Annotated in this window: 42 protein-coding genes and 4 pseudogenes (2 of these 46 only partly in view); 19 read left to right on the plus strand and 27 right to left on the minus strand. The window is 72.2% G+C overall.

From position 1 onward, the window contains the following. The 8 genes from LNW71_RS08150 to LNW71_RS36455 form a co-directional block, all read right to left on the minus strand. On the minus strand, positions 1 to 72 hold the beginning of the coding sequence (locus LNW71_RS08150) for a methylmalonyl-CoA mutase (RefSeq protein ID WP_250967623.1). It extends 408 nt beyond the left edge of the window; the window shows 72 of its 480 coding nt (coding positions 1-72); the start codon lies at positions 70 to 72; its stop codon lies off the left edge, out of view. A 110-nt stretch (positions 73 to 182) separates the two neighbouring features. Then, on the minus strand, positions 183 to 806 hold the full coding sequence (locus LNW71_RS08155; protein ID WP_250967624.1) for a hypothetical protein: 624 nt from the start codon (positions 804 to 806) through the stop codon (positions 183 to 185). 389 nt (positions 807 to 1,195) lie between these two features. Then, positions 1,196 to 2,560 carry an acetyl-CoA carboxylase biotin carboxylase subunit gene (gene accC / locus LNW71_RS08160; RefSeq protein ID WP_250967625.1) on the minus strand — a complete coding sequence of 455 codons (1,365 nt, stop codon included), beginning with the start codon at positions 2,558 to 2,560 and terminating at the stop codon, positions 1,196 to 1,198. A gap of 37 nt (positions 2,561 to 2,597) precedes the next feature. Continuing rightward, positions 2,598 to 3,110 (minus strand): biotin/lipoyl-containing protein, encoded by a 513-nt coding sequence (locus LNW71_RS08165; RefSeq protein WP_250967626.1) that lies wholly within the window; start codon positions 3,108 to 3,110, stop codon positions 2,598 to 2,600. Continuing rightward, positions 3,100 to 4,806, minus strand: a complete 1,707-nt coding sequence (locus LNW71_RS08170) for an acetyl-CoA carboxylase carboxyltransferase subunit alpha (RefSeq protein WP_250967627.1) — start codon at positions 4,804 to 4,806, stop codon at positions 3,100 to 3,102. The genes LNW71_RS08165 and LNW71_RS08170 overlap by 11 nt, the downstream gene beginning before the upstream one ends. An 11-nt stretch (positions 4,807 to 4,817) precedes the next feature. Continuing rightward, positions 4,818 to 5,282 (minus strand): DUF4188 domain-containing protein, encoded by a 465-nt coding sequence (locus LNW71_RS08175; RefSeq protein ID WP_250967628.1) that lies wholly within the window; start codon positions 5,280 to 5,282, stop codon positions 4,818 to 4,820. 13 nt (positions 5,283 to 5,295) lie between these two features. Continuing rightward, complete coding sequence (locus LNW71_RS08180; RefSeq protein ID WP_250967629.1) at positions 5,296 to 6,708, minus strand: aldehyde dehydrogenase family protein; 1,413 nt, start codon at positions 6,706 to 6,708, stop codon at positions 5,296 to 5,298. Further along, positions 6,705 to 6,872 (minus strand): hypothetical protein, encoded by a 168-nt coding sequence (locus LNW71_RS36455; protein ID WP_250967630.1) that lies wholly within the window; start codon positions 6,870 to 6,872, stop codon positions 6,705 to 6,707. Before LNW71_RS36455 ends, LNW71_RS08180 begins: the two co-directional genes overlap by 4 nt. Positions 6,873 to 6,923: 51 nt before the next feature. Here LNW71_RS36455 and LNW71_RS08190 point away from each other — a divergent pair, with 51 nt between their 5' ends. Then, on the plus strand, positions 6,924 to 7,088 hold the full coding sequence (locus LNW71_RS08190) for a hypothetical protein (protein WP_250967631.1): 165 nt from the start codon (positions 6,924 to 6,926) through the stop codon (positions 7,086 to 7,088). Between the two features lie 30 nt (positions 7,089 to 7,118). On the opposite strand, the gene LNW71_RS08195 is transcribed toward LNW71_RS08190, so the two are convergent. The 14 genes and pseudogenes from LNW71_RS08195 to LNW71_RS08250 all read right to left on the minus strand — a co-directional run bounded on the left by LNW71_RS08195 (position 7,119) and on the right by LNW71_RS08250 (position 32,213). Beyond that, on the minus strand, positions 7,119 to 7,529 hold the full coding sequence (locus LNW71_RS08195; protein ID WP_250967632.1) for a phosphopantetheine-binding protein: 411 nt from the start codon (positions 7,527 to 7,529) through the stop codon (positions 7,119 to 7,121). Between the two features lie 4 nt (positions 7,530 to 7,533). After that, positions 7,534 to 8,148 (minus strand): sigma-70 family RNA polymerase sigma factor, encoded by a 615-nt coding sequence (locus tag LNW71_RS08200; protein ID WP_250967633.1) that lies wholly within the window; start codon positions 8,146 to 8,148, stop codon positions 7,534 to 7,536. After that, a complete protein-coding gene (locus LNW71_RS08205; RefSeq protein WP_250967634.1) occupies positions 8,094 to 9,143 on the minus strand; it encodes a 4'-phosphopantetheinyl transferase superfamily protein in 1,050 nt (349 codons plus the stop codon). Before LNW71_RS08205 ends, LNW71_RS08200 begins: the two co-directional genes overlap by 55 nt. 22 nt (positions 9,144 to 9,165) lie before the next feature. Further along, positions 9,166 to 10,290, minus strand: coding sequence for an acyl-CoA dehydrogenase family protein (locus tag LNW71_RS36875; RefSeq protein ID WP_374119515.1), 1,125 nt, complete (start codon positions 10,288 to 10,290; stop codon positions 9,166 to 9,168). Then, on the minus strand, positions 10,287 to 10,922 hold the full coding sequence (locus LNW71_RS36880) for an acyl-CoA dehydrogenase family protein (RefSeq protein ID WP_374119516.1): 636 nt from the start codon (positions 10,920 to 10,922) through the stop codon (positions 10,287 to 10,289). The genes LNW71_RS36875 and LNW71_RS36880 overlap by 4 nt, the downstream gene beginning before the upstream one ends. A 757-nt stretch (positions 10,923 to 11,679) precedes the next feature. Continuing rightward, positions 11,680 to 12,801 (minus strand): annotated as a pseudogene (locus LNW71_RS36885) (acyl-CoA dehydrogenase family protein); the annotation flags it as partial. Beyond that, positions 12,798 to 14,420: a PfaD family polyunsaturated fatty acid/polyketide biosynthesis protein gene (locus LNW71_RS08215; RefSeq protein WP_250967636.1), complete on the minus strand. Its 1,623-nt coding sequence runs from the start codon at positions 14,418 to 14,420 to the stop codon at positions 12,798 to 12,800. The gene LNW71_RS08215 and the pseudogene LNW71_RS36885, both read right to left, overlap by 4 nt. 159 nt (positions 14,421 to 14,579) lie before the next feature. After that, a complete protein-coding gene (locus LNW71_RS36460) occupies positions 14,580 to 17,807 on the minus strand; it encodes a 3-hydroxyacyl-[acyl-carrier-protein] dehydratase FabA (protein ID WP_250967637.1) in 3,228 nt (1,075 codons plus the stop codon). 1,610 nt (positions 17,808 to 19,417) lie between these two features. Further along, positions 19,418 to 21,475, minus strand: a pseudogene (locus LNW71_RS36465) (beta-ketoacyl synthase N-terminal-like domain-containing protein); the annotation flags it as partial. After that, on the minus strand, positions 21,358 to 22,146 hold the full coding sequence (locus LNW71_RS08230; RefSeq protein WP_250967638.1) for a beta-ketoacyl synthase N-terminal-like domain-containing protein: 789 nt from the start codon (positions 22,144 to 22,146) through the stop codon (positions 21,358 to 21,360). The gene LNW71_RS08230 and the pseudogene LNW71_RS36465, both read right to left, overlap by 118 nt. A gap of 82 nt (positions 22,147 to 22,228) precedes the next feature. After that, positions 22,229 to 29,710, minus strand: coding sequence for a type I polyketide synthase (locus LNW71_RS08235; protein ID WP_250967639.1), 7,482 nt, complete (start codon positions 29,708 to 29,710; stop codon positions 22,229 to 22,231). Between the two features lie 57 nt (positions 29,711 to 29,767). After that, entirely contained in the window at positions 29,768 to 30,655 is an 888-nt protein-coding gene (locus tag LNW71_RS08240) for a thioesterase domain-containing protein (protein ID WP_250967640.1), read from the minus strand. Further along, positions 30,639 to 30,905: an acyl carrier protein gene (locus tag LNW71_RS08245; RefSeq protein ID WP_250967641.1), complete on the minus strand. Its 267-nt coding sequence runs from the start codon at positions 30,903 to 30,905 to the stop codon at positions 30,639 to 30,641. Before LNW71_RS08245 ends, LNW71_RS08240 begins: the two co-directional genes overlap by 17 nt. A 15-nt stretch (positions 30,906 to 30,920) precedes the next feature. Beyond that, positions 30,921 to 32,213, minus strand: coding sequence for an FAD-dependent oxidoreductase (locus LNW71_RS08250; protein WP_250967642.1), 1,293 nt, complete (start codon positions 32,211 to 32,213; stop codon positions 30,921 to 30,923). Positions 32,214 to 32,623: 410 nt separating this feature from the next. Between LNW71_RS08250 and LNW71_RS08255 the strand changes: the two genes are divergently transcribed. The 8 genes from LNW71_RS08255 to LNW71_RS08290 all read left to right on the plus strand — a co-directional run bounded on the left by LNW71_RS08255 (position 32,624) and on the right by LNW71_RS08290 (position 41,904). Continuing rightward, positions 32,624 to 33,031 (plus strand): DUF3291 domain-containing protein, encoded by a 408-nt coding sequence (locus LNW71_RS08255; RefSeq protein ID WP_250967643.1) that lies wholly within the window; start codon positions 32,624 to 32,626, stop codon positions 33,029 to 33,031. Further along, positions 33,028 to 34,569 (plus strand): MFS transporter, encoded by a 1,542-nt coding sequence (locus tag LNW71_RS08260; RefSeq protein WP_250967644.1) that lies wholly within the window; start codon positions 33,028 to 33,030, stop codon positions 34,567 to 34,569. Before LNW71_RS08255 ends, LNW71_RS08260 begins: the two co-directional genes overlap by 4 nt. 357 nt (positions 34,570 to 34,926) lie before the next feature. After that, positions 34,927 to 36,024 carry a SagB/ThcOx family dehydrogenase gene (locus LNW71_RS08265; RefSeq protein WP_250967645.1) on the plus strand — a complete coding sequence of 366 codons (1,098 nt, stop codon included), beginning with the start codon at positions 34,927 to 34,929 and terminating at the stop codon, positions 36,022 to 36,024. Further along, entirely contained in the window at positions 36,024 to 37,154 is a 1,131-nt protein-coding gene (locus LNW71_RS08270; RefSeq protein ID WP_250967646.1) for a cupin domain-containing protein, read from the plus strand. Before LNW71_RS08265 ends, LNW71_RS08270 begins: the two co-directional genes overlap by 1 nt. Before the next feature lie 77 nt (positions 37,155 to 37,231). Further along, on the plus strand, positions 37,232 to 38,425 hold the full coding sequence (locus tag LNW71_RS08275) for a cupin domain-containing protein (protein ID WP_250967647.1): 1,194 nt from the start codon (positions 37,232 to 37,234) through the stop codon (positions 38,423 to 38,425). Then, entirely contained in the window at positions 38,422 to 39,423 is a 1,002-nt protein-coding gene (locus tag LNW71_RS08280) for an MFS transporter (RefSeq protein ID WP_250967648.1), read from the plus strand. The genes LNW71_RS08275 and LNW71_RS08280 overlap by 4 nt, the downstream gene beginning before the upstream one ends. Positions 39,424 to 39,434: 11 nt before the next feature. Further along, on the plus strand, positions 39,435 to 39,731 hold the full coding sequence (locus tag LNW71_RS08285; protein ID WP_250967649.1) for a hypothetical protein: 297 nt from the start codon (positions 39,435 to 39,437) through the stop codon (positions 39,729 to 39,731). A 268-nt stretch (positions 39,732 to 39,999) separates the two neighbouring features. Continuing rightward, positions 40,000 to 41,904, plus strand: coding sequence for a S53 family peptidase (locus LNW71_RS08290; protein WP_250967650.1), 1,905 nt, complete (start codon positions 40,000 to 40,002; stop codon positions 41,902 to 41,904). A gap of 121 nt (positions 41,905 to 42,025) precedes the next feature. Here LNW71_RS08290 and LNW71_RS08295 read toward each other — a convergent pair whose 3' ends face one another. Further along, the gene (locus LNW71_RS08295) at positions 42,026 to 43,150 is read right to left on the minus strand and encodes a Ku protein (protein ID WP_250967651.1); all 1,125 of its coding nucleotides are present in this window, start codon (positions 43,148 to 43,150) and stop codon (positions 42,026 to 42,028) included. A gap of 60 nt (positions 43,151 to 43,210) precedes the next feature. Between LNW71_RS08295 and ligD the strand changes: the two genes are divergently transcribed. The 8 genes and pseudogenes from ligD (at position 43,211) to LNW71_RS08335 (ending at position 53,012) form a co-directional block, all read left to right on the plus strand. After that, positions 43,211 to 44,107, plus strand: coding sequence for a non-homologous end-joining DNA ligase (ligD, locus tag LNW71_RS08300; RefSeq protein ID WP_250967652.1), 897 nt, complete (start codon positions 43,211 to 43,213; stop codon positions 44,105 to 44,107). A 168-nt stretch (positions 44,108 to 44,275) separates the two neighbouring features. Continuing rightward, positions 44,276 to 46,408 (plus strand): PBS lyase, encoded by a 2,133-nt coding sequence (locus LNW71_RS08305; RefSeq protein ID WP_250967653.1) that lies wholly within the window; start codon positions 44,276 to 44,278, stop codon positions 46,406 to 46,408. Beyond that, entirely contained in the window at positions 46,405 to 46,734 is a 330-nt protein-coding gene (locus LNW71_RS08310; protein ID WP_250967654.1) for a zinc-ribbon domain-containing protein, read from the plus strand. Before LNW71_RS08305 ends, LNW71_RS08310 begins: the two co-directional genes overlap by 4 nt. A 101-nt stretch (positions 46,735 to 46,835) precedes the next feature. Continuing rightward, complete coding sequence (locus LNW71_RS08315; protein ID WP_250967655.1) at positions 46,836 to 47,654, plus strand: hypothetical protein; 819 nt, start codon at positions 46,836 to 46,838, stop codon at positions 47,652 to 47,654. Then, positions 47,651 to 48,985: a HAMP domain-containing sensor histidine kinase gene (locus tag LNW71_RS08320; protein ID WP_250967656.1), complete on the plus strand. Its 1,335-nt coding sequence runs from the start codon at positions 47,651 to 47,653 to the stop codon at positions 48,983 to 48,985. Before LNW71_RS08315 ends, LNW71_RS08320 begins: the two co-directional genes overlap by 4 nt. A 93-nt stretch (positions 48,986 to 49,078) precedes the next feature. Beyond that, complete coding sequence (locus LNW71_RS08325) at positions 49,079 to 50,458, plus strand: FtsW/RodA/SpoVE family cell cycle protein (protein ID WP_250967657.1); 1,380 nt, start codon at positions 49,079 to 49,081, stop codon at positions 50,456 to 50,458. A 34-nt stretch (positions 50,459 to 50,492) separates the two neighbouring features. Next, a pseudogene (locus LNW71_RS08330) lies at positions 50,493 to 51,949 on the plus strand (penicillin-binding transpeptidase domain-containing protein). A 4-nt stretch (positions 51,950 to 51,953) separates the two neighbouring features. Beyond that, on the plus strand, positions 51,954 to 53,012 hold the full coding sequence (locus LNW71_RS08335; RefSeq protein WP_250967658.1) for an amidase family protein: 1,059 nt from the start codon (positions 51,954 to 51,956) through the stop codon (positions 53,010 to 53,012). Between the two features lie 48 nt (positions 53,013 to 53,060). Here the strand turns inward: LNW71_RS08335 and LNW71_RS08340 are convergent, their stop codons facing one another. Together LNW71_RS08340 and LNW71_RS08345 are read right to left on the minus strand one after the other, a co-directional pair. After that, a complete protein-coding gene (locus tag LNW71_RS08340) occupies positions 53,061 to 53,333 on the minus strand; it encodes a hypothetical protein (RefSeq protein ID WP_250967659.1) in 273 nt (90 codons plus the stop codon). Between the two features lie 632 nt (positions 53,334 to 53,965). Beyond that, positions 53,966 to 54,856, minus strand: coding sequence for an ADP-ribosylglycohydrolase family protein (locus LNW71_RS08345; RefSeq protein WP_250967660.1), 891 nt, complete (start codon positions 54,854 to 54,856; stop codon positions 53,966 to 53,968). A gap of 71 nt (positions 54,857 to 54,927) precedes the next feature. On the opposite strand from LNW71_RS08345, the gene LNW71_RS08350 reads away from it, so the two are divergent. Together LNW71_RS08350 and LNW71_RS08355 are read left to right on the plus strand one after the other, a co-directional pair. Beyond that, the gene (locus tag LNW71_RS08350) at positions 54,928 to 55,461 is read left to right on the plus strand and encodes a GNAT family N-acetyltransferase (RefSeq protein ID WP_250967661.1); all 534 of its coding nucleotides are present in this window, start codon (positions 54,928 to 54,930) and stop codon (positions 55,459 to 55,461) included. 46 nt (positions 55,462 to 55,507) lie between these two features. Next, positions 55,508 to 56,026, plus strand: a complete 519-nt coding sequence (locus LNW71_RS08355) for a DinB family protein (RefSeq protein ID WP_250967662.1) — start codon at positions 55,508 to 55,510, stop codon at positions 56,024 to 56,026. Here the strand turns inward: LNW71_RS08355 and LNW71_RS08360 are convergent. Both LNW71_RS08360 and LNW71_RS08365 read right to left on the minus strand, forming a co-directional pair. After that, on the minus strand, positions 55,992 to 57,128 hold the full coding sequence (locus tag LNW71_RS08360; protein ID WP_250967663.1) for a protein kinase family protein: 1,137 nt from the start codon (positions 57,126 to 57,128) through the stop codon (positions 55,992 to 55,994). The genes LNW71_RS08355 and LNW71_RS08360 overlap by 35 nt on opposite strands. A 29-nt stretch (positions 57,129 to 57,157) precedes the next feature. Beyond that, positions 57,158 to 57,671, minus strand: a pseudogene (locus LNW71_RS08365) (ferritin-like domain-containing protein) (it continues 604 nt past the right edge of the window).

The following is a 57,671-nucleotide window of genomic DNA, read 5'->3' on the forward strand; positions in this document are numbered from 1 at the left end:
CCACGTGTGCGCGTCGGAGGATACGCCAGAAACGATGATGCGTTTCCCGCGGACAGCGGCGATTCCATTCATGGATTTCCTCGGCAGAAATGTGGTGTGGGCTGTGGAAATCATCCGTGTCGCATCACCGAGTGGTCCAGTCCGAAGGGTTGGAGATAGCCGAACGCGGCAATCGGGATTGTCTATCCCGTACTGTCCGGATCGTCGCCGGACCCGAACAGGTCCAGCCGGGCGGCGGCCATGCCCAACTGGAAGCGGGTCTCGACGTCGAGCTTCTCGCACATCCCGGCGAGATAGCGGCGGAGCGTCCGCGTGGAGATGCCCAGGCGCCGCGACATGAATTCATCGGACCGGGCACGCTCCAGATGGCGCAGGATGGCCAGCTCGATGTCCTCGAACACGTCGGCGCCGTAGCCCGCCCCGCCGACCGGCTTCGCATGGTCCCAGATGTGCTCGAATATCAATTCCAGGAAGGCCACCATGGCCGGATCCCGGAACAGTGCGCCGCCGCCCTTTCCCGTCGGCACGAGGGCGTAGGTGCTGTCGAGCAGGATCATCCGTCCCGGGATGACCACAGCCGTACGCACCTGGGCGCCCAGATCGCCCAGGTGTGTCACGTGTGCCAGCGCCTCCCGCTGGCGGCGCGCGGTGTGCGGCACCACGGTCCGGTAGCGGACACCGCGGTCGAGCAGGTCGCGGTCGAGGTCGAGCGCGGCCCGCAGGGTCTGCGCGTTGCCCAGGGTCGGGTGTGCGGTGAGCACACTGTGCTGGACGCGCAGCGACAGGTCGGCCAGCCGCTCACGCACGGCCTCCCCGTCGCTGAGCAGCTCCGTGGTGGTGCCGGCCAGCCGCCGCCGCTGGTGCTCCTCGTACAGGGGCCGAGCGGGCGCAGGTCACGCTGGGTGGTGTCGATGCGCCGCATCAGCCGGTGCACCTCGACCTGCAGGGTCGCGGTGAGTTCGGCCGCCGCCAGGCTCGGCGAGACGGCCTCGTACCGCCACGGCCCGTCCTCCTGGAGCAGACGGTGTGCCATCAGCCGCCGGACGGACTCGTCGAACAGCTCCGTTCCCGGGCCGAGTCGGCCCGTCTGCTCCAGGGCGTCGGCCGGCGCCTCCAGCAGACGGCGGTACACGTCGATGTCCTGCGGTCTGAGTTCGTCTTCCGACACGTCTGGTCCCCCGTGTTCGTGCTCGGCTCACAGTGCGAAGCACCGCTCCAGGAAGTCGGTCGACACGTCGCCCCGGATGAACTCGGGGTGCGCGAGGATCTCCTGGTGCATCGGGATCGTGGTGTGCATGCCGGGGCCGGCGACCTCGAACTCGGACAGCGCCCGCTGGGTGCGCTCGATGCAGCTGCCCCGGTCCGGCCCCCAGACGATGAGCTTGCCGATCATCGAGTCGTAGTACGGGCTGACCCTGGCGCCGGGCACGTAGTCCGTGTCGACGCGGACCCAGGGGCCGCCGGGGACGCGGTAGGTCTCCAGCGTTCCGGGGGTGGGGGCGAAGGCACGGGCCGGGTCCTCGGCGTTGATGCGGCACTCGATGGCGTGCCCGCGGATCTCGATGTCCTCCTGCTTGACGGAGAGCGGGCTGCCGGACGCCACCCGCAGCTGCTCGCTCACCAGGTCGACCCCGGTGACGAGCTCGGTGACCGGGTGCTCCACCTGGATGCGGGCGTTCATCTCCATGAACCAGAACGCGTCCTCGTCCGCGTCCGGCCCGGTCTCCAGGAGGAACTCGACGGTTCCCGCCCCGCGGTAGCCCACCGCGCGGGACCCGGCGAGCGCCGCTTCGCCGAGCCGGGCGCGCAGCTCGGGCGAGACGGCGGCGGACGGCGACTCCTCGATGAGCTTCTGGTGGCGCCGTTGCACGGAGCAGTCGCGTTCGCCGAGGTGGACGGCGCCGTCGAAGTCGTCGCAGACCACCTGGATCTCGATGTGCCGGGTCTTCTCCAGGTAGCGCTCCATGTAGACGGCGCTGTTGCGGAAGACGGCCTGGGCGCTCGCCCGGGTGGAGACGTAGGCGTCGCGCAGGTCCTGCGGACGGCGCACGACGGTGATGCCGCGGCCGCCCCCGCCTGCCGCGGCCTTGATGATCACCGGGTAGCCGATCTCCGCGGCCACGGCCTCGGCGGCCTCCACCGAGTCGACCGGTTCGACGGTGCCGGGCAGCAGCGGAAGGCCGGCCTCCGTCATCAGCCGGCGGGCGGTGGCCTTGTCGCCGACGTTCTCCATCACCTCCGGGGGCGGGCCGATGAAGGTGATGCCGTCGTCGGCGCATATCTCGGCGAAGTACGGGTCCTCGGAGAGGAATCCGTAGCCGGGGTGGATGGCCTGGGCCCCGGTCCTGACGGCGGCGCCGATGATGTTGGGGATGTGCAGATAGCTGCGGGCGGGCGCGCCGGGGCCGATGTGCACGGCCTCGTCCGCGGCCTTGACGAACTGGGCGTCGGCGTCGGGGGTGGAGTACACCGCCACCGTGCGCACTCCCAGGTCGCGGCAGGTGCGGATGATCCGCAGCGCGATCTCGCCGCGGTTGGCGATGAGTACCTTGTCGAACACGTCTCGGTCCTCCTGTGTGGGTCCGTGTCTCGGACGCTCAGTCGACGGGAACGAGATCGAAGAGCGGCTGGGCGTACTCGACGACCTCACCGTCCTGGGCGTGGATCGCGTGGACCCGGCCCTTGACCTCGGCGGTGATGGAGTTGAGCAGCTTCATCGCCTCGATGATGGCCAGTTGCCGGCCGGGCTCGACGATGTCGCCGACCTTCACGAACGCCTCCGAGCCGGGCGAGGACGCCTGGTAGAAGGTGCCGACCAGCGGGGCGGTGACCGTCACCAGGCCGGCGGGCGGTGCGTCCTGCGCGGGTGCTTCGGGGGCGGCCGGGGCCACGGCGGCGGGTGCGGCCACGGCCGGTGCGGCCGCCACGAGCGGAACGGCGACGGGTGCGGCGGCCGGGGCGTTGTCCCACTCGACGTCCACGCTGATCCCGCCGGCCCGCAGGGTGATCCTCCGCAGCGTGCCGGGCAGTTCGTCGGCGAGCAGGCGGGTCTGGGCCCGCAGCTCCTCGACGGACATGGCCTCGGCGGCGGGCTTCGTCTCAGTGCTCATCACTCTTCTCCCAGTCGACTGTCGGCTGCCGTTCGGGATCTCCGAAGCGGTCGAACCTGTCCCGGCGGATCTCGACGAGGCGGTCGCCCGCCAGTTCGAGCAGCGGGGCCATGGTCCGCACGAGGGCTGTTCTCACGTTGAGTGCCGTGGGGTACGGAGCGGTGTGCGCCCCGTCCACGGGCTCCGGCACGATGGCGTCCACCACGCCGAGGCGCAGCAGGTCGGACGCGGTCAGCCGGAGGGCGTCCGCGGCCCGGCCGGCCTGTTCGGCGGTGCCGAAGAGGATGGTCGAGCAGCCCTCGGGGCTGATCACCGAGTAGTAGGCGTTCTGGAGCATCAGCACCGAGTTGGCGACGCCGAGTGCGAGCGCGCCGCCGCTGCCGCCCTCGCCCGTGACGATGGAGACCACCGGCACCCGCACCCGGGAGAGTTCCAGGATGCATTCGGCGATGGCCAGGCTCTGGCCGCGTTCCTCCGCGCCGATGCCTGGGAAGGCGCCCGGGGTGTCGATGAACGCCACGATGGGCAGGCCGAACCGGTCCGCCATCCGCATCAGGCGGAGCGCCTTGCGGTACCCCTCCGGGTTGGGCATGCCGAAGTTGCTGCGGACCAGTTCGGCGGTGTCGTGGCCCTTCTGATGACCGAGCACCACCACGCTCTGGCCGCCGATCCGGGCGATGCCGCCGGTCAGCGCGCGGTCGTCGGCGAAGGCCCGGTCGCCGTGCAGGCTGACGAAGTCGTCGAAGACGTAGCCGATGTACTCCTGGACGGTGGGCCGCTGGATGTTACGGGCCAGCGCCACGGTCTCGCGGGTGCTGCGCACCGCCGGGAACGGCTCGGTGAGCGGGGCCGATCCGGTCCCCTCGGGCAGTTCGGGTACGGAGGGGCCGAGCAGGGTCAGCAGCCGGGCCAGGTACTCGCGCTGGTTCTCGCGGGGCACGACCGCGTCGATCATGCCGTGCTCCAGCAGGAACTCGGCGCTCTGGAAGCCGGCCGGCAGCTCCTCCCGGATGGTGTTGCGGATGACCTGCGGTCCGGCGAAGCCGATCAGGCTGCCGGGCTCGGCCAGGATGACGTCGCCCAGCATCGCGAAGGACGCGCTGGCGCCGCCGAAGGTGGGGTCGGTGTTGAGGTTGATCACCGGCAGCGCCGCCTCGCGCAGCGCGGCGATCCACTGCGAGGTCTTGGCCATCTGCATCAGGGACAGCGCGCCCTCCTGCATGCGGGCGCCGCCGGAGGCGGCGATCAGCAGCAGCGGGAGCCGTTCGCCCAGCGCGTGGCGGGCCGCGGCGGCGATGCCCTCGCCGACCACCGATCCCATGCTGCCGCCCATGAAGGTGAAGTCGAGGACGGCGACCACCAGGGGGCAGCCCTCGATCGTCATCCGGCCGCACAGGAGCGCGTCGTTGCGTCCGGTCCTGGCCTGCGCGTCGCGGAGCCGGTCCGGGTAGGGCTTGCTGTCGGTGAAGCCGAGCAGGTCACGCGGCCGGTAGTCGTCGGGCAGCGGCTCGAAGCTGCCGGGATCGGCGAGCTGGTCGATCCGCACCTGTGCGGGGATCCGGAAGTGGAACTGGCACTCCGGGCACACCTTGCGGTTGCGGTCCAGCCGCTTGCCGTAGACGAACGCTCCGCACGCCCCGCACTTGCGCCACTGGACGTCCTGCCCGGCCCGCACCGGTCCTTGTTGTTGCGCCATGGGTTCTCCCCCTATTCGTGGTCCGCGACGGGCGCGGCCGTCCGCTGCGGCCTGCCTGCGGTGGCCTTGGCCATGCCGAAGGGCGGCATGTTGCGATAGACGGTGTGCATCCGGGCGGGGTCGACGACATACGCCTCGTGGTAGATGCCGACCGCGCCGTTGTTGCCGATGGTCCGGTTGAAGCGGGCCCAGGCGGGGCGGTGGGAGGCGTCCATGGTGCGGGAGTACGCCATCAGCTCGTCCATGCTGCGCCAGTACTGGAGCACGATCACGGTGCGGTTGATCCAGGTGCGGGAGCCCAGGAAGCCGTGCTCCTTGTTCTTGTTGAGCTCCATGAGCATCGGGAACATGGCGATGAACGACGGCAGCCAGCGGTGCACCTTCCAGAAGCTGTTGATCCTCATGCCGATGAGGAACACAACCGCTCCCTCGGGCGGATCCGCCACCTGGGGCACCGTCTCGACCTTGTTGGCCACGGGGTCTCCTCTCTCAGAACGGGTAGCTGCGGGCCGGGCTGCTGACGGTGAGGGTGTGCCATCGGGTGAAGGCGTCCAGTGCGGCACGGCCGCCGAATCCGGAGCCGTTGCCGGACGCGCCGACGCCGCCGAAGGGCAGCCTGGGGTCGTGGTTGACGGGCTGGTCGCCGACGTGGACGACCCCGCAGCGCAGCAGCCGGGCCAAGTCCCGGCCGCGGCCGGCGTCGGAGGTGTAGACGGCGGCGGTCAGTCCGTAGTCGGACTCGTTGGCCAGTGCGACGGCCTCGTCGTCGTCGGCGAACGCGGTGACCGTCGCGACCGGTCCGAAGACCTCCCGGCGGAAGATGTCCATCTGCGGGGTGACGTCGGCCAGCACGGTGGGCGGGTAGTACGCGCCCCGGGCCCGGCCGCCGGTGACGAGCCGGGCGCCCTGGGCGACGGCGTCCTCCACGGCGGCGGCGATCTTGACGAGCTGCGAACGGTTGATGACCGGCCCGATCTGGGCGTCCTCGCGGAACGGGTCGCCGATCCGCAGCGCGGCGGCGTGCCGGGCCAGGGTCTCGGTGTACTCCTGGACCCGGTCCCGGTGCACGAGGTGGCGGCGCGCCGCCATGCAGATCTGGCCCTGGTGGAGGAAGGAGCCCCAGGAGCCGGCGGACGCGGCCTGTTCGACATCGGCGTCGGCCAGCACCACGAAGGCGTTGTGCCCGCCGAGTTCGAGGACCACGCGCTTGAGCAGCCGCCCCGCGGACGCCCCGATCTCCCGGCCCACCTCGGTGGATCCGGTGAACGACACCATCGCCACGTCCGGCGCCTCGACGAGCGCCCGGCCCGCCTCGGCGTCCCCGTAGACCACTTCCAGGACGCCCTGCGGGAGGCCGGCGGCGGCCAGCACCTCGGCGATGACCCGGCCGCCGGAGAGCGGGGTGTGCGGGTCGGGCTTGAGCAGCACGGCGTTGCCGAGGCCCAGCGCCGGAGCGACCGAACGCATCGCGAGCAGCAGCGGGAAGTTCCAGGGGACGATCACACCGACGACGCCCAGCGGCACCCGGCGCACCTCGTCCTGGCGGCCGGGATCGGAGCCGGGGCCGTGCGGGGTCTCGGGGGCCGTGGCGAGTTCGGCGCCGTGCCGGAGTTCGGCGATGCCCGCGCCCACCTCGTAGAAGGCCTTGCCCGGGATGGAGCCGCCCTCGCGGACCAGCAGCTCCTGGATCTCCGCCGCGCGTTCCTGCATCAGGTCGGCGGCCCGGACGAGGACTGCCGCCCTTTCGGCGGCGGGCACCTGGGCCCAGGCGGTCGCGGCGCCGGCGGCGCGGCGGGCCGCCGAAGCCACCGCGCCCGCTGCGAAGAGCGGGACCGTGCCCAGCTCCTCGCCCGTGGTGATCTCCCGGCTGGTCAGCAGCGCGGCTTCGGTGACTGTGCTCACCTGCGTACCTCTGTTTCGTCGTCGGCGGCGGATTCGGTGCGGTCGGCCGCCGCGGTGGGGGCGGCGGCCCTGGTCAGAACGGCGTATGCGGTGACCCGGCCCTGGCCGGTGGTGACGGACACGTGCACGTCGCCGTGCAGCACCGTGTCGGCGAAGCGGGCCACCTCGCCCTTGAAGAGCAGCGTGTAGGGCCCTCTTCCGGTCCCCGCACATCGATGTCGGACCAGTGGCAGCCGACCCTCGGCGGCGCTGCGAGCGCCCGCAGCGCGGCCTGGCGCAGCGTCCACCCGACGGCCGAGGTGCGCCCGGCGGGCAGCCGCAGCGCCTCGGTGCCGTGCCAGGCCACCAGCCGCTGGAAGGAGTCGACACTCATGTCGTAGCTGCCCACCCGGACCACGGTCCGCTCCCCGTCAGGCATGGACCGGCCGTCCCTTGCCGAGCATGTGCTCGACCATCGCGACCAGATTCCCGACGGTCAGCCGGTCGAGCATCCGGTCGAGGGTGAGACGGCCCGCCCAGATCTCCGGGTCGATCTGCGGCATGACGGTCCGCAGCCTTTCCAGGCCGCGCCCGCTGATGACTCCGTTCTCGTCACAGAACTCATCGTCGGGCACCTCCCCCTGCAGATAACGTCCGCACCGCTCGACGGTGAGTATGAGTGGCACACAGCATTCGATACGGAAGAAGACATCCAGCAGGTCCAGTGAATCCAGGCCGAGATCGGACGAGAACGAGAGATCCTCGGTGTATTTCTCCGGGGCAAGTCCCATCGCCTCTACGATGACGGACCGCACCACTCCTTCGACGTCGTATTCAGACATTGCGTCACTCCTGTCCGGCTGCGGCTTCGGGGCCTTCGCCAACCAGATCCGCCGGCCGCCCCGGAACGGACACCTCGGCGTCCGTCCGATCCGCCGGGCAGCGGACACAGGCACGGCCCTGCGGCTGCCACTCGCCGTCCTCGGTGTCGCTCAGCGCGCGACGCAGCCTGCGCAGGCAGCGGGTGCGTATCGGGCCGACCGACCCGACGGTCATGGACAGCGTGGAGGAGATCTCCTCGTACGAGGCCGGCGGGTCCTCCAGTGCCAGCCGCAGGACGCCGCGGCACTGCTCGGACAGCGTGCCGATGGCCTGCAGGACCTCCTCCTTGCGGTACGCCCGCAACGTGATCTGCTCGGGGCTCTCGTGATGCCCCGACAGCCCTTCGAGAGTTTCGCTGTCGCCCACCATCACCAGGCGCTTGCCCCGGGTGACGACCTTGATCGATTCGCGTCTGGCGACAGTCGCGAGCCAGTCGCCGACCCGTTCCGGATCACGAATGCGGCTCACGTTCTGCACCAGCCGGAACCAGGTGAGCTGGCGCACGTCCTCGGCGTCCACGTCATTCATCCGGTAACCACGGATAACGGACCAGATGAGCCTGCCGAACCGGTCGACCATCTCGTCCCATGCGGCTTGTTCGCCGCGTTCACACCCCGCCAGAATCTCCGCATTCCCCTTACGGGCCATTTGGGATTCCTCCGTGTGGAATTGATCTGTCTTTCGACGGATATGCATTCCATGCAACCGTTTCCCGGCTGCCTGGGGCAAGCTCTGCGGGTGTCAGATAGCGGACTGGCCGGAGGTGGACATCGAGGCCGGCGGCCCCGGCGCGGGCGTACGGCTTCACGACGGCGTCCCTTCCGGCAGGAGTTCGGCCATGGCGGAGCGCAGCCGCACCGGCAGCGGGCCCGCGTCGTCCTCGCTGGCGCGGATGGCCACGCCGAGCGCGAAGCGGTCCCACACCTGGAGCACGTGGACCTGCCACAGGGGCGCTCGGGTTCGGGGATCTCGTCGTCGACGACGGCCAGTCCGCCGTCGCGCAGCCGGTGCACGGAGAAGGCGTCGAAGCCGCGGCACATGCCCATGCCCGTGGCCTTGGTGTAGGCCTCCTTGGCCACCCAGGAGTCGGCGAAGGCGTGCCCGCGCTGGTCGTCCCGGTTGCGGCGCAGCACCTCGTTCTCCAGCGGGGTGAAGACCTTGGGCGCGAACTGCATGGCCTCGGGCCGGGCCGGGGTGGCCTCCGCGTCCACGCCGGCGATCCTGCCGCGTACGACGATGGCGGCGATCAGCCCGTTGGTGTGGGTGATGTTGAAGTCGAGTCCCCAGCTGGCGCCTTCGACCTGCGGACGTCCGTACTTGCCGGTACGGAACCGCCAGGAGTCGGGCGGCTCGGCGGTGTAGAGCGACAGGACCTGCCGGGACAGCAGCCTGGCGCCGAGGAAGCGGAGCCGGGCCGCGGGGAACAGCAGCCGGTCGTGCCTGGCCCGTTCCTCGTCGGTGAGCAGTTCCAGCCCGCCCGTCGCGGCGGCGAACCGCTCCACGTCCTCCTCCGCGAGCAGCCATACGTCGGCGCTGTCGGCGAGCGGATCGGGGTGCTGAACCTCGGGGTCCATGGGTGCTGTCTCCATCGTGGGTTCACCCGTTCACGGGAAAGGCGCGGAAGGAGAAGAGCCGGCCCTCGCGGTGCGCGTGCAGCATCGCGTCGGCGACCTCGGCGATCTCCTCGGGACCCGCGGCCCGCTTGGTGGGCCGGAACTGCTTGAGCAGCCGTTCCAGGCAGACCAGCAGCACCGCCGGGGAGCGCAGCGCCGGAGCGATGCTGTCCCGTCCGTTGAGGTAGAGGTGGACGACTGCTGCCGCGGCGGAGACCGTCGTGTACTGCTTGGCCAGGTCGTAGAGCTCGGCGGACTGCCCGGTGGCCTTGCCGAGTTCGGCACTGAGCTTGCGGTGTTCCGCGGCGAGCCGGTCCAGTTCGCCGACGATCTCCCCGGCCACGTCGGCTGCGCCGGCGAGCCGTGCCGCGTCCGGTCCGGTGGCGGCGGCCGCCGCCCGGCGCAGTTCGGCGACCGCGGGGCGCAGCGCCACCACCGAGTCGTCCACGCCCCGGCTGAACAGCTGCTGCTCGTTCGGCAGGTACGGCTCCATGGGGTGGGCCGGGTCGAAGACGGGCGCGGTGCGGGCGACGGCCCCGGCCACCACCTCGGGGACCTGCTCGACGGCGTTGGCGAGCAGCCGTTCCAGTTGCAGGGCGATGTTCTTCAGGTTCACCACGGTGTTGCCGTCGGCGAAGTCGGAGATCACGAAGTCCCGCATGACCTTCTGGAAGATGCCGTGCCTGGGGTGGGACCGCAGGTAGTGGCGGGCCCCCAGGACGACGGCGAGCCGGCCGATCGACTGGGAGAGGAAGGTGGGGATGAAGTACTTCACCACGGACGACCAGATGCTGGCCTGGTCCGGACTCAGCTGGAGGCTCCGCACGGCGCCGAGGGTCAGCGCGTCGGCGATCAGCAGGTCCGCGTAGCTCTCCACGAGCTGGCGCTGCGAGTACGGGATCTCGGAGACCGGGCCGCCGAAGATCTGCCGCTCCACGGCGAAGTCCAGGGTGGTGCGAAGCGCCGTGTCGACACAGCTCATCGCGATGCCGGAGATGGCGATGCGGACCAGCTGCCCGCTCTTCAGGGCGATTTCGAGGCCCTTGCCGCTGCCCCCGATGAGAGCGGAGTCCGGCACGAAGCAGTCGCGCAGCCGGACACCGCTCATGTCCAGGCCCCGCAGACCGTGCAGCGGCTCGTCCGGGAGGTGCTCGCACTGGCCGGCCGGGAGGCCCGCCTTCTCCACCGCGAAGATGGAGTACCCCCGGGCCCGCCCTTCTGCGAGGTGCGGGCGAAGACCATCACGGCGTCGGCGACGGTGGCGTTGCCGATGGTCCACTTCTCGCCGTTGAGCAGCCAGCCGCCCTCGGTGCGCCGGGCGGTGGTCTCGTTGGCGAGGATGTCGCTGCCGTGGTTCCGCTCGGAGAGGCCCCAGGCGAGCTTTCCGCCGCCCCTGATGACATCGGCGAAGTGCTGCCGCTGCCACTGGGTGCCGCCGATCCACACCGGCATGTAGCTGATGCTGGCCAGGGTCATGGCGGTGGCCGAGGTCGGATCGCGCCGGGCGACGAGCCGGTAGAGGTTGAAGCCGTCCTCGACGTTGACCGCCTTGCCTCCGTGGGCGGCGGGCACCATCCAGTCGTACAGGCCCCAGGAGGCGACCAGGTCGACGAACTCGTGGGGGTACTCCTGGCGTTCGTCGAGTTCCAGGACGCGGCTGAACGGCATGGGTCCGGCAGGGTCGTGCGGATCGCCGAGGTGGCGTTCCAGGTCGGCCATCTGCGCGTGGAGATCGGTCATGTCCTGTCATCCTCCGGAAGGCGCGGTTCCCCGGACGGGGGCTGTCGCACAGCTGGACCGGCAGCGCGGTGAAGAGCCGCCGCTCGGCGTCGAGTGCGGTGACCAGGCGTCCGATGGGGGCGATGTCGCGGCCTGCCCGGCGGGGGTCACGCCCGTCGGCCAGGGAACGGGTCAGCGTCAGTACGGGGTTGAGCCAGGCGGTGCCGCCCCGGTCCGGGTCGCCGTAGAGCCCGGGACGGTCGCGGTGGAACCACCACGCCAGGGCTGCCGTGCCGCCCGCGTACAGCAGGCAGAGACGGTCGGCGAGGTCGAGCGTCTCCGGGGACGCCTTGGGCGAGCGCGCCCGGTCGTGCTGTGCGTCGACGGCCGTGCTGAGCGTCGCCTCCAGGTCGGCCCGCAGACCGGTCACCGAGTCGGCCGCCGGGGCGTCGCCCCGTCGGCGCAGTTCCGCGGCGATCTCCTCGGCGTACTCGGCGAAGCCCAGCAGGATGTCGTCCTTGGGCCGTACGCCGAGGTCGAGCGCGGCCGGGTCGAGCGTCGGCAGGCAGGAGTCGTCGCCGAGGGCGAAGGCCGCGGCGAGCCGGAGCCCGCGCTCCACCGACGCGCGCTCGCGGGGCTCGGAGGGCGTCGCGGTGGCGTACGCGGCCGCGTAGGACGGCAGGTGCATCGCGATGGCGCGGAGGTTCCCGAGCAGGCTGGTGTCGATGACCTCGACCATGCCGTTGTCACGCACGGCCTTGTCGAGCACCGCCAGCGGGCCGTCCCGCAGGACGGCCCGCGCCCCGGCCAGGGCGCGGGAGCGGGTGGCGCAGGCCCCGGTGAGACGGGTCGCGACGTGCTTGACGACGGAGGAGGCCAGTGCGAACGCGCCGGGCGCGACATGGATGGCGCGGGCGGCGACCAGTGCGGTGAGGTCCGCCGTGCACAGTTCGGCCGCGGCCAGGGCCAGTTCGCGTGAGCCGTACGGGGTGTCGGCGACCGGCACCCCACCGGTGCGGTGCGTGCGGGCGAAGCGCAGGGCGGTGCGCAGCGCCGTGTCCGCGGTGGCGAGGCAGCCCGCGGTGCTCATCAGCCGGACCACCTGCTGGGCCCGCATCGCCCCGGCGAGCCCGCTGCCGACCGCCCCGACGACGGCGCTCGCAGGCACCGGGACGCCGGTGAACTCCAGGTCGGCGAAGTCCATTCCGTGCATGCCGGTCGTCCGGCGGGGCGGCAGCCGTCGCACGCCGCTGTGTGCCAGCTCCTCGGGTCCGAGCAGTACGGCGGTGAACGCCGCCGGCCCGCGCTCGGCCGTACGGGCCACGACGACCGCCGCGTCCGCGGTGGAGCCGCGGCCCACCAGCCACTTGGTCCCGTTGAGCATGTGGTCCTCGTCCAGCCGGCAGGTGTTGGCCAGCACATCGCTGCCCGCCCGCTCCTCCGAGAGCCCGAACGCGATGGTGCGTCCCTCGCGCACCCAGGCGGCGATGGCCCGGTGCTGTTCTGCCGTGCCCGCGGCCAGCACCGTCATGACGGCGGAGATGCTGAACATCGTGGCCGGCATGACGTTGACGTCGCGGCGCGCGGCGACCCGGACCAGGATCTGGGTGCCCTCCAGCGAATGGAGCGTGCCGCCGAGGGACTTCAGCAGGTACCCGAGGTGGAGACCGGCCGCGCGCAGCCGGGCCTCGGGCGCCGCCGGGTACTCCTCGGCGGCGTCCCGTGCGACGCCGGCGGCGAAGCCGTACGGGTTGTCCGTCCGCCAGGGGTCCTCCAGGGCGGCGTCCAGGCGCTCGGCACGCGGGTAGGGGCCTGCCACCCCCGTGCCGCCGCCGGCCAGGGCCGTCAGACGGTGCGGGGGCGCGGCGACGACGTCGGCCGGCAGTGACGAGGTGGTCATGGCCGGGCTCCGGCCACCGGGCCGACGGCCGCCGCGTCCTCGGGGGACGGCCGGGTGCCGAGGCCCGTCGGGAAGGTGACGCCCGCACCGCGCAGGACGGCGAGCCGCTGGTGGAAGGCGGCCCCCGTCATGATCTGCCGTGCCACGTCCGCGACGCGGCGGTGCTCGGGCGCCGCCAGGTACGTGCCGCGGACCCACGCGTTGAAGCTGCCCATCGCCGGGCCGCACCAGATCTGGTAGTCGACGGCGCGGTCGGCCTCGCCGGTCTTCGCCCAGCGCGACGCCATCCCGAGGTACCAGCGGAAGATCAGCGCGGCCCGCCGCTTGGGGTGATCGGCGGCGCGGGCGAGCTGGTCGGGGTCGCGGCGCCGGAAGTACTCGACGGTCTCGTCCCAGACGCTGTCCAGGGGGCGGCGGAAGATCTGCTTCTCGACGCGTTCGCGCACCGCCGGCGGGATCTCCTCGATGCCGTCGTAGGTGCGGTAGAGCTCGTACAGCTGCTTGGCCCGCATCGGGAAGAACGTGCCGTGCTTGAGCACCTGGAGCTCGACACCCATCTCGAACATGTCGGCTGCGGGGGCCATCTCGAAGTCGGCGATGCCCGCCTGCGCCAGCATCTGCTTGACCCGCGGCGAGGTACCCGCCTCCAGGCAGGACTGGTTGACCGATCCGGTGACGATGTAGTCCGCGCCCATCGCGAAGGCACCCGCCGCCGCCTCGGGTGAGCCGATGCCGCCCGCGGCGCCGACCCGGACGCGCTGCGGGTAGCCGCGCTCCTGCATGATCGCGTCGCGCTGGCGCATGATGACGGGGAGCAGCGCGGGCAGCGGACGGCGGTCGGTGTGTCCGCCCGAGTCGGCCTCGACGGTGATGTCGTCGGCCACCGGCACGAGCGCGGCGAGCCGGGCCTGCTCCTCGGTGATGGCGCCCTCCTCGACCAGGGCGCGCACCATCGCCTGGGGCGCGGGCCGCATGAAGAGCTCGGCGAGCTCGGGCCGCGACACCTTGGCGATGACCTTGTTCTCGGCGACGACCCCGTGCGGGCCGCCGGCGCGGAGACCGGCGAGCCGGTAGCGGACGATGTGCGGGGTGAGCGTGAGGAAGGCGGAGGCCTCCACACAGGGCACCCGGTACTTCAGGAAGAGGTCGACGGCCGTGCGCTCCAGGCGTTCCTCGCTGGGGCTGTGGATGAGGTTGCAGGCGTACGGAAGCCCGGGGATCTCGTCCCGGAAGCGGATCAGTGCCTTCTCGATCGCCTCCGGGAGGAGCCCGGCCGCGCCGTACGAGCCGAGCAGTCCGGCCTGCGCCATCGCGATGACCATGTCGGCCGAGGCGATGCCGTTGGCCATGGCCCCGCTCATGTAGGCCTGGCGCAGACCGTGGGCGGCCAGGAAGGCGGCGCTGCCGAGCCGTTCGGGTCCGAGCGGCGGCGCGGTGGCGATGATCTCGTGCTCGCCGCCGGCCACGACGGCGCCGCCGGTCACCGCGCCCAGCCCGTAGGGCCCGCGCACGATGTAGACGGGTTCCCCGAGCCGCATCAGGGCTTCGTGCACCCCGGTGTCGCCGACCGCGGGCGCCGCGGTCCCGGTCCACCTGGGCCGTTGGTGGTCGCTGGTCATGCTGGGTCTCCTGTCGGGTCGGACGAGGCCTCGGGCCCGGTCGTGGTGGATCTCGATTCCTCGGGCGGGAGCTCAGCGCCTGTCGGGTGACCTCCGGTCGGAGGTCACCCGACAGGCTCGGGTCCCGTCGTGGTGGATCTCGATGCCTCGGGCGGGAACTCAGGCCCCGTCGTGGTGGATCTCGATGCCGATGCCGCCCAGCTGATAGATCCGCAGGGTGGACTTCCAGACGCTCGCGTCGCCGAGCAGCACGATCCGGCCCGGGGTGCGGCGCACCTCCTTGACGTGCACGTCGAACTCCATGTCCGGGTCGTCCCGCAGGATCTGGCCGCGGTAGGACCAGGTCGTCTCCGCGCCGGAGAGCATCGCGAAGCGCGGATTGACGAGCCCGTCGGTGAGCCCCGTCTCGACGGCGTACAGCTGGAGTCCCTGCAGCAGGGCCTCCACGCCGAGGGAGCCGGGCATCACCGGGTCCCGGTGGAAGTGGCAGGAGAAGTACCACTCGTCGGGCTCGATCGACCGGTGTCCTCGCAGATAGCCCTGTCCGTGCTTGCCGCCGCCGGGCAGGATGTCGATCCACTCGGCCAGGTCGAGATGGCCGCCGGCCAGCCGGGGGCCGCCGCGTGCGGACTCGGCGGCCCGGTGGTCGGCGAGCTCGACCCGGCGTACCCCGGCGGGGCGGGACGCCTGCTGGTCGAGCCACGGCAGGACGTGCTTGCCCTTGTCCAGGCCGACCTGGTTCTCCAGGGCCTTGGCGTTGAAGTAGCCGAAGAGCGACTCGCCGGTGTAGAACACCTCTCCGTCCGCGGAGAGTTCGTAGCTGTAGTTCTGCAGGATCGACCCGGGCATCTGGTCGCTGGAGAGCAGGGTCGAGCGGTGCTGGATGGTCTTGCCGCGCAGGTCGATGTCCTTGACGAGGGTGGCGCGGCCGTCGAGGTTGCGGATGCTGAACTGCTCGTCGGGGAACGGGAGGGTGGCGCCCAGGTAGTAGCCGAGCAGGATGGCCGCCTGGAGGCTGGACTCCATGTAGACGCAGTTGGGCATGGAGGGCGAGCCGTTGTCGCGGTAGTACCAGGCGTCCTGCGGGGAGTCGTACTCGGTGACCATGACGGCCCCGCGCTTGAGCACCCCGCGGGTGCCTTCGAGCTCCATCATCCGGTCGACGAAGAGGAAGTCGCCGTTGGGGATGTACGGGGCCCGGCTGTCCGCGTAGACCTCGAACTCCGGTCCCATGGCGGTGGCCAGGTCGCCCTTGGCCGCGTGCGCCATGTGGAACTCGCTGAGCAGGGCGCGCCGACCGGTGGCGGGGCTCAGCCGGCCGAGGAAGTCCGGCACCTTGCCGCCGGCCTCCGGGCGGTAGGGGGTGCCCGGCTTCTCCACCAGCCGGATGCCGAGACCGGTGACGCTGATCGACGGCTTGCCGTCCCGCAGCACGATCACGTCCGCGGTGATCGCGGGGCGGGGCAGCAGGGTCAGTTCGGTGATGTCGATCCGGTACTCGATGCGCTCGGTGTCCGGGGTGATCTGGCCGCGGACCTTCACCTCGGTCTTCAGCCCGGGGACGGGCTGGAAGCGGGCGTCGGGCAGGCAGAGGTGCAGGCCGAGGGAGAACGCGTACGTCTCCAGCAGCTGCACGGCCCCTTCGGCCACCAGCGAGCCGGCGAGGACCGGGTCGTCCGGGAAGTGGCAGGTGAAGTACCAGCCGTCCGGCACGAGATGCTTGACGGCCTCGATCCGCCCGAGGCCGTGCCGGCCGCCCTTGCGGTCGAGCAGGGTCACCTCGTCGGCCATCCGCAGCTGCTCGGAGGGCAGCCTGAGCGAGCTGTTGGTCCCCTCGGGCTTGCGGTGGCCGGCCCCGAAGACCTCGTCGATCCGTCCGTCCGCGAGCAGCGCGAGGTCCGTGGCGGTGAGCGAGGTACGGGACGTGGGGGCTACGGGCTTGAAGGAACTGGACCCGGAGAAGGCGGCGTTCTTCGCGGGCGGCACGGCCTTGCCCTGGATGATGCCGAGGGAGCTCTCCAGCTCCTCGTCGGTGAAGAACCCCGCGCAGGCGTTGTTCAGCTTCAGGATCAGCTTGCCGTCGGCGTAGCAGTCGTAGTGGAAGAAGAACAGCATCGTGTCGCCCTGCCGGACGAACTGGTCGATCCAGATGTCGTAGCGCAGGGTCTGGCCGACCTGGGGGAGGTCGCCGACGAAGCTGAGGCTGCTGTCCAGGAGGCGGTAGACCCGGTCACCGCGGTTGGTGAAGTCCGCTCCGAGGTAGCTGATCAGGAGCAGGTCGCACTGCCCGGCCTCGATGGTGACCGCGGGCGGCACCTGTCCGTCCACGGCGTACCAGGCGTCGACCGGCACGTCGTACTCGGTGCGGATGAACGAGGGCTTGAACTCGCCGGGTTCGGCCTCCAGCGCGGTGACCCGCGTCGCGAAGTGGTACGGGGGCGCGGGCAGCCGCACCCGGCGGCGGAACTCGTCGACCTCGGCGTACCGGTCTCCGAAGACGTTGCCGATCTTGCCGGTGGCGAACTCCAGCAGGTCGTGCTCGTCCCAGATGACTCCGTCGGGCTTGGGCGGCCGGGGCGCGGGGGCCGCGGCGGGGGCGGCCGGCGCGGCGGGGGCGGCGGCGGCCAGCAGTGCGGCGAGCTGCTCACGCAGGGCCTGCTGGGCGTCGAGCACCTCACGGTGCGCCTCCAGCATCTCGCTGCGCAGTCCGCGCACCAGGGTGAGGGTGCTCTCCTCGGCGGTCCGGGCGGGGCGGGCGGGCAGCGGCGTTCCGAAGATGGCCGGGCGCGGTGGCTCCTGCGACGGGGCGGCCGGCGGCGCGGTCGCGGCGGCGGCCGGGATCATCGTGACGGGCTCCCGCTCCAGCTCGATTGCTGAGGCGGACGGTGGGGCGGCGGGGCGGATCGACATCGCGGAGTCCCATTCCGTGGCGGTTTCGGCGCCCCCTGCAGTTGCGGGGGCGGGAGTGGCGGGAGCCAGGGGCAGCCCGGATCCGGCCGGTGCGGCGGCGATCGGCACGGCTGCCGTCGGCGTGACCGCGACCGGTGCGGCGGCGATCGGCGCAGTTGCCTTCGAGGTGGCTGCGGCGGCCGTGTGCGCGGCCGGCACGGTCACGGGAACCGTGTGCGCGGGAGCCGGCGCCGCGACCGGGACCGCTGCCGGAGCCACCCTGGCGACCGGCACGGCTACGGGGGCCGTGGTCGCGGGAATCGGCGCGGCTACGGGAGCCACGGTGGCGGGCTGCACGGCGGTGGCCGGCACGGCGGTGACTGTCGTCCGGGCGGCCGTGTCGAGCGCACCGGCCGCGTCGGCCGCAACGGACAGCAGAGCGGCGAGTGGGGCCGCCGCGCCCTCGGCGACCAGCGGCGGGACCGGAGCCCCGCCCACGGTGAAGGTGCGCAGCCCCAGCGTGCCGCGCGTCCCCGAGGGGCGGCGGGCGGCGCGAACGGGGCGAGGTCGACCGCGATGCCGTGGGAAGCCAGCCGGGCCACCAGCCGGGCCACGTCCGTCGCGCCCCGTGCGCCCCGCCGGTCGACGGAGACCGCGAGATGGGGCTCGTCGCCGAGCGTCTCGTGGATCCAGCGGGCACACGTACTGCTCGGGCCGACCTCGATGAAGCAGCGGAAGCCGTCGTCGTAGGCGCGGCGCACCAGCTTCGGGAAGTCCACCGTCTCGCGCAGCGTCACCGCGATGTTGCCGGCGACGGAGTCCGCGTCGAAGTCGGTGACCGGCGCGTAGTGCCTGCTGCTGTAGAGCACCAGGTCCCCGACGTCGCCCGTCGGATAGCGGTTGAGGTCGGCGAGGTCGGTCAGCACGCCGTCGACCACGGGGCAGTGCATGACGTGGTTGGCCGGGGAGCGGGCGCTGCGGCAGGCCAGCTCGGCGATGACCTCCTTGCACTGGCCCGGGTCACCGGCGACGACCACCTCCAGCGGGGTGTTGACGTGCGTGATGAAGACCCGCTCGAAGCGCTGGACGACTGCCCGTACGTCCGCCGCCGGGGCGAGGAGCACGTGGGTGGACCAGACCTCGCTGTCCGGCACGTCGTCGCCGAGTCCCCACAGGTCGCGCACGGTCCGCTTGGGCCCGCGCAGCATGTCGTCGAAAAGGGGCGAGGCGCTGATCTTCTCGTCGCCGCGCGCGCTCTTGATCCAGCCGCCGGTGGCGAAGAGCATGCTGCTCTCGCCGAGGCTGTAGCCGAACGCCCCGTCCACCGGAATACCGAGGACCTCGCGCACCAGGTCCGTCGAGAGCAGTGCGTAGCTCGTGCCGGCCGCCAGCATCAGCGGGATGTCCTCGACGAGCGCGCCCTCCTTCCGCATCAGGTCGCGGCGTCCCATCGGGGCGAGCGAGCGCGGGTACAAGGAGGCGCTGCGCAGCAGTTCGGCCGGGAACTCGGCCTGCGCCTCGAAGCGCGGCAGCAGCCCGGGGAACGACCGGAAGAGTGAATGACCCAGCCCCAGGTAGGAGTTGAACGCCCCGGGGAAGACCAGCGCCACCTTCCCTTCCGCACCCAGCGGCCGGGCGGTGAAGTAGCTGCCGGACGGGGAGAGCCATTCACCGCCGGACTCCCACACTCCGGGCAGGTCCTTGAGGGCCTGGTCGATCTGCCGGGCCAGCCCGTCGGTGTCGTCCGCGACGAGCACCGCCTTCAGGGGCGCGGGCCGGTCCTCGGCGAGGGCCGCCCAGTCGCCGTCCAGGGCCGCGCGCAGCTCACCGAGCCGCCGCAGCAGCCCGTTGATGTCGTCGGCGCCGACCGGCACGACCAGTCCGCCACCGGACCTGGCCCAGTCGGTCTCGGCGACCTCGCCGCGCACCTGGCCGCCGGTGAGCACGACATGCGCGTGGCTGCCGGACGTACCGGTGACGCTGACGGAGGCGGCCCGTCGTCCCTCGCGGCGGGCCCGCAGCCAGGGACGGGAGTCGGCGGCGAGGAAGAAGGCGGAGCCTTCGAGGCGGGCGGTATCCGCGCCGCCCGGTGCCACCGGGAAGTAGCCGTGGTGCAGGCAGAGTGCGGCGCGGATGACGGAGGCGAGCGCGGAGGCGCAGCCGCTGTCGCCGACGGAGCCGTGGACCGCGGACAGCGCGGTGCGCAGTTCCCCGCCGGAGCGTTCGGCGGTCCAGGTGCGGGCCAGGCCGTCGAGGGCGGCGGGGTCCGCGGCCCCGGTCTCCACGAGTTCGACCTCGCCGGGGGTGAGCCCGGCGGCGGCGAGCGCGTCCTCGGCCGCCCCGGCGACGAGCTCCGGGTCCACGCCGGGAGCGACACCTGCGGAGTGACGGACGGCGAGGGCCGCCACCGTGGCGTACACGGTCCGTTCCTGCGATACCGACTCGGGCCGGGTCACGACGACCGCTCCGGCGCCCTCCCCGAGGATGCGGAGTCCGCCGCTGATGGTGCCGGGTTCCAGCAGTTCGCGGGCGAGGGTGCTCTCCGGTCCGGCGGCGAGGTCGACGGCTCCGACCAGGACCGCCTCGACCGTGGGGTCCATCAGCAGGAGCCGGGCGACGTCGAGGGCGTCGATGCCGACCGCGCTGTCCGAGGAGAGGGTGAAGGAGGGGCCGTTGAGGTTCCACAGCGAGGAGACCCGGCTGGCCATGATGTTGCCGATGTAGCTGAGGACTTCGTTGGGTTCGATGGAGTCGTGGATGCCGTTGCGCGCGGCCCGGGTGAGCGCGGCCAGCTGCTCGGGCGTGGGCCGCACACCCGCGCTCGCGCACCACTCGGTGAGCTTGCGGCCCAGTTCGTACCGGGAGCCGTGGCCGTGCGCGCTGGGTTCCATCTCCATGCCGAGGACCACCCCGACCCGGCGCGGGCCGCCTCGGGCGCCGGCACCCGGGCGGGGCCGTTCGTACCCGGCGTCGCGCAGCGCCTCCTCTGCGACCCGCATCATCAGCAGGTGCTGCTGGTTGAAGTGGTCCAGGTCCTTGGGCGGTATGCGGTACGAGGTCGCGTCGACCTCGAACTCCTCGATGTACGCGGCGCGGGGCACCGCGTCCTTGGCGAGACCGGCCCGGTCGAGCGGTCCACCGGCGACGGTCTCGAAACCGCGCCACCGCTGCTCGGGCAGCTCGCGTACGGCGTCGAGCCCTTCGTATCCGGCGCGTTCGAAGGCGTCCAGGGTGGTGAAGGAGCCGAAGTGGGCTCCCATGCCGATGACGGCGAGTGCCGGCGGGCCGGCCAGGGGCGGCGGGTCCGCGGGGGCCGGGGCGGTGGCGGGTGCTGCCGTGCCGTCGGCGGAGTCGGTGGGCGCGTCCGCGTCGTCGTGGGCGGAGAGCACCACGTGGGCGTTCGTCCCGCCGAAGCCGAAGGCGGACACGCCCGCGCGGCGCGGGTTTCCGGCCTCCGGTTCGGGCCAGGGCCGCAGCTCCCGTACGACACGGTCGGCGACCGTGCCGGGCAGCGGCTCCTCGACGCCGATGGTCGGCGGGATGGTGCCGTGCGAGAGCGCCAGGACCACCTTGATGAGGCTGCTCATGCCGGCCACCGTCAGCAGGTGCCCGAGGTTGGCCTTCACCGACCCCAGCAGCGGCCCGCGCCCGAAGAACTCCTCCACACTGCCGAGTTCGGTGCTGTCGCCGAGCGGGGTGCCGGTGGCGTGGCACTCCAGGTACTGGATGGCGGACGGGGCGACGCCCGCCTCGCGGTAGGCAAGTTCGTACGCGGCGTGCTGGCCGGCGGCGTTCGGCGCCAGCATGTGCTTGCCGGGGCCGTCGTTGGTCAGCGCCACCGCGTCGATGACGGCGTACACCCGGTCGCCGTCGCGCTCGGCGTCGGCCAGGCGCTTCACCGCGATCATCGCGGCGCCCTGGCCGGTCACGATGCCCCGGGAACGGGCGTCGAAGGGCTGGCTGAAACCGTCCTGCGGGTAGGCCCGCAGATCGGAGAAGGAGAGGTGGACGACGGTGGGGTCGGGGGCGCAGACGCCGCCCGCGAGCATCACGTCGGCACGGCCGGTCTCCAGGTGGAGGCAGGCCAGCTTGAGCGCGTACAGGGCGGACGAGCAGGCCGCGTCCAGGGTGAGCCGTGGCCCCTCCAGGCCGAGCGCCGCCGCCACCACCTGGGCGGGCATGCCGCTGCCCACAGGTTGTGGGCGGCAGCCACGCCGTCGGCCGGGCCGTCACCCAGACCGGCGGCGCTGTCGCCGCCGGTCGGCGGGGTGGTGGCGGCGCCCGCCGGGAAGCCCGCGTCCGCGAGCCCCTCGGCCACCGCCGTGTCCCACAGCTCTCCTACGAGCCGGCCAGAGGCCGGGGTGGGGAACGGATAGTTCCCGAACACCACCCCGGTCCTCCGCCTGCTCCGACCGTCCGCGGCCACGGGGGAATAGCCGGCGTCGGTCAGTGCGTCCCTGGCCACTCCGAGCGCCCAGTGGAACGAGCGGTCGAGACCGGCCAGGTAGTCCGGTGGGAGAAGGTACTCATTCGGTTCGCCCGGGCCCCCGGGGCCACCGCCCGGAGCGCCGTCGCCCCGGGCGGCGTCGTCGCCGCTCCCGGCGGTCCCCGCGGACGGGGAGCTCGCATCGTGCTCGTCGAGGAAACCGCCCCGAAGGCAGTAGATGCGGTGCCTGTCCTCGGGATCGGTCTCCCTGGCCTGCGGGGAGTGCCCGAAGATCCGGCTGTCTCCGTCGGTGCGTGAGTCCACGCCGCCGATCAGGTTCCGCCAGTAGTCGTCGGGGGTCCCGGCGCCGGGGAAGAGGCAGGCCAGGCCGACGATCGCGTACTTGCCCATGAGGGGTCAGCCTCCGATTGTCCGAATGAGTCCGGTCGGGAGCCCGGTGAGGGGCCGTGGGAGAGGGAGCACCGGGCGGGTGTCAGACCGAGACGGTGCCGGCAGCGACCTGCACGGGCTGCCCGAACTTGCCCTCCAGCTGCGGGTCCTCGACCACGGACACCCCGTCCATGACCTGGAGCACACGGCCTTCGCGGTCGAGTGCCGTGACCGAGCAGGTGATGCCCGTCCCGACCTCCTCGATGTTCGCCACGGAGATCAGGAACTCCTGGTCGCCGGGGATCTGGGCGAAGTACCGGGTGCGCGCGATCTCCATCGGCAGGCAGGCCCGGCCGCGGTGCTGCCGGACCCAGACCAGTGCGGCCTGGAGCAGCAGATCGGCCAGTACCGGGCTGTGCAGCGCTCCGTGGTACGCGCCGCGGGCCGGCCGCCCGTCGGTGAGCCGGGCGCTCAGCAGCAGGCCCTGCGCGTCCGATGACAGGACGCGGCGGATGCCGCGCAGGCTGGGACCGTGGAAGAGCGTGCCATTGCGGTACAGCGGCCCGGCGTCCGTGCCGCTCGCCCCGCGGGCGATCCCGGCCAGGTCCGTACGGTCCGCGAGGCCCGCTCCGGCATCGCTCGTGACCAGGTTGCCGCCGTACGCGGGCCGGCTCTGCCCGGCTCCGTCCACGGCGGACGCCAGCACGTCCACGGTGTCCGGCCTGGAGTCCCGGCCGGGCTCCAGGAACAGCCGCAGCCGCGAGGGGGCTTCGCCCTCTCCGTCCAGGACCACGCCCTTGAAGACCCGGAAGCCGCTCACCTCGGTGACCGTCTTGCCGGTTGCCGTCTCGGCCGCGCCGATCAGTGCTCCGAGCGCCGCGGTGGCGGGCAGTACCTTCTTGCCGTCGATCGTGTGATCGGCCAGCAGGGCGTCGGAGGCCAGCTCCGCCAGGTCGCGGTCCGCCAGCAGCGAGACCGGGGTGCCCGGTCCTGCGGCGGGCGGGGTGGACAGCGGCGTCAGCGGACCGGCGACGATGACCGTGTCGTGGCCGCGGGCCGCCGTGAACTGTTCGGCGAAGATCCCGGCCCCGGTCCGTACCGGCACCAGCTCCACGCCGCGCGAGGCGAACATCTTGCGCAGGTCGTCGGTGACCATTCCACCGTCCCAGGCGCCCCAGTTGACCGAGGTCACCCGGGCCGACGGAAGCTCACGCTTCAGCCGCACCGCGAGCCGGTTGAGCGCCTCGTTGGCGACCGCGTAGTCCGACTGGCCCCGGTTGCCGAAGAACCCGGCGACGGAGGAGAAGAACACCAGGTGCCGCAGGTTCGCGGTGCCACGCAGCGCGTCCAGCACATGGCCGAGGCCGAGGATCTTCGTGCCCAGAACCCGGTGGACCTCCTCCGCGGTCTTCTCCGCGATCAGCCGGTCGGCCAGCACACCGGCGCCGTGCACCACACCCGTGACGCGAGCGGCGTACGGTGCCAGCGCGGCCCGCACAGCGGCCGCGTCGGTGATGTCGACGACGACGTACTCCACGGTGGCGCCGCTCGCCCGCAGCCTTCGCAGGTTCTCGTTGATCTCCCGGCTGCCGGCCACCTTCCGGTAGACCGCCTCGACCCCGCGCGGGGTCGGCTTCTCGCCGGTGGCGGCGATCCGCTTGGCGATCGTGCCCTTGAGACCGGCGCCGTCCAGACCGGCCGCCCACTCGGGCTCCGGCTCCACCTGACTCCGGCCGAGGAGCACCAGCCCCGCCGGCCGTGCGTCGACCAGTGCCTGGAGGCAGTCCGCGGTGATGCCGCGGGCCCCTCCGGTGACCACGAGCAGGTCACCGGCCTCGATCTCGGGTACGGCGGCCAGGTGCCCGGCGGGGGCGTCGGCCGAGGGAACGACCGTGCGCCGTCCGTGGGCGTCGTGGGCGACGTCCGCGAGGTCCGTGGCCAGGTCGCCTATCTCGCCCAGGAAGCGGTCGGCGACCGTCCCGTCGTCCAGACCAGGTGCGAAGTCGACGGTACGGGTGAAGAGTTCGGGAACCTCGATCCCCAGCGTCTTCACCAGCCCGGCGACCCCGCCCAGCAGCGGCGAACCGGACTCGCTCCCGCGGTAGCCGTTCGCGCCGTCGAGCTGTGTCAGGGCCACGAAGCCGGCCCTGTTCCCGGCCGCGGCTGCCGCCTTCAGCGCGGGCTGTGTCTGCTTCGCCACGAGCACGGTGTGTGCCAGCCGCTGTGCCGCGTCGGCCCACTCCTGTCCGGTGGCCGCCACCAGCTGCACGACCAGGTCGATGCGTCCGGTGGTCACCGCACGGGCCAGCTCCGCCGCGTCCCACGTCCGCAGCTGCTGCACCGAGTCGACGCCCTCCGTGGTCGCCACCTCGCCGGGCAGCGCCACGACCTCGATCCGCCAGCCGTCGGCGCGCAGCGCACTGATCACGGGTCTGGCCAGCTTCGAACCGTCATCCACGACGAGCGCGGTCCGGCTGGCCGCGTACGCCTCCACGACCCGGTAGGGCGCGGGCAGTTCCCGTACGGAGGCGAACGTCCGCCCGACACCGGGGGCGCTCGGGTAGTTCACGACCAGGGGCGCCTGGGAGGCGACCGGGGCGGGGGCGACTGCTGCGGGGGCGGCGGCTGCCGGCGCGGCGGCGGAGCTCAGGAAGCCCGCGACGTCGTCCAGCGTCCGCAGCTCACCCAGACGCTCCGGATCAACATCACCCGACACCGGGAACCGCTCCTGCAACGCACCCAGAATCTGAACCCGCTTGATCGAGTCAATCCCCAGATCCGCCTCAAGATCCATACCCGGCTCCAGCATCTCCGCCGGATAACCCGTCTTCTCCGCCACCACCGCAAGCAGGGCCTCCAGGACCCCGCTGTCGACAGCCGCAACAGCGACCGGGGCAGAGGCGACTTCTTCGACGGCTACCGGAGCAGCGGCTACGGGGGCGGCGACTGCTGCGGGGGCGGCGGCTGCCGGCGCGGCGGCGGAGCTCAGGAAGCCCGCCACATCGTCCAGCGTCCGCAGCTCACCCAGACGCTCCGGATCAACATCACCCGACACCGGGAACCGCTCCTGCAACGCACCCAGAATCTGAACCCGCTTGATCGAATCAATCCCCAGATCCGCCTCAAGATCCATACCCGGCTCCAGCATCTCCGCCGGATAACCCGTCTTCTCCGCCACCACCGCAAGCAGCGCGTCCAAGACCCCGCTGTCGACAGCCGCAACAGCGACCGGGGCAGGGGCAGGAGCAGCGACCGGGGCGGGCGCTTCGACCACTACCGGAGCAGCGGCTACGGGGGCGGCGACTGCTGCGGGGGCGGCGGCTGCCGGCGCGGCGGCGGAGCTCAGGAAGCCCGCCACGTCATCCAGCGTCCGCAACTCACCCAGACGCTCCGGATCAACATCACCCGACACCGGGAACCGCTCCTGCAACGCACCCAAAATCTGAACCCGCTTGATCGAATCAATCCCCAGATCCGCCTCAAGATCCATACCCGGCTCCAGCATCTCCGCCGGATAACCCGTCTTCTCCGCCACCACCGCAAGCAGCGCCTCCAGGACCCCGCTGTCGACAGCCGCAACAGCGACCGGGGCAGGGGCGGGGGTGGGGGTAGGAGCAGGGGCAACAGCAGGAACAGGAGCAGCGACAGGTGCCGCAGCCACCACAGGAACAGACGCGGCCGGCGCGGCGGCGGAGCTCAGGAAGCCCGCCACATCGTCCAGCGTCCGCAGCTCACCCAGACGCTCCGGATCAACATCACCCGACACCGGGAACCGCTCCTGCAACGCACCCAGAATCTGAACCCGCTTGATCGAATCAATCCCCAGATCCGCCTCAAGATCCATACCCGGCTCCAGCATCTCCGCCGGATAACCCGTCTTCTCCGCCACCACCGCAAGCAGCGCCTCCAACACCCCACTGTCGACAGCCGCAACAGCAACCGGGGCGGGGGTAGGAGCAGCGACCGGGGCGGCCTCTTCGACCACTACCGGAGCAGCGGCTACGGGGGCAGGGGCGGCGGCGGAGCTCAGGAAGCCCGCCACGTCATCCAGCGTCCGCAGCTCACCCAGACGCTCCGGATCAACATCACCCGACACCGGGAACCGCTCCTGCAACGCACCCAGAATCTGAACCCGCTTGATCGAATCGATCCCCAGATCCGCCTCAAGATCCATACCCGGCTCCAGCATCTCCGCCGGATAACCCGTCTTCTCCGCCACCACACCCAACAGGGCCTCCAACACCCCACTGTCAACGACCACGGCAGCAGGCACGGGAGCAGGGGCAGGAACGGGAGCAGGGGCCGGAGCAGGCACCTCCGCAACCACCGGAACAGAGACGGCCGGAGCCACCGGAACGGCGGCAACCGGAGCAACCGGAGCCACTGCCACCGGCGCGACCGGAGCGGCCTCCACCGGGGCCGCCGCCGGAATCGGCGTCGCGTCGGCAGGGGCCTCGTCGGCGCCCCGCAGGGCGTCTATCAGCAGTCGGGTGGCGCGCTCGTGGCTGGACGCGATGGACGTGCCGTGTTCCTGGATCAGGCGCAGGGCGGCGTCCGTGTCGGGGTGGGAACCGGCGCGGACGGAGTCCTCCAGGGACTGGACCGCCTGCCGGATCGTCGTGACGTGCGAGTCGAGGATCTCGGCCTGGAGGCCGAGCCCCTCCCGCACGACGTCGCTCAGCTCGTCGCCCGCACCCGTCGCCGCCGGCGCCGGGGTGGCTGCCGGGGCCGGGGCCGCCTGCGTCACCGTCGGCTCGGCGAGGGCCTCCTCGTACGCCGAACGCCGCGCGTCCGTGACGTAGTTGATGCCGCGCAGCGGGATCGTCAGGCCCTTGCGGACCGGCACGACAAGCTCGGGCTCCGTGTGGTTGTCGATGCCGGTGACCGGCAGGCCGAGCACCGCGAGCTCGACGACCGCCCGCTTGAGTGCCACCTCGCTGTCCTTGGAGGGGCCGCCGTCGACCGCGATCGACACGACGTCCTCACGTCCGTCCAGGATGCGGCCGATGAGGTCCGACAGCACCCGCTTGGGGCCGAACTCGACGAAGACGCGGTAGCCGTCGGCGTACATCTGCTCGATGCGCGCGGCGAAGTCGACGGGCTTCAGGAGCTGGTCGACGAGGGTGCGGCCGTTGGCGGCCGGGTCGCTGCCGTATGTCGCGCCCGCGGTGTTGGCGTACACGGGGACACTCGGCGCTCCGAGCCCGACGCGGTCGACCGCCTCGCGGAAGGCGTCCGCGGCGTGGGCCACGAAGCGCGTGTGGAAGGCGGCGGAGACCGGGAGCCGCTTGGCGTGGATCCCACGGCCCGCGGCGTCGGCCACGAGGCGGTCGATCTCGGCGGTGGGGCCGCCGACCACGATCTGGCCGGGGGCGTTGATGTTGCAGACGCTCACGTCGCGGTAGGCGGCGACGAGCTCCTGGACCACGGCCTGTTCGGCGCGGACCGCGGCCATCGCGCCGGGGTCGAACCCGGTGCTGCCGGCCGGCGGGGCCATGGCGAGGCCGCGCGCCCGGGACAGCTCGGCGAACCGGTCGTCGTCCAGCGCGCCCGCGGCCCAGAGGGCGGTGAGTTCACCGAAGGAGTGGCCGACCGTGCCGTCGGGGCTGAAGCCGAGCTCCTTGAACCAGGCGAACTGACCCGCCGACAGCGCGCCGATCGCGGGCTGGGCGAACTCCGTGCGCCGCAGCCGCTCGTCCTGCTCCTTGCGGGCCTCGTCGGTGAAGGCGGGCGGCGGGAAGACGACCCGGCCGAGGGTCTCGGCGCCGCTGGTGAGCTGGTTGGCCCTGTCGTACGCGGCGAGTACCGACGGGAGCGCCAGGGCGGCGCGGCGGCCCATGCCCACGTACTGGCTGCCCTGACCGGCGAAGACGGCAGCCGTCTTCGCGCCCGGGGGGAGCGCGGCGCGGCGGTAGGTGATGCCCTTGGGGTGCTGCCAGGACGCGGCGTCGGGCTTGGCGCGCAGCAGCCCCACGGCCACGGCCCGCAGCTCCTCGAACTCCGCCTCGGTGCGGGCCACGATGCCGATGCGCGCGTCGCCCGCCGGGACCCAGCCGACCGGGTCGGCGGCCGCGCCGCGCTCCAGGGAGCGGGCGAGGGCCTCGGGGTCGGCGGCGTGCCAGATGCCGGTCCGGGCGACGGGGCCGAGCACCTTGGGGGCCTCGGGGCCGTCGTGCTCCTCCAGCACCATGTGGAAGTTGGTGCCGCCGAAGCCGAAGGAGGAGACAGCGGCGCGGCGCCGGTCACGGGCCGGGTCCAGGACCCAGGGGCGTGCCTCGGAGCTCACGTAGAAGGGGGTGCTCGCCGGGTCGACGGCCTCGCTGGGCTTGTCGACGTTGATGGTGGGCGGCAGGACCTTCTGGTGCAGGGCGAGGGAGAGCTTGATGAGGCCGGCCGCGCCGGCGGCCGCCTTGGTGTGGCCGATCTGCGACTTCACGCTGCCGACGGCCGCGTAGCCCAGGTCGGCGGGGGCGTCCTCGGCCTGGTCCCCGGTGACGAAGGAGCCCAGTGCGGACAGCTCGGTGTGGTCGCCGACGGCGGTGCCGGTGCCGTGGGCCTCGAAGAGCTCGATGGCGCCGACCGGCAGGGCCGCGTCCTCGTAGGCGCGGCGCAGCGCGAGCTGCTGGCCCTCGGCGCGCGGGGCGTAGATGCTCTTGAAGCGGCCGTCGCTCGAGGTGCCGATGCCGCGCAGCACGGAGTAGATGCGGTCGCCGTCGCGCTCCGCGTCGGCGAGCCGCTTGAGGGCGAGCATGCCGATGCCCTCGCCGATCAGCGTGCCGTCGGCGGAGGCGTCGAAGGGCCGGATGACCTGGCTCTTCGAGAACGCCGGGGTCTTGCTGAAGCACATGTACATCAGGATCGTGTTCTCGGCGTCGCACCCGCCGGTGAGCATCAGGTCGGCGCGGCCCTCGATGAGCTCGCTGACGGCGAGCTTGGTCGCGGCCAGCGAGCTGGCGCACGCGGCGTCGACGGTGCAGTTGGTGCCGCCGAGGTCGAAGCGGTTGGCGATGCGTCCGGCGACGACGTTGCCGAGCATGCCGGGGAAGGAGTTCTCCTCCCAGGGGATGTACGCCTTCTTGAAGCGGCGCGCGATCTCCTCCGCGTCGGCGTCGCTCAGGCCGACGCTGCGCACGACCTCCTTGAGGACAGGGGTCTGCAGGCGCGCGGAGAGCGGCTGGGTGAGGGAGTTGGCCCCGGTGACACCGAGGATGACCCCGGTGCGCGAGGGGTCGTACCAGCCCGATCCCTCGGTTCCGGCGTCGCGCAGCACATCACGGGCGACGGTAAGGGAGAGCAGCTGGAGGATGTCCGTGACCTCCAGGGTGTTCGGCGGCAGGCCGAACTCCATGGGGTTGAACGGGGTCTCCGGCAGGAAGCCACCGCGCCGGGCGTAGGTCTTGTCCTCGGCGGTGGGGTCCGGATCGTAGTAGTCGTCGGTGTTCCAGTGGCTGGACGGTACGTCCTCGATGCAGTCGTTCCCGTCCACGATGTTGCGCCAGAACTCACGCACGTTGCGGGACTTGGGGAACAGGCCGGCCAGCCCGACGATGGCGATGGGGGTTTCGGCCAGACGTGAGTAGTGCACGACGGTCCTCTCGGTCAGATGCGCCGGGTGGCGGGGCAGCGCTGGTGCGGTGGTCGGTCAGGCGACGGCGGGATCGGCCGGCCGCCCGGAGAGCACGGCGGCGGTGCGCGGGTCCTGGAGCATCGTGTAGTGATCGCCGGCAACCGCCAGCTGTCGTACGGGGCGGTCGCTGAGCTGGCTCCAGCCGAGGTCGCCGCTGTGCGGGAGCAGCGACCGCTCGGGCTTGACGAGGGTGATCTCCCGGTCCAGCGGAGCCGGTTCGTACGGTGCGGTGCAGCGGTTGTTCCGGGTCAGGCCACCGTGGTAGGCGGTGTACAGCTTCCGCAGGCCGGCCAGCTCGGTGTCGGGCGGCAGCAGGCCCTGTGCGGTGGCCGCGGCCAGCACGGCGGGCAGCCCGTCCTCGGCTGCCGCGACGGGAGGCAGGCTCACGCTGAACGGGCGGTCCCGCTTGGCGCCGAGGTACATCGCGAACCAGTCCAGCAGCATCCGGGGTTCCAGTACCTCGTCGGTGCGCTTGAACGCGGGGACGGGCGCGATGCTGTCGAGGAGGACGAGCTCCTCCAGCGTCCCGCCGCGGCCTTCGGCGTCGAGCAGGGCGGCGATCGCGAACGCCACGACTCCGCCGAAGGACCAGCCGACCAGCGAGAACGGCGCGTCGTCGGGCTTCGATGCGGTGATCTCGGCGAGACAGCGGCCGGCCAGTTCACCCACGGTGGCGGGCTCGGTCCGGGGATCGAAGGCCGCCGTGAAGAACGACGGGATGTTGCTCAGGTCGAGCAGCGACAGCGCGGTGTCCGGCGGCAGCTGGCCGGCGAACGGCTGCCAGGCGGCGGGCGCCAGCGCCCCCGGGTGGACGGCGTAGAGCCGGCGGGCCGTCCCGGTGCCCGGGGAGGTCAGCGGTGTCAGTACCGGGCGGCCGGCGGAAGGGTCAGGCCGCTGCGGCATGGCGGGCGTTCTCCTCGGCTATGTGCTCGGACAGTGCGGCGATGGTCGGGTGGTACCAGAGCGCCGTGGCCTCGAGTTCGAAGCCGAGCCACTTCTCCAGCTCGCCCGCGAGAATCAGTGCCTCGGTGGAGTCGAGGTCGAACTCGTCGAAGTAGCGCTCCACGTCGACCAGGTCCTTCTCGACCCCCAGTCGGACGGCGAGCTTCTCGACCAGCCAGGCCTGTGCTTCCAGAGCAGTGACACGCTGCATGGGAGTTCCCTCACTTCACTTCTTGATGTCGCGGGCGATGGACTCGGCGGCCTTGAGCCCCGAGACGTATCCGGCTTCGTGCGAGCCGATCAGGTCGTGGCCGATCTTCGGGGAGTGGAAGTACGATCCGGCGAGCTTGACCCGGCCCGTGTCGTTGACCGCGTAGATGGTGCGCTGCATGGTGCGCACGTCGAGGTCGATGATCGGGTGGGTGAAGGGCAGCTCGCGGATGACCGACTCCTCGCGGGGGACGATCGGGGAGTCGAGCGTGACGAAGTAGTCCTTCTCGGCGGTGAAGCCCTGAAGGGAGTTCATGTAGTACGCGACCCAGGTGCGCGGGGTGCCGTCGACGGTCTTGAGCCCGTAGTTCCAGCTCTGCCAGCGGGAGCGGTCCGGCGGCATGCTGGAGGGGTCGGTGTGCAGCACCGCCTTGGTGGAGCTGTAGCGGACCTTGCCGAGGATGTCGGCCTGGAGCGGGGTGGGGTGCTCCAGCAGCGCCAGTGTCTGGTCGGCGTGCGAGGCGATCACCGCGTAGTCGTAGCGCTCCTCGCCGTCGGCGGTGGTGACGACGACACCAGGGTTGTCGCCGTCCTCCTCGCGGACCCGGGTGACGGGGCTGGAGGTGCGCACCGTGCCGTTGAGGGCACCGACGACGCGGCGCACGTACTCGATGCTGCCGCCGGAGACGGTCTTCCAGGCGACCGAGCGGCCACCGAGGCCGCCGGGGTCGTGGGACATGAAGAAGGCGATGACGGTGGTGGCCGGCATCTCCCAGATCAGTTCGGCCGGCACCGACCAGACGGCGGTGGCGAGCAGCACGACGTAGCCGTACTTGAAGGCGTCGGAGTAGCCGCCCCGCTCCAGGTACTCGCCGAGTGCCATGTCGGTGCGCTTGCGCAGGAAGTCGCGCGGCGCCTCGCGGTGGAAGCGCTCGGCGTCCCGCCACAGGGGCATGAAGTCGGCCGGGTAGCGCTGGGCGATCTCCTCCTCGGAGAGCTCGAACTCGGCCGTGCCGTAGTCGAGCCCGCGGTCGAGGTCGAAGAAGTCGAAGCCGCCCGTGTGGTCCAGCGCGGTCGCCCCCACCTCCTGGAAGAAGGAGGTCAGCTGCGGGTAGGTACGGGAGTTGAAGACGACGAAGGCGGTGTCGATCCCGATGGTCCTGCCGTCCTCCTCGACCTCGACGGTCAGGGCGTGCCCGCCGGGCCGGTTCTCCTTCTCGTACACGGTGACATCGACATCGTCCGGCAGATGGTAGGCGGCGGAAAGGCCGGATATACCGGCTCCGATCACGGCGACACGAGTTGTCATGAAGGGTGGCCCCTCGGTTCGGGCAGATCTCCGGAAAAGGAAAGGAGTCGCGATGGGCGACGGCAGTCGGAGCGTGGAGGGCGGGCCCTCCACAAGCGTTAAGTCGTAGGTGCATCACTCCGGTTGAGCCGGCGGGCTGCGACGTGCAAGGAAAGTAATTCGGTGCGCGGCGGAGGGTCAAACACCGTATCGTCGAGTATTCGCACCCCATCGAATACGCCGATGGCATCCGGATCAGGTGTCCGGATCGACGGGTACCGGACACCGGGGGCACGAACAGGCCAACCGCGCCACTCCGGAGTGGTTGTGCACCAGCTGCATGTCCGGATGAGGGCCGCGCGTGTCTCATGTGGGTAGCGGGTAATCCCTGCTGTGATCACGAGCTCCATGCCGAAGAGGAGATATCCCCCATGCCCACCATTCCCTGGATGCCCGGGGCCGCTGCCACCGAGTCCCCCGACTCCGGCGAGGCCGTGGTCATGGCATCGAAGCTGCAAGTGAAGTCGCTGCTCAGCGTGCCCCGGTTCTTCCTGTTGTCCCTGGTGGTGTGGAAGCAGGTGCGTTCGGCGCCCGGCACCATCGGCGCCTCGCTGCGCGCCGAGCCGTTCAAGAAGACGTTCTGGACGCTGTCCGCCTGGCGGGACCAGGAGGCGCTGGACACCTTCTCCCGCAGCAACCCGCACGCGAAGATCGTCGCGAGGCTGCGGCCGGTGATGGACCACTCGGTCTTCCTCTTCTACGGCGCCGAGCGCAGCGAGCTCCCCGTCTCCTGGGACGACGCCACGCGCCGCCTGGCCGAGAAGGAGGGCAAGAAATGAGCGCGGAGACGGAGACGACGGCCGCCGCCGCACCCGCGAAGCCGGTCATCGCGCACGGCAAGCTGATCCTGACGGCCGCGTGCCTCGGTCTGTTCATGTCGTTCATCGAGGTGACGTCGGCGATCTCGACGCTGCGTGCGCTCCAGGTCGACATGAACATCGCCCCGGCGGACCTGAGCTGGGTGTCCAGCACGTACACCCTGGTCGTGGCGGCGTGCGTGCTGTCGGGCGGCGCGCTGGGTGAACGCTACGGTCGGCGCCGGGTGTTCGTCATCGGCGTGGTCACGCTCGCGGCCGGCTCACTGATCGTGGCGACGGCCGGCGTCTTCCCGCAGGTGCTGGTGGGCCGCGCGGTCAGCGGGATCGGCGGCGCCCTGGTGCTGCCCACCTCGCTGGCCATCATCACCACCACGTTCTTCGTGGACCTGCCGCGCATGCTGCGCTACATCACGGTGTGGGTGTCGGTCTCCGGCATCGGTCTGGCCGTCGGCCCGCTGCTCGGCGGGGCGTTGCTGGACGCCTTCGACTGGCAGGCGGTCTACCTGGTCAACACCCCGGTCGCGGTGGTCACGGTGGCGGTGACGCTGTACGCGGTCGCCGAGTCCAAGGTGCCGGACCGGCCGCTCGACCTGCGCGGCCAGTTCCTCTCGGTGCTGGGCCTGGGGACGCTGGTGTACGGGATCGCGACGGGCGGCCGGGCCGGCTACGACGACCCGGTCGTGCTGATCTCGCTGCTGGTCGCCGCCGTCTCGCTGGTCGCACTGGTGCGGGTGGAACGCCAGGTGGCCGTGCCGATGCTCGACGTGCGGATGATGGGCTCGATCCGGGTGTCGGCGACGCTCCTGGTCGCGGCGTCCGCGCTGTTCGCGTTCGTCGGTGTGGTCTTCCTGGAGGTGCTCTTCCTGCAGCGCGTCCAGAACGTCAGCGCGCTGAGCACCGGGGTGCGGCTGCTGCCGGCGATGGTCTTCTTCGTGCTGTCGACGCTGGTGGCGCAGAAGGTCTCCGGGAAGATCGGTCCGGGCCGGCTGCTGGCCGCCGGTTCACTGATCACGGCGGTCGCGGCAGTGCTGCTGGTCCGTCAGGAGCCGGACAGCGCCTACACGGTCACCGCCCTGGGGCTGGCGCTGGTGGGCCTGGGCAGCGGGTTCGTGGTCGCACCGTCGACCGCGGCCGCTTTCGCGGTCGTCCAGCCCGCCCAGATGGGCTCCGCGTCGAACGCCGTCACCGCGTTCCGGCAGGTGGGTTCGGTGCTGGCGACGGCGGTGCTGGGTGCCGTGCTGGCGGTCCGCTTCGTCGGGGCGCTGCCACGGACGCTGGCGGACGCCCATGTCCCGCCGCAGATCGCCTCGGCCGTCGTGGACGTGGCCCGCAGCGGGAGCAGCGGCAGCGGCCGTCCCTCGCCGCCCGGGGTGACCGATGCCATCGCCGAGTCCTTCACCGTCGGCATTCACACCGGCCTGTGGGTGGTGGCCGGCGTCTCGTTCGCCGCCGCCGTCATGGCCGGAGCATTCCTCGCCCGCAAGAATCCGTCCGCCTGAACCAGCGATTCCGCCGAATCGTCAATCAGAGTATTCGATGACGGTCAGGAATCCCCGGGAAAGCCTTTACGGCCATCCGCCAGGACTGGTTTCATTTTACTTACCGCGAACAACCGGTCGCGGAAAATGAATAGTTCGAGAGGGGGTGAAGGAAATGGACATCGTCATCATCGAGGACACCGAGGTCGTGGCTCACCACCCGAGCCTCTGAAATAAAAAAGGTCCCCTACGGTGAACTCCAGGGGACCGGAACAAAACATTCCGGCTGCGAGACGGGCAATGTCTCGCAGCCGGATGCCGTTCCGCCACCTTCCACCGTACTCCCAGACCCTCCCGACGCACAGGAGAGGAACACCGATGAAGCTCCGCCGCCGGGAGCATCTGGTCTGCAGCTGGCATCCGGACGGACTGCGCCTGGGCATCCCCGGGCAGCGGCGCTGGATACAGATGACTCCGGACCTGCTCGACCTGCTCCAGAAGGCCGACGAGGGAACGGAGTCCGGGGACCTGGTCGCCCCCTACCCCGCCGAGGAGCACCCCCGGGTGCGCAAGGCCGTGGAGACCCTGACCGGACTCGGCATCCTCGTCCCGTACGAGGACGACTCCGGCATCCCCCCGCTGTGGGAACGCTGGGGCGCGGTCACCGAGCGCTTCCACGACGAGGCCCGCAACGCCAACTACCTGGTGGACTCCCCGGAACGCGCGGAACTCGTCGACGCGATCACGTCCGGGAGCGAGTCCCCCGCCCTCTTCAAGGAGTACCCGGAGCGTCCCGCGGTGATGCTCCCGCGCCGGCCGCTGCCGCTGACCTCCTCCGTCGAGGACGTGTTCGCCACCCGCCGTACCCACCGGCTGTTCACGGGCGAGTCCGTCTCGCTGGACCAGCTCGGCACGCTCCTCTTCCACAGCTTCGCCCCGCACCGCTTCATCCACGGCGCCCAGTTCGGCGCCCAGCAGTGCCGGGTCAGCGCGTCGGCGGGCGGACGTCACGAGGTCGAGGCGTACGTGGTGGCCTACGACGTCGAGGGAGTCGCCCCCGGCCTGTACCACTACTCCCCCGCCCGGCACGCCCTGGAGCTGCTCTCCGAGGACGCGCCGCGGGAGCGGATCGCCGAGCTCACCTACCACCAGGAAGCCTCCTACTCCGGGGCGTTCACCGTGTTCACCACGGCGGTCGCCAACCGGCTGGCGTGGAAGTACCGCCACCCCCGCGCCTACCGGCTGTGGATGTACGACGCCGGCCACTACGGCCAGACATTCGCCCTGACCGCCACGGCGCTCGGACTCGGCCCCTTCCAGACGGTCGCCTTCCCCGACGACGAGGTGGAGCGGTTCCTCGGGGTCGACCCCGAGGAGGAGTTCGCCGTCTATCTGCTCGCCGCGGGCATCCCTTCCGCACCGGGGCCGCTGGTGCCCTCGGACTTCGCCTTCCCGCCGCCGTCGGAGGTGCGCTGATGTCCCCCACCGGACTGGTCTCCCTGGTGGGCGACGAGCAGACGTTCCTGAGCGAGCACTGGACACACACCCCGCTGCTGCACCGGGCGGCCTCCGCCGACGCGTTCGCCCCCGTGCTGACGATGGCGGGCTTCGCGGACGTGCTGACCACCGGGGTCCTGCGCCTGCCGCACCTGCGGCTCGTGCGCGAGGGCCAGCAGATCGCGGAGGGCACGTACACCTCGGTCCGCAAGGTCGGACACGGCACGGTGACCGACGCGATCGACCCGGCCAAGGTGCTCAGCCACTTCAGCATCGGCTCCACCCTCGTCCTGGACGCGGTCGAGCTGCTCGTCCCGGCCGTCCGCACCCTGTGCGACGCCCTCGCCGCGTCCCTGGACTGCCCGGTGGACGCCGTCGCCTTCCTCACCCCGCCCGCCGCCAAGGGCCTGGCACCCCACATCGACGACGAGGACGTCTTCGTCCTGCAGCTGTCCGGCACCAAGCAGTGGACGGTCCATGAGCAGCTGCGCCCCGTCCCGCTGAAGCCCCGCGCCCTGACCGAGGCGCAGCTGGGTCCGGTCGCCCTCACCACGGTGCTGGCCCCCGGTGACGTCATGTACGTGCCGCGCGGCACCCCGCACCACGCGGCCTCGGCGGGCAGCCACTCCCTGCATCTGTCGCTGGCCGCCCGGCGCCCCACCCTGGACGCGCGCGTGTCGGACGCCCTGCGGGACGCCCTGCTGGAGGCGGGGCCCGACACCGATCTCGACAGCCTCACCCCGGCCGCCGAGACTCAGGCGCTGGTGCGCGCCCGCGCGGTGGACGCCCTGGACCGGCTCCGTACCGCCGCCGCTCCCGGTACGGCCGAGGAGGGCGACGGCCTGCGGACGGTACTGACCGGCATGGCGGCCCTCGCCACGTCCGGCTCCCGCTACAGCGCCACCGGCGACGTGCGGCTGTCCGACGAGGCGGACGGCCAGGTGCTGGCCGACTTCGGCCGCTTCCGGGCCAGGCTGCCCGCGGTCTCCCGGCCCGCACTGGAGCGCCTGGCCGCGGGGGACGCCGTCCGCCCGGAGGACTTCTTCCCGGGCTCCACCGGACCGGTCGGTCAGCTCCTGGTCCGCGGCGCCATCCGCCTCACCACCTGACGACCCGACCATCCGACGCCCCGAAGGGAGCACCCCGTGGCCCTGGACCGCTGCATCCCCTGACCACCGACGACTTCATGAGCCGCGTCTTCGGACAGCGGCACCTGCACACCCCGGCGGCCCGGCTGCCGGACGGCTTCGGCGATCTGTTCTCCCCCGGTGCGCTGGACGAGGTGCTCTCCTCGGGCCTGCGGACGTCGTCGATCCGGCTGCTGCGGGACAACGTCGAGGCGCCCGTGACCCGCGCCACCGTCCCCGAGCCCGGCGACGCCCCTGGCTCCGCCCCCTTCGTCTCCCCCGACGCCGTGCGGGCCGCACTGGATTCCGGGCACACCCTCATCGTCCGTTCCCTGCAGCGCTTCCATCCGCCGCTGCGCCGCTTCGCGCAGGCGCTCACGAGCGAACTGGGGCACCCGGTACGGGTCAACGCCTTCATCACGCCGCCCCGTTCGCAGGGGGTCGACCTGCACTACGACATCGAGGACGTCCTGGTCCTCCAGATAGCCGGCAGCAAGCGCTGGGTGCTGCGGACCCAGCCGATGTCCGACCCGCTGCCCGCGCACGCCTGGTTCAACGCCACCGACCGCCGGCGCGAAGAACTGCGTTCGGCGAGCCGGCCGTTGGACGACCTCGTGCTTCGCGAGGGCGACTCCCTGTACTTCCCGCGGGGCACCCTGCACTCGCCCTGCACCCAGGACGAGCTGTCCATCCACCTCACCGTCGCCGTCACACCGGTCACCCACCACGACCTGCTGACCGAGCTCGTGCGCCGGGCCGCCGACGACTCCTGGCTCCGCGCCACCGTCGGCCTCGACGCCCTGGACAACGACCCGGAACTCACCCGGAACGTCCTCGCGGAGGTGGCCAGGTCCGTCGCCGAGGCGGCCGCCACCTGCGACCCCGCCGACCTGCTGTGGGCCGTGCGCCGCACCGCCTTCCGGGAACACCTGCCGGAGCCGGTCCCGGTACTGCCCGGCCCGGCCCTCGCCCACCGGCTGCGCGCGGGAGCGCAGTTCCGGCTCACCGGGCAGCCCGGTGACGACAAGGTCCTGCTGACGGTCGGCGGCCGCTCGGCCCTGCTGCCCGCGGCCACCGAGCCGTTCCTGCGCGGCCTGCGGGACACACCGGTCGTGGACCGGGCGGGTCTTGCCGCGGCGCTGGGGGCCGAAGGCGCGGGAAAGGTGGCCGACGCCCTGGTGACGATCGGACTGCTGGTGCCCGTGAGCGATGCCGGCGCCGGCGCACCACACTTCGAGGGAGCGCGGGCATGAGTGGTCAGAAGGCCGCCGAAGAGCGGACCGGGGCGGAGCCCGGCCGGGACTCCCTGCGCGCGCATCCGCGCTTCCTGCGGGTCTGGGCGGGGCAGGCCAGTGGCGCGGTGGGTGACCAGCTGCTGCCGGTCGCGCTGAGCCTGTACATCCTGCACCGGGGCGGCGGCGCCGGTGAGGTCGGACTCGTGCTGGGCGGGCGCGCGGTGTCGCTCGTGGTGTGCCTGCTGGCAGGCGGCGTGCTCGCCGACCGGATGCGGCGCACCCGCATCCTGTTCGGCGCCGACCTCTTCCGTGCCGGCATCCTCCTGCTGGCGGCGCTGCTGCTGCCCGTGGTGCCGCTGGCCGCGCTGCCGCTGCTGACCACGCTCACCGGTGCGGGCGAGGCCCTGTCCCGCCCCGCCGCCCGCTCGCTCGTCCCCACCCTGCTGCCGGACTCGCTGCTGGAGCGCGGCAACGCCCTGGTCGCCGGGGCCCACCGCAGCTCGGCGGTGCTCGGGGCGCTGAGCGGGGTCTCGCTGGTGGCGCTGGTGGGGGTCCGCCCCGCCCTGTTCCTGGCGAGCCTCGTCTTCGGGCTGGGCGCGCTGACCGTACTGCGGGTGCCGGACCGGGCGCCCGCGCCCGCGGCCGGCCAGGACCGCCGCTCCGTGCTGGCGGAGGCGGCGTACGGTCTGCGGGCGGTGCGCGGCCAGCCGTGGGCGATGGCGGTCATGGCCACCGTCTGCCTGCACCTGTTCGCCGGTTCCGCGACCGCGCTGACCCTGCTCCCCGTGGTGTCCCGGCAGCACTTCGGCGGCGACGTCGCGTACGGCGTGGTGCTGTCGGCGATGGCCATCGGCGCGCTGCCCGCCCTCGCCCTGGCCGGGCGCTGGCGTCCGCGGCTGCCGGGGACGGTGTCGATGCTCATCCTCACGCTGTACGGCCTGGTGCCCCTCTCCCTCGCGGCGCCCTTCCCGCTGCCCTGGGTCATCGTGTGCTTCGCCCTGGGGGCTTCGTCGTAGAGCTGTACTTCGTGTACTGGGCCACGGCCCTGCAACGCGCGTTCCCCAGCGATGCGTTGGGGAAGGTCTTCGCCCTGGACCAGCTCAGCGCCTACGCCCTCCTGCCGCTCGGCTACGCCCTGGTCGGTCCGATGGTCTCGACGGCGGGCACGACCGGCACCCTGGTCGGCGGCGGCCTCGTGGTCGTGGCGTCGAGCCTGCTGTGCCTGGCCGTCCCCGGCGTGGCCCGCCTCGGGGCCCAGCCGGAGAAGGACAGTTCCGCGGCGGCCCCGGAGGCACCGCTGCCCGCCGGGAGCCCGGGGGCCTGACCGCCGGCGACGGGAGGGCGGGAGCTTCCCGGAGCTACCGGGAGCCTTCGGGCGTGGCCGGTGATCCTCCGCGATTCGGCGCGAACCGACCGCGACGCAAGGCCCCTTGGCCGATTCTTGGTCAATGCATGCCCCGTACATGAGGCGTTCCTCGCCAGAGTGGCGAATTACATGTGCACATCATTCGGCGCATGCTCCACACGCGAGACCCACATCGCAGGGGGTTACTTTGAGAATCAGCCGCGCCGGACGACGCGCCGGGCTGAGCATGGCAGCGACACTGCCACTGCTCGCCGGTGCGCTCGCCCTCGGGATACCCAACGCCAGCGCAGACTCCGCGCCGGGCGGCCGGGACGCGCTGCAGGGCACCAAGCCGGCCTGGGCCACCGCCACGGCCGACCGGGGAGCCACGGCCGACAGCGGCCGGGTCGCTGTCCGGGTCCACCTCGCCGGACGGGACGCGAAGGGGCTGGCCGCCTACGCGGCCGCCGTCTCCGACCCGCGGTCCGCGTCGTACGGGAAGTACCTGAGCGCCTCGCAGGCACAGGCGCGGTTCGGGGCCACTCAGGACCAGATCGACCGGGTGAGCCAGTGGCTGCGGTCCAGCGGCCTGACGGTCACCGGCACCAGTCAGCACTACGTCTCGGCCACCGGCGAAGTGGCCAAGGCCGAGAAGGCGTTCAGCACCCAGCTGCGCAACTACCGCAAGGGGAGCCGCACCTACCGCGCCCCGGCTTCCACCGCCTCGGTGCCGGCCGCGCTGAGCGATGCCGTGCTCGCTGTGTCCGGCCTGGACAACGCGCCCCACCGCTCCAGCCACGACGAGGTACTCCCGCCGCCGGACGCGGTGTTCCGCAACTCGGGGCCGTTCTCCTCGTACTTCGGGTCGAGGACCGCCTCCACCCTGCCGAGCGCCTACGGGGCCAAGGTGCCGTACGCGGTCAAGGGGTACACCGGCAAGCAGCTGCGCGCCGCGTACGGGGCGGGGGACTACACCGGCAAGGGTGTGACCGTCGCGATCACCGACGCGTACGCCTCCCCCACCATCGCCGAGGACGCCGCCGAGTACGCGAAGCGCAACGGCGACGCGCGCTACCGGCACGGGCAGCTCAGCCAGGTGCTGCCGGACGACTACACGAAGACCGAGGAGTGCGGGGCCTCCGGCTGGTACGGCGAGGAGACCCTCGACGTCGAGGCCGTGCACGCCGTCGCGCCCGCTGCGGACATCGTGTACGTGGGCGGCGCGTCCTGCTACGACAACGACCTGCTCGACTCGCTGAACAAGGTCGTCGACCACCGGCTCGCGGACATCGTCTCCAACTCCTGGGGCGACGTCGAGGCCAACCAGACCCCTGACCTGGCGCTCGCCTACGACCAGGTGTTCAAGATGGGCGCGATCGAGGGCATCGGCTTCTACTTCTCCTCCGGCGACGACGGCGACAACGTCGCGTCCACCGGCACCAAGCAGATCGACGTCCCCTCCAACTCCGCCTGGGTGACCTCGGTCGGCGGTACGTCACTGGCCGTCGGCAAGCACGACACGTACCAGTGGGAGACCGGCTGGGGCACCACGAACGCCCCGCTGGCGGCGGACGGCAAGAGCTGGACGGGCTTCCCCGGCGCGTACACCTCGGGCGCGGGCGGCGGCACCAGCTCCACCGTGAAGCAGCCGTTCTACCAGCGCGGCATCGTGCCGGACTCGCTGGCCAAGGCCAACGGGACGACGCGGATGCGCACCGCACCGGACGTCGCGGCCGTCGCGGACCCGAACACCGGATTCCTGGTGGGCCAGACCCAGACGCTGCCCGACGGCTCGCTGGGCTACGACGAGTACCGCATCGGGGGTACGTCGCTGGCCGCGCCGGTCATCGCCGGTGTCCAGGCCCTCGCCCAGCAGGCGCAGCGCGGACGCCCGATCGGTTTCGCCAACCCGGCGATCTACGCCCGCTACGACTCGAAGGCGTACCACGACGTGACGGACCACCCGCTGGGCCACGGTCTCGCGGTCGCCCGGGTGGACTTCGCCAACGGCTACGACGCGGCGGACGGCTTGAAGACCTCCGTGCGCAGCCTCGGCAAGGACGCCTCGCTGTCCGCGGTGCGCGGATACGACGACGTGACGGGCGTCGGCACTCCGGCCCCCGGCTACGTCAGCTCCTACCGCAGGCACTGAGCCCAGGGCCCAGGACGCGGTAAGCGGCAGACGCGACGGACGGCCGTCGCGGGGCGCGAGGCCCCGCGGCGGCCGTTCGTGCGTCCTGCGGTGGTCCGGCGGGCGCCGCGTGGCGCGGGGGTCAGGCCGAGGCGCGCTTGCTCGTGGTGGTCTTCTTCTTGGCCGCCGCCGTCTTCTTGGAGGTGGTGCTCTTGGCCGCCGTCTTCTTCGCCCCCGCGCGGCCGCGGGAGGCGCTCTTCGTGGCCGCCCCCTTGCTCGCGCCCGCCGTGGACTTCTTCGCCCCGGAGGACTTGGGCGAGGAGGCGGACTTGCGGGCCCCGCCGGAGCCGGATCCCGACCCGGCCGACGCCCGCGACACCGACTTGCCGGTGGGGGTTCTGCGCGTGGTGCCGCCCGACGTCTTGCGGGCGGCGATCGGGGTGACCTTCGCGTCCTCGTCGCCCTTGCCGTCCTCGCCCCCTTCGCCGCCGCGGGCCTCCTTCGCGGCCCGGACGCTGCTCTCCAGTGCCGCGATCAGGTCGATGACCTTGCCGTCACCGGAGTCGCCGGACGCCGCCTGCCGCGGTGTCTCACCGGAGGCCTTGGCCGCGACGAGCTCCTCGACCGCCTCCCGGTAGTCGTCGTGCAGCGAGTCCATCTCGACCTCACCGAGGGTGTTCATCAGGGCGTCCGCCAGATCGAGTTCGGCGTCGCGCACCTTCACGTCGCCGTCCGGGGCGACCCCTTCGGGCGCCCGGATCTCGTCCGGCCAGAGCAGGCCGTGCATCGCGATCACGTCGTCGACCACGCGCAGCATCCCCAGGCGCTCCCGCCCGCGCAGCGCGTACTTGGCGACGGCGACCTTCCGGCTCCGCTTCAGCGCCTCCCGCAGCAGGGTGTAGGGCTTGGCGGCGGGGACGCCGTTGGCGGTCAGGTAGTAGGCCGCGTCCATCTGGAGCGGGTCGATCGAATCGGCCGGCACGAAGGCGACGATCTCGATCGTCTTGGCGGTGGGCAGTGGCAGTGAGCCGAGGTCCTCGTCGGTGATCGGGATCATCGAGCCGTCGGCGTCCTCGTAGGCCTTGCCGATCTCGGCGGCAGCCACCTCCTCACCGTCCAGTTCGCAGACCTTCCGGTAGCGGATCCGGCCGCCGTCACCCAGGTGGATCTGCCGGAAGGAGACCGAGTGGTTCTCGGTGGCGTTGACCAGCTTGATCGGGATGCTGACCAGCCCGAAGGAGATGGCGCCGTTCCAGATGGACCTCACCGTTCACCCCTTACCCGCGCAATATCCGTATAGATCCCATTTACGTGTGATTCTTATCGTATGACGCCGATCACGGAGGTGGAGGGGCGGCGCCTGACGCTCAGCAATCTGGACAAGGTGCTGTATCCGGCCACCGGCACCACCAAGGGCGAGGTGCTGCACTACTACGCGGCCACGGCCGCAGAGGCGCTGCTGGCGCACCTGCGCGACCGGCCCGTGTCCTTCCTGCGCTATCCGGACGGGCCGGACGGGCAGCGCTTCTTCACCAAGAACCCGCCGCCCGGTACGCCGTCCTGGGTACGGACCGCGCCGGTGCCGCACAAGGAGAAGGAGCCGGCGAGCCAGGTCGTCGTGCAGGACCTGGCCTCCCTGATCTGGGCGGCCAATCTGGTGGTGGAGTTCCACACCCCGCAGTGGCTCTCCGGCGCGCCGGGGGTGGCCGACCGGATGGTCCTGGACCTGGACCCCGGAGCACCGGCGACGGTCGTGGAGTGCTGCAAGGTCGCGCTGTGGCTGCGGGAGCGGCTGGCCGCGGACGGCCTGGAGGCCTACGGGAAGACCTCCGGGTCCAAGGGGCTGCATCTGCTCGTCCCCCTGGAGCCCACGGCGTCCGAGCGGGTGTCGGCGTACGCGAAGGAGCTGGCCGTGGAGGCGGAGCGGGAGCTCGGGGACCTGGTCGTGCACCGGATGAAGCGGGCCCTGCGACCTGGCAAGGTGTTCGTCGACTTCAGCCAGAACGCGGCGGCGAAGACGACCGCGACCCCCTACACCCTGCGCGCGAGGGACCAGCCATCCGTCTCCGCGCCGGTGACCTGGGCGGAGATCGAGGAGTGCGGCGACCCCGGGGAGCTGGTCTTCCTGGCCGACGACATGGCGGAGCGGCTGGCCCGGTACGGGGATCTGCTCGGACCCCTCAACGAGCCGGACCGCGGCCGTCCGATTCCGGACCGGCCTTAGGGCCTCGTCCGGATCATGGCGGCCTCACCTGCCCGCGGGCATACCCCACCGCCTGCTTTGTTGTCATGTCCAAAGGCAAAAGGCGGCATGTGGCGGGTGGATTGTCCGAGCCGTGGTGCACACTCTGCGCAGACACTGCTTCGTGGTAACGCGTGGGGAGGCGATGACGTGTTCTCGGGGATCGACGAGGTCGACTGGGCCTCGATGGAGCATGCCTACGGGCCTGCCGATGATGTGCCGGGCCTGCTGCGGGGCCTCGCGTCCGCCGATCCGGCGGAACGCGAAGGGGCGCTGGACGGCATGTACGGGGCCGTGCACCACCAGGGTGATGTCTACGCGTGCACGCTCGCCTGCATTCCGTTCCTCTTCGAGCTGGTGGTGGATCCGGCGGTCCAGGACCGGGGATCCATCGTCGAGCTGCTCACCAGCATCGGCGGCATCGATCTCGACGAGGACGACGAGGACGAGATCGACGAGGAGGAGATCGAGGGCGCGGCGAACTACGCCATGGCGGCGGCCGCCGTCACCGCGGGCGCCGGGGTCTTCTTCGCCCTGCTGGCCGACGACGACCAGGGGGTGCGGGTCTCCGCCCCGCTGGCCCTGGCCACCCTGCACGGCCACCCGGCGCGGGTCCTGGCAGTGCTGCGGGAGCGGCTGGCCGTGGAGCCGGACGAGGAGGTGCGGCTCGCCCTGGTCGAGGCGGCGGGACGGGTCGCGCTGCGTCACCGCCCGCTGACCGACCAGATCGCCGACTGGCTGAGCCGGCTGGCCGTCGAGGCCCGTCCGCCGGGGCTGCGGCTGGCGGCACTGGCCCAGCTGGCGCGGTGCGCGCCGCAGGCGCTGCCCGGCGATGTGGTGCGGGTGGTGGCGGGGCTGCTGCGGCAGCTGCGCTCGGAGCCCGCGGCCGCCGACCCGGGGCCGCGGCCGGCCGAGGCACTCGGTGAACCGGAGCCGGCCGCCGTCGAGGAGCGGGCCGCGCCGGTGACCCTGGTGGGGCAGTTGCGGTCGCTGTCGGCCGAGGAGAGCGCCGGGCGCGCGGCACCCTGGACGGCCGACCTGCTGCGGACCCTGCACGTGGGCCTCGACGACCGGGTCGCCGAGCGGACGGCCCTGCTGACCGATCAGCTGTGCAGCCCGGACCGCTGGCAGCGCATCGACGCGGTCCGGATGAGCAGCGGTCTGATCCGGGCCTGGCGCGGTTCCTACGGGGAGCTGGTGCGGCTGGTGGGCGAGCAGCTCGCTGCCGACGAGCCGAGGCTGGCCGAGGCCGCCTCGCATGTCCTGGAGGAGCTCTTCGGCCTGGCCGCGCCGGCCGCGGACGCGCTGGCGGCCCGGGTCGCCGCGGATCCGGGTGCCTGGGTGAAGGAGTGGGCGAGCGGGCCGCCGGGGCTCGGCAGTGCGGTGAAGGCCCTGTCCCGGCTGGGTGACCCCCGCGCGGTACCCGCGCTGGCCGCGGCGCTGGAGCGGCCCGAGGTGCCGCACGACGTGGGGTTCGCCATCGGATACCTGGGCGCGGCGGCGCGCCCGCTGGCCGGTGCGCTGCGGCGCAGGCTCGCCGAGGTCGGCCTCGACGAGGGTGCCTACGACCGGGCCAGCCCGCTGCTCGCCGGGCTGACCGCGCTGCGGGCGGGCGAGGCCGCGCCTGAGGTGCTGCGGGTGCTGCGCGGGGCTCCGGAGTACCGCGGCGAGTGGCTGCGCACGGCGGCGCTGCGGGCGCTCGGCGCGTTCGGGCCCGCGGCGCACTGTGCCGTACCGGAGCTTCGGGCGCTGATCCGCCGCCCCGGCACGGCGGCGGCCACGGAGGCCGCCGAGGCGCTGTGGGCCGTCGACGGGGACGCAGGCGCCGTGCTGCCGGTTCTGATCGAGGGGCTGCAGGCGGATCACGCGCACGAGCGGCGGTCGGCGGCGAGCGCGCTGGGGAGGCTCGGGGCACAGGCGGCGGTGACCGCGCCGCGGCTGCGGGCGCTGCTGCGGCACGAGGAGCTGTGGCTCCGGGTGGACGCGGCGATCGCTCTGTGGGAGGTTTCCGGGCGGGCCGAAGAGTCCGTTCCGGTACTCCTGGCGGCCTGGGAGACGAACCGCCATGTCAGGGTTCGGGTGGCTGAATGTCTGGCGCGGATGGGGGCCGCTGGGGCAGGGTCGGACGCGGCACGCGTGCTGCACGCCGAGCTCGCCTCCGTACGCCGTCACAACGCGATGGACGGCGGGTACGGCAGCCACGACACATACGAGGACGAGAAGCTGCTGGCGCTGTGTCGCCGGGCGCTCATGGGTAATTCGGGGAAGGGACCCACAACATGATCATTTTCGGTACGCGAGGATATCTCTACCAACTGGCCGTCATGACGATGGTCTGCGGCTGGTGCGGGAACCCGTCCGCGCACACCCTGCGCAAGCGGGTCACGAAGTTCACGCTGTTCTTCGTGCCGCTGTTCCCCTTCTCGACGAAGTTCGCCACCCAGTGCACGTTCTGCGGCGGTGAGCAGAAGATCCCCAAGGAGCAGGCCGAGGCACTGCTGGCCCAGCACGTGGCGTCGCAGGACGGCAACCCGTTCGGGCAGGCTCCGCAGCAGCCGGGGTTCGCGCCGGGCGCACAGGGCCAGGGCCAGAACCCGTATCAGCACTAAATACGCATAAGGGACTTCCTTCCGAATAAGGTCTACAGAGCCGGTGTCGTGCGCGAGCGCGTGCCCACCGGCTCGACCGGCCGTCGGGAACGGAGGAAGCCATGCGTCCGCAGCACCGGGTGGGGCGCCGCGCGGCGATGCTGCTCGCCGGCGCCGCGCTGCTGGCCGGCTGCGGCACCGGTGGCGAGCTGAAGAGCGCCGGGCGCGCCACGCCCGCCATCGGCCCCGCCCGCCTCTGGCCGGAGCTGCCGCCCGCCTCAGCCGCCCCGTACGACTACGGCGAGGGCGAGACGGCGCACATCCCCGGCATCACCGTGCCGGGCGACGACGTGCACCGGCTGGATCCGGTGGCGGTGGTGCAGGCGGGGCTGAACGCCCGGCCCGACCGGTCCAGCGGCGCCGACGAGCTGCCGGCCGCCACCGTCCGCCGGATCAAGGCCTGCCGGACCGCACCGCAGGCATGCCCGGTGCTTCCGCCGTACTTCCGCGATCTGACCGGTGACGGCAAGGACGAGCTGGTGCTCGCCATCGAGCTGACCGGCCACCAGCTGTCCGTGCGGGTCTACATGCCGGAGCCGAGCGGGCTGACCCGGATCATGTCCACCTCCGACGCCGTGATCAGCGTGGAGCTGGCCGGCCGGGACCTGATCATGCGGGCACCGTCGGCCATCACCGGGTACGAGTACCGCACGGCCTGGTCCTGGGACGGCAGGCAGCGCGCGATGCTGCCCACCCAGGACGAGATCCTGCGCATGACGCCGTATCCGGAGCCCGGCCGGCGGCGCACACCGAGTGCGCACCCCTCCCCGCGGCCGAGCGAGCTGCCCTCCGCCGCACCCACGACACAGCCGCCCACCGTGCCGCCCACCGCCGCACCCACCGCGGCCCCCTCGGCCGCCGTGTCCGCGGAGCGCCGATGAGCCGGCGCCGGCCGCGGACCTCCCGGTCCCGCTCACCGCGGCGCGGCCTGCGGATGCCCGCCTGGACCGCGACGCTCGCCTGGAAGTCCGCCGTCTTCATCACCGTGATGTGCTGCGTGCTCGCCGCCCTGCTGGGCGTGCTGGTGCACACCGCGGTCACCCGCCAGACGGTCGGCCACGCCCGCGAGAAGGCGCTGGCCCGGCTGACGGCCGTGACCGCCTCCTACGAGGCGGGCGAGGCCCTCCCGCCGCGCTCCGGCCTCGACCCGCCGGGGCTGCCCGCACCGCTGCGCGCCCTGGCGGTGAGCGGGAAGCGGGGAACCATGGTCGCCGATCACCTCGGCCACCCGACGATGTGGGCGGCCGCCCCGGCCGACGGGCGCGCGCTGGCCACCCGGACCGACTACAGCCAGAGCGCCCGCACGATCAAGGGCCTGGACCGGGCGATCATCGGCTCCTCCCTGCTGGCGATCGGCGCCACGCTGCTGGCCGGCGCGTTCGCCGTCACCCGGGTCACCCGGCGGCTGCACCAGACGGCGCGGGTGGCCCGCCGGATCGGCGCGGGCGATCTGGACGCCCGGGTGAACGACCCGCGTACGGCCGACCCCTCGCGGCCGCAGGACGAGGTGGCGATCGTCGCCGGCGCCCTGGACACGATGGCCTCGACGCTCCAGGGCAAGCTCCAGACCGAGCAGCGCTTCACCGCCGATGTGGCGCACGAGCTGCGCACCCCGCTGACCGGGCTGTCGGCCGCCGCCGAACTCCTGGCGCCCGGCCGCCCGTCGGAACTGGTGCAGGACCGGGTCCGGGCGATGCGGGCCCTCACGGAGGACCTGCTGGAGATCTCCCGGCTCGACGCCCGGACCGAACTGGTCGATCTCGACGTGCACGAACTGGCGCCGCTCGCCGAGCGGGTGGTGTCCGCCTCGGGCACCGCCACCGAGGTCCGCGTGGCCGGGGACGGGCCGCCGGTACGCGTCGAGACGGACAAGCGGCGCTTGGAGCGGGTGCTCGGCAACCTGATCAGCAACGCGCACCGGCACGGCCGCCCGCCGGTGGTGCTGACGGTCGACGGGCCGGTGGTGACCGTGCGGGATCATGGCGAGGGCTTCCCGGACTACCTCACCGCCGCCGGTCCGCAGCGTTTCCGCACCGAGGGCGGCAGCAAGGGCCACGGCCTCGGGCTGACCATCGCCGCCGGACAGGCCGGGGTGATGGGTGCCGAGCTGGTCTTCGAGAACGCGCCGGACGGCGGGGCGGTGGCCCGGCTGACGCTGCCGGAGTACGTACGCCTCGACGAGGAGCCACCGGGAACCGGCGCCGGAACCTGACGGGCAGCCCCCGGGCCCCGTCGCCCGGACCCCACGAACCTCAGCATCGGGACATAAGGGAAATAGGCCCCACCTCTTGCTACGTTGCGTGGCATGACCGCAACGACAGCGGACGCGCCCCCGCCCGAGCTGCGCCTGCCCAAGCGGCGCGGCGTGGAGCTCTCGCTCCTCATCGGGGCCGTCCTCATCTCCGTCTACGGCTACGCCGCCGTCGGTCTGGCCAGGAACGGCGCGGTCCCGCCCGACGTCGCGGGGTACGGCGGCGGCCTCGGGCTGCTCGCCCTGCTCGCCCATCTCGCCGTCCGCTTCCGCGCCCCCTACGCCGATCCGCTGCTGCTGCCCATCGCCGTCCTGCTCAACGGCCTCGGCCTGGTGCTGATCTACCGGCTCGACCTGGAGACCCCCAAGGACCAGGCGGCCCCGACCCAGCTGATCTGGTCCACGCTCGGCGTCGCGTTCTTCATCGCGGTGGTGGTGTTCCTGCGCGACCACCGGGTGCTCCAGCGGTACGCGTACCTCTCGGTCGCCGCCGCCCTCGTCCTGATGATCGTGCCGATCTTCTTCCCCGCGGTGAACGGCGCCAAGATCTGGATCAGGGTCGGCGGATTCTCCTTCCAGCCCGGCGAGTTCGCCAAGATCCTGCTCGCGGTGTTCTTCGCCGCCTACCTGGCGGCGAACCGCAACGCCCTCGCGTACACCGGGCGCAGGATCTGGAAGCTGCAACTGCCCACCGGCCGGGTGCTCGGCCCGATCGTGGCGATCTGGCTGTTCAGCGTCGGGGTACTGGTCCTGGAGCGGGACCTGGGCACCTCGCTGCTCTTCTTCGGCCTGTTCGTGATCCTGCTGTACGTGGCGACCGGCCGGACCGGCTGGATCGCCGTCGGGCTGCTGCTCGCCGCCGTCGGCGCGTTCGTCGTCGGCTCCTTCGAACCGCATGTGCACAGCCGGGTGCAGGACTGGCTCGACCCGTTCGCCTCGATCGACGCCGGCCGGGGGCCCAGCCAGCTCGCCCAGTCCCTGTTCGCCTTCGCGGCCGGCGGGATGCTGGGCGCCGGGCTCGGCCTCGGGCACTCCATCCTCATCGGCTTCGCCGCCAAGTCCGACTTCATCCTGGCGACGGCCGGCGAGGAGCTCGGGCTGACCGGCCTGACCGCGGTCTTCATGCTGTACGCCCTGCTGGTGGCCCGCGGCTACCGCGCCGGGCTCGCCCTGCGCGACTCGTTCGGGCGGCTGCTCTCGATCGGCCTGGCCTCGATCCTGGCGCTCCAGGTGTTCGTGATCGCGGGCGGGGTGATGGGCCTGATCCCGCTGACCGGCATGGCGATGCCCTTCCTCGCCCAGGGAGGTTCGTCCGTGGTCACCAACTGGATCATCGTGGCGCTGCTGATCCGGGTCAGCGACCTGGCCCGCAGACCCCACCCCGACCAGGTGGAGACCGGAGTCATCGCGCCGATCCTGGAGGACGAGCTGTGATCCCGTACCCCTCGACCCCGCGGGAGGCCCGGCGGTGATCCGCTACATCCGGCGCGCCGCCGCCTTCTGTCTGCTCCTGCTCGTGGCGCTGCTGCTCAACGCCGCGCGCATCCAGGTCTTCGAGGCCGACAGCCTCGACGACAACTCCGCCAACCGCCGGGTCACCATCGACCGTTACGACCAGCCGCGCGGCAACATCCTGGTCGACGGCAGGTCCGTCACCGGCTCGAAGGACACCGGCGAGCAGCTCGCGTACGAACGCACCTACCGGTACGGCCCGCTGTACGCCCCGGTGACCGGCTACGCCTCCCAGACGTACGGCACCACGCTCATCGAGAACGCCGAGGACCGGGTCCTCTCCGGCACCGACCCGATGCTCGCCCCGCTCCCGTTCTGGAACGAGATCACCCGCAGCCGGCAGCCGGGCGGCGACGTCGTCACCACGATCAAGGACTCGATGCAGCGCGCCGCCTACGAGGGGCTCGGCGACCGGAAGGGAGCCGTCGCGGCCATCGAGCCGACGACGGGCAAGATCCTGGCGCTGGTCTCTACCCCTCCTACGACCCCGGGCGGCTCTCCGGCACCGGTTCGTCCGTCACCGACGCCTGGCGGGACCTCAACGCGTCCACCGGCCAGCCGATGCTCAACCGCGCCATCCGGCAGACCTATCCGCCCGGCTCCACGTTCAAGATCGTGACGGCGGCGGCGGCGCTGGACGCCGAGGTGGTCACCGATCCGGACGACGAGACCGACACCCCCTCCCCCTACGTCCTGCCGGGCACCTCGACCACCCTCCCCAACGAGGCGAGCGGCTGCGCCAAGGCGTCCCTGGCCGAGGCGATCCGGGTCTCCTGCAACACCGTGATGGCGCACCTCGGGGTGGAGGTCGGGCTGGACGGCATGGTGGACGCGGTCGAGAAGTTCGGCTTCAACGACACCGGGCTGAAGGTCCCGTCCGGGGTGGCGAAGAGCAACTTCGACACCGACATGAGCGACGACCAGCTGGCCCTGTCCTCGATCGGCCAGTTCGACACGACGGCGACACCGCTGCAGATGGCGATGGTGGCCGCGGCCGTGGCCAACGACGGCGACCTCATGTACCCGCACCTCGTGGACCGTACGACCAGGCACAGCGGCTCCACCGTGCACACCGAGGGGTCGCACTCCTACCACCGGGCGATGAGCCCGGGGACGGCGGTGCAGATGCGCCGGATGATGGTCGACGTGGTGCAGGACGGCACCGGCACCAACGCGGCCATCGACGGCGCGACGGTCGGCGGCAAGACCGGCACGGCCCAGCACGGCATCGACAACTCCGGTACGCCGTACGCCTGGTTCATCTCCTGGGCGCAGGCGGAGGACTCCGCGAGGCCGGCCGTCGCGGTCGCCGTGGTCGTCGAGGACGCGGCCGCCGACCGGGCCGACATCAGCGGTGGCGGCAGCGCCGCGCCGATCGCCCGTTCCGTCATGGAAGCCGCCCTGGAAGACTGAGCCCATGACGGGTTCCAGGGATGCGGCCGGGGCGCTGGCCGCGATCGAGCGGGCGGACCCGCGGCTCTGCGCCTTCCTCGACGTCCGCCGCGAGGAGGCGCTCGCCCAGATGCCCGGCGCGGCCCGGCTCCCGCTGGCCGGGCTGCCGTTCGCGGTGAAGGGCCCCGGCGGAATCCGCTCCTACGCGGCCCGGCGGCTGACCGCGGCGGGCGGCATCGCGGTCGGCTCGACGTCCGTGCCCGGCCCCGGCACGCACTGGAAGACCTGGGGGCTGGGTGCCCACGGACGCACGGTCAACCCCTGGCGCAGCGACCGGACTCCGGGCGGTTCGTCCGCCGGCTCCGCGGTGGCGGTCGCGGCGGATCTGGTGGAGCTGGCGACCGGGAGCGACGGGGCCGGGTCGGTACGGATCCCGGCCGCCTGGTGCGGGGTGTTCGGGCTCAAGACGACCAACGGGCTGCTGCCCTCCCCCGACCGCTCGGGACTCGCCGCCGCCGGGGTGCTGGCCCGGTCCGCCGCGCACGCCCAGACGTATCTGCGCTGCGTCCTGGACTCCTACGAGCCTGCCGTGACCGAGCTGCCGCTGCGGGCCGCCTACAGCCCCGACCTCGGGTACGCGGACGTCGACCCGGAGGTGGCTGCGGTGGTGCGCGGCGCCGTGCGGCGGCTGGTGGCGGCCGGGGTGGTGCGGCTCGCGGCGGGCGGTTGCGACCTGCTCGACCCGGCGGGGGTGTGGCAGGCGGTACGCGGCGGTCGGGCGGGGCCGCCGGACGAGGAGCTCCGGCAGGAGAACGACCGCAGGCTGGACGCCTTCTTCGCCGGCACGCCCCTGCTCCTCACCCCGGTCACGCCCAACCGCCCGCACGGCCACGAGGGACCGGGCGAGCTCTTCTCCACCGCGCTCACCTGGGCGTTCAACGTGAGCGGGCATCCCGCGGCGAGCGTGCCGGCCGGATTCACCGCGGACGGCTGCCCGGTGGGGCTCCAGTTGGTCGCGCAGCGCGGTGCGGATGCCGCGCTGCTCGCCATGGCCAGTGCGGTGGAGCGCGTCTGCGCGGGGTGACGGGAGGCGCTGACCGCGCGCGTCATCCGGGGCGCCGCCGCGAGCTGATCAGCCGGCCTCGGTGGCGCCGATCGGCTTGCGCGACTCGGACCTGACCCGGGCGGTGTCCAGTGCGGCCTTCGCGAGGTCGACCTCGTCGGGGTCCTGGAGCGCGGTCCGGGGCGTGACCACGGCGACGAAGGACGCGGTGTTGTCGTCGCCCCAGGCGCACATGGGGATGGTGCTGGTGAGCACACCGTCCTTTGACCGCACGACCTGGCAGGACACGGTGATCCCGTACCCGTCGGGGGTGAACTCCCTGGCGGGTACGGCGACGGTCATGCCGTCCGTCTTCGCCGCCCCTCCAGGATCTTGTCCCGGGTGAACTCCGGTCCCTTGATCCGGCCCACAGACCGGAGATGACGAGGGTGCCGCCCGCCGAGGAGGTGTACTGGGTGACGACGGCCTCGGCATCGCGGATGCTGGGGTCGTAGGTCTCCTCGATATCCTTCCCGGCCGTCGACGAGGAGTCCTCGGACAGCGTGTACTCCTCGTCCAGCAGTTTCTTCGGCACGGTCAGCCGGTACTCGGCCGCGGGGAAGTCCCCGTCGGCCGCCGACACACCGGCGTCGACCAGCCGGGAGACACCGAACGCGAGGCAGCCGGCCGCGGCCAGCGCACCGACGACGATCCCCACGATCAGCCCGGTCCGGTTCTTCCGCGGGGGCGGCGGTCCCTGCGGGAACCCGAAAAGCGGCGGCCCCTGCGGATGGCCGAAGGCCGGCGGTCCCTGCGGGTACCCGTAGGGCGGCTGCCCGGGTACCGGCTGCTGGGCGTAAGGGTTCTGCTGGGAGCCGGGCGTCCCGTACGGGCCCTGTGGCGCTCCGTAAGGGCCCTGCGGCGGCGGCGTGGTCATGGCCCCAAGTTACGTCATGCGCACGAACACGATTTCGAACCCCTGGGGGCGCGTGGGTTCAGCTCAGGGGCTCGCGGCGGCGCAGCCACTCGGCCGGCACGCCGTCGACGCCGACAGCGGCGGCGACGATGCCGCCGGTGATGGCACAGGTCGTGTCGACGTCCCCGAGTCCCTCGGCCGTCGCCCAGAGCGCCGCCTCCAGGTCGTCCGGATGCCGGGCCGCGGTCCACAGGGCGAACGGGACGGTGTCGTCGGCGCGGATGCGCTGCCCGTTGCCGAGCAACTGGGCGGCCTCCCACGGCTCGGTGTCGAACGGCACCTCCGCCGCCCGCGTCAGCCCCTCCCGCACCGGCCCCGCGGGGGTGCGGCCGACGACCGCGGCCAGCGTGAACTCACCCCGCACCGCCAGCGCCGCGGCCACCGCGACCGCCACCGCGCCCGCGATCCCCTCGGGGTGGGCGTGGGTGACCTCCGCCTGCAACGCGGCCTGTTCGGCCGCGTGGGCGACGTCCCCGTGGAAGCGCGCCCCGAGCGGCGCGACCCGCATCGCGGCACCGTTGCCGAGGCTGCCGCCCTCGAAGAGTCCGGGGGCCAGCGTCCGCCAGTCGGCCGGCGACGTCAGCAGCGCGGGCAGCAGCATGTGCATGCCGTGGCCGTACCCCCGTGCCTGATCGGCGTCGAAGGCCAGGGCGAACAGCAGCGCGAGCCGGTCCTGCTCGACGTGCCCGTGCTCGTCCAGCACCCGCTGGAGCGCCCGGGCCAGGGCGGTGTCGTCGGTCCAGTGCCAGACGGGCTCCTGGGGCGTCTGCCGCGCCCTGATCTGGTTGTACGCCTGCCGGGGTTCCCGGAAGAGCGAGAACCACCGCTCGCCGAACGCGTCCCCGAGCGCCAGCCCTTCGAGGCTGCGGCGGGCGGCGGCGAGATCTGCTGTGACCGTGGTGGAGGGCATGACGCCATTCTCCCGCCGCCGGCCCGGGACCGTACAGCTGTTATCGGCCGCTCCGGCGTGAGACTGACGCCATGCGCGATCACCCGGAACCCACCGTCGTCCGCCGGTCCGCGACGGCCGCCCCCGACGACGGCCTCTCCGCCCTGCTGGCCGACTACCACCTGCAGACGGAGCAGGAGAAGGGCCGGCCGGTCGCGGCTGTGGCCGAGCTGCCCGCGCGGTACCGCGCGGAGGTCGAGGACCCGCAGACCGCGTTCGCCGACGCCGTCGTACTCCTGGCCATGGACAGTGACACCACCGCGGGCTGCCTCGTGGTGACCGCCCCGGTGGCCGGGCGGTCCGAGATCAAGCGCCTCTGGACGGCGCCCGGTTCCCGGGGCCGCGGCGTCGCCTCCGCCCTCCTCGACGCCGCACTCGGCCACGCCGCCAGGAGCGGGGCCGACGCGGTGCGGCTGTCGGTGTGGCGGTGGCGCTCGGGGGCCATCGCCCTGTACGAGCGGTTCGGCTTCACCGTCACCACCCCCTGGGACGAGCGCGAGGACCTGGTGTGCATGGAGCGGTCGGTGCCGGGCGCTCCGCCCTGTACAGAGCGGAGCGGTTCATAGATCGTGGCGGCATGCCGATCGAGCAGCGCAGCGAGGGAGACCGCCAGTGACCGCGACCGGGACCACCGCTCAGGACACCGAGATCCAGGCCCTCCTGTCGTCCCTGGCCGGACAGCGCCGTCACGTCCTCGGCGCACTCGACGGGCTGGACCCGGCTGCGCTGAGGCGGCCGGTGCTGCCGTCCGGGTGGAGCTGTCTGGGGCTCGTCCAGCATCTTGCGCTCGACGTCGAGCGGTTCTGGTTCCGTGCCGTCCTCACGGGTGACCCGGCCGTCATCGAGGACCTGGACCGCATCGACGACGCCTGGCAGCTCGCGCCGGGCACGAGCGACGCCGAGGTCCTCGACCGCTACCGCGCGGAGTCCGCTCTCGCGGACGCCGCCGTCACCGCGTCGGACCCCGACGCGCCTCTCGCCTGGTGGCCCCACGAGCTCTTCGGCGAACCGCACCTGCACACCCTGCGGGACGTCCTGCTGCACGTCATCACCGAGACCGCGTGCCATGCCGGCCACCTGGACGCGGCACGCGAACTCATCGACGGGCGCCGGTGGCTGGTACTGACGTAGGGCCCGCGTCCTCGATCTCCGCGCCCGGATAGGGGGTCCGCTTGCTCACTGTCAGCAGCCGGCGCTGGAACCCGTCCAGGACGATGCCGGGGCGGGCGTGCCGGTCGATGACCGAGGCGGCCTCGGGCGGGACCCCCGCGGGCCGTTCACCCGCGGTCCAGGCGCGCAGAAAGTCTGCGTGCTCCACGTCGCCGCGCAACCCGTCCACCAGGTGGTGCCGCAGCAGATGGCCGGCGACGTAGTGGCGGTCGTACGCGCGATGTGCTGCGAGGAACCCGGCCTCGTCCGCGGAGAGTTCGAACGCGGAGCTCAGCGCGAGGCCGAAATCGGCGAACCGGATCGAGTGGCCGTCGGTCAGGACGTTGTGGAAGTGGGCGTCGAAGTGGACGAGCCCGCGGGAGCTCATGAAGTCGGCCCCGCGCCGCAGCACCTCGTCCAGCCATGCGTACGGCGGGCCCTCCCCGCCTCCCCGCGCCGCCTCGCGGCGGTCGGCCAGCCATGCCGCGAGGGTCTGCGGCACGTGTTCCAGGAAGAGCACCAGACAGTGGGCGGACCGGCCGATGGCCTCCAGCCGGGTCCGTACGGCCGCCGAGCCCTCCCAGTGGGCGACCGCCCCGTCGACGCCACCGAACTCGTCGGCGAATTCCCGGGGAGCCGTGTCCGGCACGACCCGCCAGTGGTACATCAGCGGGAAGTCCTGGTACTCGTCGCCGAGCACCCAGTTGGTGGTGATCGTGTGCGCGGCCAGCTCCCGCCAGGCGCCGAAGCCGGCCGAGCCCACCCCGTACTGGTAGAAGGTGGGCAGCCCGAAGAGGTTCGCGGTCGACCGCAGGTTCTCCGGCCGCAGCTCCAGCTCCGTCAGGGGCACGCGTTTGACGAAGACCCGCGTCCCGCACACGTCCAGCTCCGCCGACCTGCCACCGATGCCGGACCCGAGCGGCGCGGCCGACCGGACGGCTTCGCTGAGCCGCCGGTCGCTCATCAGCGACAGGTGGGTGGCCACGGGTCCGTAGGCGGCGAGGCGTGCGCGACGCCGTGGGTCGGGGCGGTGCGCCGGCGCCGCGGCAGCACCCGGGCCGGTACCGTCCGCGGTCTCGTGCATGCGCCCGACTCTACTCAGCCGCCGCCCGCTCAGGCAGCCGACGGACTGCTCCCGCCCTCCGCTATCGCCTCGGCGACCTCCGCCACCCGCGCCTGCTCCTCGACCTCGAAGCGGTCCCGGTCCAGCTGTTCGGCTATCTCCTCGTCCTGGGCCATGAGCAGGTCCAGGCTGGAGTCGCCGAGTTCGAGGACGCCCATGTCGACGTACGCCTTCTGCAGCCGCTCGCCCCACAGGCCGATGTCCTTCACGCACGGGACTATGCGGCTGAACAGGAGCTTGCGGAACAGCTGGAGGAATTCTGAGTGCTCGGAGAGCTCCTTGGCCTCCTTCTTGGCGATGCCGAAGTTCTCCAGCACCTCCACGCCGCTGAGCCGGTCACGCATCAGGTAGCAGCCCTCGATGACGAACTCCTCGCGCTCGCGCAGTTCCGCGTCGCTCAGCTGCTTGTAGTAGTCGCGCAGCGCCATCCGTCCGAAGGCGACGTGCCGGGCCTCGTCCTGCATGACGTACGCGAGGATCTGCTTGGGCAGCGGCTTGGTCGTG

The sequence above is a fragment of the Streptomyces sp. RKAG290 genome (genome assembly GCF_023701695.1).
Taxonomy (GTDB): Bacteria; Actinomycetota; Actinomycetes; order Streptomycetales; family Streptomycetaceae; genus Streptomyces.

What these genes read in the sequence shown, in the direction of transcription:
- LNW71_RS08275 (WP_250967647.1), top strand. Translation starts at nt 37,232, where the DNA reads ATGAGCCGCGTCTTCGGACAGCGGCACCTGCACACCCCGGCGGCCCGG.
- LNW71_RS08320 (WP_250967656.1), top strand. Translation starts at nt 47,651, where the DNA reads ATGAGCCGGCGCCGGCCGCGGACCTCCCGGTCCCGCTCACCGCGGCGC.
- LNW71_RS08165 (WP_250967626.1), bottom strand. Translation starts at nt 3,110, where the DNA reads ATGAGCACTGAGACGAAGCCCGCCGCCGAGGCCATGTCCGTCGAGGAG.
- LNW71_RS36875 (WP_374119515.1), bottom strand. Translation starts at nt 10,290, where the DNA reads ATGAGCGGTGTCCGGCTGCGCGACTGCTTCGTGCCGGACTCCGCTCTC.
- LNW71_RS08325 (WP_250967657.1), top strand. Translation starts at nt 49,079, where the DNA reads ATGACCGCAACGACAGCGGACGCGCCCCCGCCCGAGCTGCGCCTGCCC.
- LNW71_RS08265 (WP_250967645.1), top strand. Translation starts at nt 34,927, where the DNA reads ATGAAGCTCCGCCGCCGGGAGCATCTGGTCTGCAGCTGGCATCCGGAC.
- LNW71_RS08310 (WP_250967654.1), top strand. Translation starts at nt 46,405, where the DNA reads ATGATCATTTTCGGTACGCGAGGATATCTCTACCAACTGGCCGTCATG.
- LNW71_RS08195 (WP_250967632.1), bottom strand. Translation starts at nt 7,529, where the DNA reads ATGTCTGAATACGACGTCGAAGGAGTGGTGCGGTCCGTCATCGTAGAG.
- LNW71_RS08240 (WP_250967640.1), bottom strand. Translation starts at nt 30,655, where the DNA reads ATGCCGCAGCGGCCTGACCCTTCCGCCGGCCGCCCGGTACTGACACCG.
- LNW71_RS08360 (WP_250967663.1), bottom strand. Translation starts at nt 57,128, where the DNA reads ATGCACGAGACCGCGGACGGTACCGGCCCGGGTGCTGCCGCGGCGCCG.
- LNW71_RS08350 (WP_250967661.1), top strand. Translation starts at nt 54,928, where the DNA reads ATGCGCGATCACCCGGAACCCACCGTCGTCCGCCGGTCCGCGACGGCC.
- LNW71_RS08245 (WP_250967641.1), bottom strand. Translation starts at nt 30,905, where the DNA reads ATGCAGCGTGTCACTGCTCTGGAAGCACAGGCCTGGCTGGTCGAGAAG.
- LNW71_RS08230 (WP_250967638.1), bottom strand. Translation starts at nt 22,146, where the DNA reads ATGGGCAAGTACGCGATCGTCGGCCTGGCCTGCCTCTTCCCCGGCGCC.
- LNW71_RS08290 (WP_250967650.1), top strand. Translation starts at nt 40,000, where the DNA reads ATGGCAGCGACACTGCCACTGCTCGCCGGTGCGCTCGCCCTCGGGATA.
- LNW71_RS36880 (WP_374119516.1), bottom strand. Translation starts at nt 10,922, where the DNA reads ATGACCGATCTCCACGCGCAGATGGCCGACCTGGAACGCCACCTCGGC.
- LNW71_RS08250 (WP_250967642.1), bottom strand. Translation starts at nt 32,213, where the DNA reads ATGACAACTCGTGTCGCCGTGATCGGAGCCGGTATATCCGGCCTTTCC.
- LNW71_RS08205 (WP_250967634.1), bottom strand. Translation starts at nt 9,143, where the DNA reads ATGGACCCCGAGGTTCAGCACCCCGATCCGCTCGCCGACAGCGCCGAC.
- LNW71_RS08190 (WP_250967631.1), top strand. Translation starts at nt 6,924, where the DNA reads ATGTCGGACCAGTGGCAGCCGACCCTCGGCGGCGCTGCGAGCGCCCGC.
- LNW71_RS08340 (WP_250967659.1), bottom strand. Translation starts at nt 53,333, where the DNA reads ATGACCGTCGCCGTACCCGCCAGGGAGTTCACCCCCGACGGGTACGGG.
- LNW71_RS08335 (WP_250967658.1), top strand. Translation starts at nt 51,954, where the DNA reads ATGACGGGTTCCAGGGATGCGGCCGGGGCGCTGGCCGCGATCGAGCGG.
- LNW71_RS08215 (WP_250967636.1), bottom strand. Translation starts at nt 14,420, where the DNA reads ATGACCAGCGACCACCAACGGCCCAGGTGGACCGGGACCGCGGCGCCC.
- LNW71_RS08345 (WP_250967660.1), bottom strand. Translation starts at nt 54,856, where the DNA reads ATGCCCTCCACCACGGTCACAGCAGATCTCGCCGCCGCCCGCCGCAGC.
- LNW71_RS08315 (WP_250967655.1), top strand. Translation starts at nt 46,836, where the DNA reads ATGCGTCCGCAGCACCGGGTGGGGCGCCGCGCGGCGATGCTGCTCGCC.
- LNW71_RS08200 (WP_250967633.1), bottom strand. Translation starts at nt 8,148, where the DNA reads ATGGTCGACCGGTTCGGCAGGCTCATCTGGTCCGTTATCCGTGGTTAC.
- LNW71_RS08270 (WP_250967646.1), top strand. Translation starts at nt 36,024, where the DNA reads ATGTCCCCCACCGGACTGGTCTCCCTGGTGGGCGACGAGCAGACGTTC.
- LNW71_RS08255 (WP_250967643.1), top strand. Translation starts at nt 32,624, where the DNA reads ATGCCCACCATTCCCTGGATGCCCGGGGCCGCTGCCACCGAGTCCCCC.
- ligD (WP_250967652.1), top strand. Translation starts at nt 43,211, where the DNA reads ATGACGCCGATCACGGAGGTGGAGGGGCGGCGCCTGACGCTCAGCAAT.
- LNW71_RS08280 (WP_250967648.1), top strand. Translation starts at nt 38,422, where the DNA reads ATGAGTGGTCAGAAGGCCGCCGAAGAGCGGACCGGGGCGGAGCCCGGC.
- LNW71_RS08170 (WP_250967627.1), bottom strand. Translation starts at nt 4,806, where the DNA reads ATGGCGCAACAACAAGGACCGGTGCGGGCCGGGCAGGACGTCCAGTGG.
- LNW71_RS08260 (WP_250967644.1), top strand. Translation starts at nt 33,028, where the DNA reads ATGAGCGCGGAGACGGAGACGACGGCCGCCGCCGCACCCGCGAAGCCG.